55 protein-coding genes and 1 tRNA gene (2 of these 56 running past the window's edge) are annotated in these 56,186 nt (G+C 65.7%); 16 read left to right on the top strand and 40 right to left on the bottom strand.

The window, feature by feature from the left end:
- The 4 genes from xseA to leuA all read left to right on the top strand — a co-directional run.
- Positions 1–678, top strand: partial view of an exodeoxyribonuclease VII large subunit gene (gene xseA / locus NF616_RS09055; protein WP_252272928.1) — the 3' portion only. Its footprint begins 702 nt before the window's first position; 678 of the gene's 1,380 nt are visible here — the last part of the coding sequence; its start codon lies off the left edge, out of view; its stop codon occupies positions 676–678.
- A gap of 19 nt (positions 679–697) precedes the next feature.
- Positions 698–1,519 carry a peptidoglycan DD-metalloendopeptidase family protein gene (locus NF616_RS09050; protein WP_252272896.1) on the top strand — a complete coding sequence of 274 codons (822 nt, stop codon included), beginning with the start codon at positions 698–700 and terminating at the stop codon, positions 1,517–1,519.
- Positions 1,520–1,606: 87 nt separating this feature from the next.
- Positions 1,607–2,926 carry a mechanosensitive ion channel family protein gene (locus NF616_RS09045; protein ID WP_252272895.1) on the top strand — a complete coding sequence of 440 codons (1,320 nt, stop codon included), beginning with the start codon at positions 1,607–1,609 and terminating at the stop codon, positions 2,924–2,926.
- A gap of 202 nt (positions 2,927–3,128) precedes the next feature.
- Positions 3,129–4,799, top strand: coding sequence for a 2-isopropylmalate synthase (gene leuA / locus NF616_RS09040; protein ID WP_252272894.1), 1,671 nt, complete (start codon positions 3,129–3,131; stop codon positions 4,797–4,799).
- Positions 4,800–5,036: 237 nt separating this feature from the next.
- Here leuA and NF616_RS09035 read toward each other — a convergent pair whose 3' ends face one another.
- The 22 genes from NF616_RS09035 to trmJ all read right to left on the bottom strand — a co-directional run bounded on the left by NF616_RS09035 (position 5,037) and on the right by trmJ (position 24,204).
- Positions 5,037–5,471 carry a hypothetical protein gene (locus NF616_RS09035; protein WP_252272893.1) on the bottom strand — a complete coding sequence of 145 codons (435 nt, stop codon included), beginning with the start codon at positions 5,469–5,471 and terminating at the stop codon, positions 5,037–5,039.
- A gap of 12 nt (positions 5,472–5,483) precedes the next feature.
- Positions 5,484–6,281 (bottom strand): amidohydrolase, encoded by a 798-nt coding sequence (locus NF616_RS09030; RefSeq protein WP_252272892.1) that lies wholly within the window; start codon positions 6,279–6,281, stop codon positions 5,484–5,486.
- Positions 6,269–7,417 (bottom strand): pyridoxal phosphate-dependent aminotransferase, encoded by a 1,149-nt coding sequence (locus NF616_RS09025; protein ID WP_252272891.1) that lies wholly within the window; start codon positions 7,415–7,417, stop codon positions 6,269–6,271. The genes NF616_RS09030 and NF616_RS09025 overlap by 13 nt, the downstream gene beginning before the upstream one ends.
- A gap of 128 nt (positions 7,418–7,545) precedes the next feature.
- A complete protein-coding gene (gene der / locus NF616_RS09020; protein WP_252272890.1) occupies positions 7,546–9,045 on the bottom strand; it encodes a ribosome biogenesis GTPase Der in 1,500 nt (499 codons plus the stop codon).
- 69 nt (positions 9,046–9,114) lie between these two features.
- Positions 9,115–10,266 (bottom strand): outer membrane protein assembly factor BamB, encoded by a 1,152-nt coding sequence (gene bamB, locus NF616_RS09015; RefSeq protein WP_252272889.1) that lies wholly within the window; start codon positions 10,264–10,266, stop codon positions 9,115–9,117.
- Positions 10,259–10,900, bottom strand: coding sequence for a YfgM family protein (locus tag NF616_RS09010; RefSeq protein WP_252272888.1), 642 nt, complete (start codon positions 10,898–10,900; stop codon positions 10,259–10,261). Before NF616_RS09010 ends, bamB begins: the two co-directional genes overlap by 8 nt.
- Before the next feature lie 27 nt (positions 10,901–10,927).
- On the bottom strand, positions 10,928–12,214 hold the full coding sequence (gene hisS, locus NF616_RS09005; RefSeq protein ID WP_252272887.1) for a histidine--tRNA ligase: 1,287 nt from the start codon (positions 12,212–12,214) through the stop codon (positions 10,928–10,930).
- Positions 12,215–12,359: 145 nt separating this feature from the next.
- Complete coding sequence (ispG, locus tag NF616_RS09000; RefSeq protein WP_252272886.1) at positions 12,360–13,472, bottom strand: flavodoxin-dependent (E)-4-hydroxy-3-methylbut-2-enyl-diphosphate synthase; 1,113 nt, start codon at positions 13,470–13,472, stop codon at positions 12,360–12,362.
- A gap of 8 nt (positions 13,473–13,480) precedes the next feature.
- Positions 13,481–14,512 carry a RodZ domain-containing protein gene (locus NF616_RS08995; protein ID WP_252272885.1) on the bottom strand — a complete coding sequence of 344 codons (1,032 nt, stop codon included), beginning with the start codon at positions 14,510–14,512 and terminating at the stop codon, positions 13,481–13,483.
- Positions 14,512–15,273, bottom strand: a complete 762-nt coding sequence (gene pilW, locus NF616_RS08990) for a type IV pilus biogenesis/stability protein PilW (RefSeq protein WP_252272884.1) — start codon at positions 15,271–15,273, stop codon at positions 14,512–14,514. Before pilW ends, NF616_RS08995 begins: the two co-directional genes overlap by 1 nt.
- A 14-nt stretch (positions 15,274–15,287) precedes the next feature.
- Complete coding sequence (gene rlmN / locus NF616_RS08985) at positions 15,288–16,433, bottom strand: dual-specificity RNA methyltransferase RlmN (RefSeq protein ID WP_252272883.1); 1,146 nt, start codon at positions 16,431–16,433, stop codon at positions 15,288–15,290.
- A gap of 22 nt (positions 16,434–16,455) precedes the next feature.
- Complete coding sequence (gene ndk / locus NF616_RS08980) at positions 16,456–16,887, bottom strand: nucleoside-diphosphate kinase (protein ID WP_252272882.1); 432 nt, start codon at positions 16,885–16,887, stop codon at positions 16,456–16,458.
- A gap of 125 nt (positions 16,888–17,012) precedes the next feature.
- Positions 17,013–17,213, bottom strand: coding sequence for a Fe-S cluster assembly protein IscX (gene iscX, locus NF616_RS08975; protein ID WP_252272880.1), 201 nt, complete (start codon positions 17,211–17,213; stop codon positions 17,013–17,015).
- A 14-nt stretch (positions 17,214–17,227) separates the two neighbouring features.
- Positions 17,228–17,569, bottom strand: a complete 342-nt coding sequence (fdx, locus tag NF616_RS08970; RefSeq protein WP_192302617.1) for an ISC system 2Fe-2S type ferredoxin — start codon at positions 17,567–17,569, stop codon at positions 17,228–17,230.
- Positions 17,569–19,437: a Fe-S protein assembly chaperone HscA gene (gene hscA / locus NF616_RS08965; RefSeq protein WP_252272879.1), complete on the bottom strand. Its 1,869-nt coding sequence runs from the start codon at positions 19,435–19,437 to the stop codon at positions 17,569–17,571. Before hscA ends, fdx begins: the two co-directional genes overlap by 1 nt.
- Before the next feature lie 40 nt (positions 19,438–19,477).
- The gene (gene hscB / locus NF616_RS08960) at positions 19,478–19,999 is read right to left on the bottom strand and encodes a co-chaperone HscB (RefSeq protein ID WP_252272878.1); all 522 of its coding nucleotides are present in this window, start codon (positions 19,997–19,999) and stop codon (positions 19,478–19,480) included.
- A 7-nt stretch (positions 20,000–20,006) separates the two neighbouring features.
- Positions 20,007–20,330, bottom strand: a complete 324-nt coding sequence (iscA, locus tag NF616_RS08955; protein WP_252272877.1) for an iron-sulfur cluster assembly protein IscA — start codon at positions 20,328–20,330, stop codon at positions 20,007–20,009.
- 16 nt (positions 20,331–20,346) lie between these two features.
- Positions 20,347–20,733, bottom strand: coding sequence for a Fe-S cluster assembly scaffold IscU (iscU, locus tag NF616_RS08950; RefSeq protein ID WP_252272876.1), 387 nt, complete (start codon positions 20,731–20,733; stop codon positions 20,347–20,349).
- Between the two features lie 48 nt (positions 20,734–20,781).
- Positions 20,782–21,996 (bottom strand): IscS subfamily cysteine desulfurase, encoded by a 1,215-nt coding sequence (locus NF616_RS08945; protein ID WP_252272875.1) that lies wholly within the window; start codon positions 21,994–21,996, stop codon positions 20,782–20,784.
- Positions 21,997–22,028: 32 nt separating this feature from the next.
- Positions 22,029–22,520 (bottom strand): Fe-S cluster assembly transcriptional regulator IscR, encoded by a 492-nt coding sequence (gene iscR / locus NF616_RS08940; protein ID WP_252272874.1) that lies wholly within the window; start codon positions 22,518–22,520, stop codon positions 22,029–22,031.
- Between the two features lie 132 nt (positions 22,521–22,652).
- Positions 22,653–23,432: a serine O-acetyltransferase gene (gene cysE / locus NF616_RS08935; RefSeq protein WP_252272873.1), complete on the bottom strand. Its 780-nt coding sequence runs from the start codon at positions 23,430–23,432 to the stop codon at positions 22,653–22,655.
- Positions 23,425–24,204 (bottom strand): tRNA (cytosine(32)/uridine(32)-2'-O)-methyltransferase TrmJ, encoded by a 780-nt coding sequence (trmJ, locus tag NF616_RS08930; RefSeq protein WP_252272872.1) that lies wholly within the window; start codon positions 24,202–24,204, stop codon positions 23,425–23,427. The genes cysE and trmJ overlap by 8 nt, the downstream gene beginning before the upstream one ends.
- A 161-nt stretch (positions 24,205–24,365) precedes the next feature.
- On the opposite strand from trmJ, the gene suhB reads away from it, so the two are divergent.
- On the top strand, positions 24,366–25,181 hold the full coding sequence (suhB, locus tag NF616_RS08925; RefSeq protein ID WP_252272870.1) for a type III secretion system regulator SuhB: 816 nt from the start codon (positions 24,366–24,368) through the stop codon (positions 25,179–25,181).
- Between the two features lie 56 nt (positions 25,182–25,237).
- Here suhB and NF616_RS08920 read toward each other — a convergent pair whose 3' ends face one another.
- From NF616_RS08920 to NF616_RS08890, 7 genes are all read right to left on the bottom strand, one after another.
- Entirely contained in the window at positions 25,238–25,786 is a 549-nt protein-coding gene (locus NF616_RS08920; protein WP_252272869.1) for a glycine zipper 2TM domain-containing protein, read from the bottom strand.
- Positions 25,787–25,963: 177 nt separating this feature from the next.
- Positions 25,964–26,878 (bottom strand): protein translocase subunit SecF, encoded by a 915-nt coding sequence (gene secF / locus NF616_RS08915; protein ID WP_252272868.1) that lies wholly within the window; start codon positions 26,876–26,878, stop codon positions 25,964–25,966.
- Positions 26,879–26,887: 9 nt separating this feature from the next.
- Complete coding sequence (gene secD / locus NF616_RS08910) at positions 26,888–28,759, bottom strand: protein translocase subunit SecD (protein WP_252272867.1); 1,872 nt, start codon at positions 28,757–28,759, stop codon at positions 26,888–26,890.
- A gap of 60 nt (positions 28,760–28,819) precedes the next feature.
- Complete coding sequence (yajC, locus tag NF616_RS08905) at positions 28,820–29,161, bottom strand: preprotein translocase subunit YajC (RefSeq protein ID WP_252272866.1); 342 nt, start codon at positions 29,159–29,161, stop codon at positions 28,820–28,822.
- A 115-nt stretch (positions 29,162–29,276) separates the two neighbouring features.
- Positions 29,277–30,395: a tRNA guanosine(34) transglycosylase Tgt gene (gene tgt, locus NF616_RS08900; protein WP_252272927.1), complete on the bottom strand. Its 1,119-nt coding sequence runs from the start codon at positions 30,393–30,395 to the stop codon at positions 29,277–29,279.
- Positions 30,396–30,400: 5 nt separating this feature from the next.
- Positions 30,401–31,456 carry a tRNA preQ1(34) S-adenosylmethionine ribosyltransferase-isomerase QueA gene (gene queA / locus NF616_RS08895; RefSeq protein WP_252272865.1) on the bottom strand — a complete coding sequence of 352 codons (1,056 nt, stop codon included), beginning with the start codon at positions 31,454–31,456 and terminating at the stop codon, positions 30,401–30,403.
- A 74-nt stretch (positions 31,457–31,530) separates the two neighbouring features.
- The gene (locus tag NF616_RS08890) at positions 31,531–33,291 is read right to left on the bottom strand and encodes a cation:proton antiporter (protein WP_252272864.1); all 1,761 of its coding nucleotides are present in this window, start codon (positions 33,289–33,291) and stop codon (positions 31,531–31,533) included.
- A gap of 192 nt (positions 33,292–33,483) precedes the next feature.
- On the opposite strand from NF616_RS08890, the gene NF616_RS08885 reads away from it, so the two are divergent.
- From NF616_RS08885 to NF616_RS08875, 3 genes are all read left to right on the top strand, one after another.
- Positions 33,484–33,568 (top strand) — tRNA-Leu (locus NF616_RS08885).
- Between the two features lie 255 nt (positions 33,569–33,823).
- Positions 33,824–34,036, top strand: coding sequence for a cold-shock protein (locus tag NF616_RS08880; RefSeq protein ID WP_021700367.1), 213 nt, complete (start codon positions 33,824–33,826; stop codon positions 34,034–34,036).
- Between the two features lie 104 nt (positions 34,037–34,140).
- Positions 34,141–34,644: an RDD family protein gene (locus tag NF616_RS08875; RefSeq protein ID WP_252272863.1), complete on the top strand. Its 504-nt coding sequence runs from the start codon at positions 34,141–34,143 to the stop codon at positions 34,642–34,644.
- Here the strand turns inward: NF616_RS08875 and NF616_RS08870 are convergent, their stop codons facing one another.
- Together NF616_RS08870 and NF616_RS08865 are read right to left on the bottom strand one after the other, a co-directional pair.
- Positions 34,645–35,556 (bottom strand): GIDE domain-containing protein, encoded by a 912-nt coding sequence (locus NF616_RS08870; protein ID WP_434091874.1) that lies wholly within the window; start codon positions 35,554–35,556, stop codon positions 34,645–34,647. It abuts the gene before it with no gap.
- A gap of 1 nt (position 35,557) precedes the next feature.
- A complete protein-coding gene (locus tag NF616_RS08865) occupies positions 35,558–36,130 on the bottom strand; it encodes a LemA family protein (RefSeq protein WP_252272861.1) in 573 nt (190 codons plus the stop codon).
- A 152-nt stretch (positions 36,131–36,282) separates the two neighbouring features.
- Here NF616_RS08865 and NF616_RS08860 point away from each other — a divergent pair, with 152 nt between their 5' ends.
- The 7 genes from NF616_RS08860 (at position 36,283) to NF616_RS08830 (ending at position 47,687) form a co-directional block, all read left to right on the top strand.
- Entirely contained in the window at positions 36,283–37,626 is a 1,344-nt protein-coding gene (locus NF616_RS08860; RefSeq protein WP_252272860.1) for an imelysin family protein, read from the top strand.
- Positions 37,627–37,838: 212 nt separating this feature from the next.
- Entirely contained in the window at positions 37,839–39,251 is a 1,413-nt protein-coding gene (locus NF616_RS08855; RefSeq protein ID WP_252272859.1) for a di-heme oxidoreductase family protein, read from the top strand.
- Positions 39,252–39,262: 11 nt separating this feature from the next.
- On the top strand, positions 39,263–40,324 hold the full coding sequence (locus NF616_RS08850) for an imelysin family protein (RefSeq protein WP_252272858.1): 1,062 nt from the start codon (positions 39,263–39,265) through the stop codon (positions 40,322–40,324).
- Complete coding sequence (locus NF616_RS08845; protein ID WP_252272857.1) at positions 40,325–41,419, top strand: DUF1513 domain-containing protein; 1,095 nt, start codon at positions 40,325–40,327, stop codon at positions 41,417–41,419.
- Positions 41,420–41,647: 228 nt separating this feature from the next.
- Positions 41,648–43,273 carry a methyl-accepting chemotaxis protein gene (locus NF616_RS08840; protein ID WP_252272856.1) on the top strand — a complete coding sequence of 542 codons (1,626 nt, stop codon included), beginning with the start codon at positions 41,648–41,650 and terminating at the stop codon, positions 43,271–43,273.
- Between the two features lie 189 nt (positions 43,274–43,462).
- Complete coding sequence (locus NF616_RS08835) at positions 43,463–44,611, top strand: efflux RND transporter periplasmic adaptor subunit (protein WP_252272855.1); 1,149 nt, start codon at positions 43,463–43,465, stop codon at positions 44,609–44,611.
- A 22-nt stretch (positions 44,612–44,633) separates the two neighbouring features.
- Positions 44,634–47,687, top strand: a complete 3,054-nt coding sequence (locus NF616_RS08830) for a multidrug efflux RND transporter permease subunit (protein WP_252272854.1) — start codon at positions 44,634–44,636, stop codon at positions 47,685–47,687.
- 61 nt (positions 47,688–47,748) lie between these two features.
- On the opposite strand, the gene NF616_RS08825 is transcribed toward NF616_RS08830, so the two are convergent.
- From NF616_RS08825 to NF616_RS08795, 7 genes are all read right to left on the bottom strand, one after another.
- Positions 47,749–47,979: a hypothetical protein gene (locus NF616_RS08825; protein WP_252272853.1), complete on the bottom strand. Its 231-nt coding sequence runs from the start codon at positions 47,977–47,979 to the stop codon at positions 47,749–47,751.
- A gap of 245 nt (positions 47,980–48,224) precedes the next feature.
- Positions 48,225–49,499 (bottom strand): sensor histidine kinase, encoded by a 1,275-nt coding sequence (locus NF616_RS08820; protein WP_252272852.1) that lies wholly within the window; start codon positions 49,497–49,499, stop codon positions 48,225–48,227.
- Positions 49,489–50,172 carry a response regulator transcription factor gene (locus tag NF616_RS08815; protein WP_252272851.1) on the bottom strand — a complete coding sequence of 228 codons (684 nt, stop codon included), beginning with the start codon at positions 50,170–50,172 and terminating at the stop codon, positions 49,489–49,491. The genes NF616_RS08820 and NF616_RS08815 overlap by 11 nt, the downstream gene beginning before the upstream one ends.
- A gap of 139 nt (positions 50,173–50,311) precedes the next feature.
- Complete coding sequence (groL, locus tag NF616_RS08810) at positions 50,312–51,952, bottom strand: chaperonin GroEL (RefSeq protein ID WP_252272850.1); 1,641 nt, start codon at positions 51,950–51,952, stop codon at positions 50,312–50,314.
- Positions 51,953–51,998: 46 nt separating this feature from the next.
- Positions 51,999–52,292 (bottom strand): co-chaperone GroES, encoded by a 294-nt coding sequence (locus NF616_RS08805; protein ID WP_252272849.1) that lies wholly within the window; start codon positions 52,290–52,292, stop codon positions 51,999–52,001.
- A 278-nt stretch (positions 52,293–52,570) separates the two neighbouring features.
- Positions 52,571–53,020 carry an FxsA family protein gene (locus NF616_RS08800; RefSeq protein WP_252272848.1) on the bottom strand — a complete coding sequence of 150 codons (450 nt, stop codon included), beginning with the start codon at positions 53,018–53,020 and terminating at the stop codon, positions 52,571–52,573.
- 63 nt (positions 53,021–53,083) lie between these two features.
- On the bottom strand, positions 53,084–53,815 hold the full coding sequence (locus tag NF616_RS08795) for a HugZ family pyridoxamine 5'-phosphate oxidase (RefSeq protein ID WP_252272847.1): 732 nt from the start codon (positions 53,813–53,815) through the stop codon (positions 53,084–53,086).
- Between the two features lie 103 nt (positions 53,816–53,918).
- Between NF616_RS08795 and NF616_RS08790 the strand changes: the two genes are divergently transcribed.
- Entirely contained in the window at positions 53,919–54,677 is a 759-nt protein-coding gene (locus NF616_RS08790; protein ID WP_252272846.1) for an SDR family oxidoreductase, read from the top strand.
- A 203-nt stretch (positions 54,678–54,880) separates the two neighbouring features.
- On the opposite strand, the gene NF616_RS08785 is transcribed toward NF616_RS08790, so the two are convergent.
- Both NF616_RS08785 and NF616_RS08780 read right to left on the bottom strand, forming a co-directional pair.
- Positions 54,881–55,768: a ChaN family lipoprotein gene (locus NF616_RS08785; protein ID WP_252272845.1), complete on the bottom strand. Its 888-nt coding sequence runs from the start codon at positions 55,766–55,768 to the stop codon at positions 54,881–54,883.
- 116 nt (positions 55,769–55,884) lie between these two features.
- Positions 55,885–56,186, bottom strand: the end of a protein-coding gene (locus tag NF616_RS08780) for a heme ABC transporter ATP-binding protein (RefSeq protein WP_252272844.1). It continues 466 nt past the right edge of the window; only the last 302 of its 768 coding nucleotides appear in the window; its start codon lies beyond the right edge, outside the window — the gene reads right to left on this strand; the stop codon is at positions 55,885–55,887.

Below are 56,186 nucleotides of genomic sequence, written 5' to 3'. Positions count from 1 at the left end.
ACGCCCATCGTCAGCGCCGTGGGGCACGAGACCGACGTGTCGATCAGCGACTTCGTGGCCGACGTACGCGCGCCGACGCCCTCCGCCGCCGCCGAGCTGCTGGCACCGGACGGCGCCGACCTGCAGCGCCGCCTGGACGCCCTGACCCGGCGCCTGGCCCTGACCCTGCAGACCCGTCTGGCCCGCGAGCAGCTGCGCCTGGAAGGCCTGACCCGGCGCCTGCGCCACCCCGGCGAGCGTCTGCGCCAACAGGCCCAGCGACTGGACGATCTGGACATGCGCCTGCGCCGGGCCTTCACCCAGCAGTCCACCAGCCGCCACGAGCGCCTGGCGCGCCTGGAAGGCCGGCTCAACGCCCAGCATCCCGGCCGCGCCCTGGCGCTGCTGCGCCAGCACCTGGACAGCCTGGCCGAGCGTCTGCCCCGCGCCACCCAAGCCCGTCTGCGCGAGCAGCGGCAGCGCCTGCAGGGCCTGGCGCAGACCCTGCACATCGTCAGCCCGCTGGCCACTCTTGGCCGCGGCTACAGCATTCTCCTCGACGAGCGCGGCCAGGCCATCCGCGCCGCCAGTCAGACCCACCCGGGGCAGAGGCTCAAGGCCCGCCTGGCCGAGGGCGAACTGGACGTGCGGGTCGAAGACAACCATCTGGAGCCGGTGACCCTGTCGCTGCTCGACTGAACCGCCACAGGGATAGCCCATGCGCCTGACCAGCCTCTTCATTCTGCTCTGCCTCGCCCTGCCCGCTCACGCCGAGGGCTTTATCACCCGCCTGCTGAACAAGCCGGTGCCCGGCGGCGTAGCCGTGCTCGACCTGGGCGACGGACCCGCCGCGCCGCAGGCGCGCTACCAGGGCAAACCGGTGCTGGTGGTGAAGGAAGACGGCAAGCGCTGGATCGCCATCATCGGCATCCCGCTGACGGTCAAGCCCGGCACCCAGCAGCTCGAGGTCGATGGGCAGGCGCTGAGCTTCCAGGTCGGCGGCAAGCACTACCGCGAGCAACGCATCACCCTGAAGAACAAGCAGCAGGTCAACCCGAACGCGAAGAACCTGGCGCGCATCGAGCGCGAGCTGGCCGAGCAGACCGCCGCCTACCGCCAGTTCAGCCCGCGCCAGCCGAGCAACCTGTTGCTGGACAAGCCGGTGAGCGGCCCGCTGTCTTCGCCGTTCGGCCTGCGCCGCTTCTTTAACGGTGAGGAGCGTAACCCGCACTCCGGGCTGGACTTCGCCGTACCCAGCGGCACGCCGATCAAGGCGCCGGCGGCCGGCGAGGTGATCCTGATCGGCGACTACTTCTTCAACGGCAAGACGGTGTTCGTCGACCACGGCCAGGGCCTGATCAGCATGTTCTGCCACCTGTCCAAGGTCGAGGTGCAGCTGGGCCAGGAGCTGCCGCGCGGCGGCGTGCTCGGCCGGGTCGGCGCCACCGGGCGCGCCACCGGACCGCATCTGCACTGGAACGTCAGCCTCAACGACGCCCGCGTCGATCCGGCGATCTTCATCGGCGCATTCTCGCGCTGAGCGACAGATTCCGAAGCACTTCGCGGCCCGCCGCCAGCGTTTCGGCTGTTAAGGTAGGGAGCTAAGCATCAACCTCGAGGCCCCCGCATGAGGGAGCAGTACACCGCCGCCCTGGACTGGCTGCGCCAGCATCCCGAACTGTACAGCCTGATCTGCCTGTGCCTGCTGGCAATGGCCGCCTGGACCGCCAACTGGATCGTCAAGCGCATCCTCCTGCGCGGGCTGTTCCGCGCCCTGGCCAGCACCGCGCTGGGCCAGGACCAGACCTTCAGGGACATCCAGGTCGTCAGCCGCCTGGCCAACGTGGTGCCGGCCCTGGTGCTGTCCGCCGGCATCGGCCTGGTACCGCACCTCCCCGAAGCGGTGGTCACGGTGGTGCGCAACGTCTGCGCGGCCTTCGTCGTGTTCACCGTGGCGCTGGCGATCGGCAGCGTGCTGACCCTGGTCAACACCCTTTACCAGCGCCGGCCCGACGCCCACCTCAAGCCGATCAAGGGCTACCTGCAGGTGGTCAAGATCGTGATCTACCTGGTCGCCACCATCCTCATCGTCGCCGCGCTGATCGACCGTTCGCCGCTGATCCTGCTGTCCGGCCTCGGCGCGATGGCCGCGGTGCTGATGCTGATCTTCCAGGACACCCTGCTGTCGCTGGTGGCCAGCGTGCAGATCAGCTCCAACGACATCATCCGGGTCGGCGACTGGGTGGAGATGCCGGCGCTCAACGCCGACGGGGACGTCATCGACATCGCCCTGCACACGGTCAAGGTGCAGAACTGGGACAAGACCATCACCGTCATTCCCACCAAGCGCTTCATCAGCGACTCGTTCAAGAACTGGCGCGGCATGCAGGAATCCGGCGGGCGGCGCATCAAGCGCAGCCTGTTCCTCGACCAGACCAGCGTGGCCTTCCTCGATCAGCAGCAGATCCACCGACTGCACCGCCTGCAGCTGCTGGATCGCTACCTCACCAACAAGAGCAGCGAGCTGCTCAGCTGGAATACGCAGCTGGCCGAACACGCCGACGAGCCGGCCAACACCCGCCGCCTGACCAACCTCGGCACCTTCCGCGCCTACGTCGAGCACTACCTGCGCCAGCATCCCGACGTGCGCCAGGACATGACCCTGCTGGTGCGCCAGTTGGCGCCCACCGCCGAGGGCCTGCCGCTGGAGCTGTACTGCTTCACGGCGACCACCGCCTGGGCGCGCTACGAGGCGATCCAGTCCGACATTTTCGACCACCTCCTGGCGCTGCTGCCCGAATTCGGCCTCCGAGTATTCCAGAGCCCTTGCGGCGCAGACTTCCGCCGGCTGATGCCGGCCGAAGCAGCGAGCCGCGGCGATCACGCAATTCATACGCAACATGCGCCGCTCGAGAGCAACAATCCATCGCAAAAGCAGAGCAAATGACGGGTAAACGGCGTTCTTTTACGAAGGCTTGCCACTTTTAACCTTCGACCTTAAGGTGAGCGCCATGAATACCGCGCACACCCTCATTCTGCGACGCCAATTCGCCTGCCAGCGCCTGGTCAGCCCGCGACTGCGTAGCTGAACACCCTCTCGCTCGCCTTCCCCGCCTCGCTGGCCCGTCGTCGCCCAAGGACTCCGTACCATGACCATGCTCAAAGACCCCTCGAAGAAGTACCGCCCGTTCGCCCAGATCCAGCTCCCCGACCGCACCTGGCCGGACCGGATCATCGACAAGGCGCCGATCTGGCTGTCCACCGACCTGCGCGATGGCAACCAGTCGCTGATCGAGCCGATGGATGCCGAGAAGAAGATGCGCTTCTTCAAGTGCCTGGTGGCCGTGGGCCTGAAGGAAATCGAAGTGGGCTTCCCGTCCGCCTCGCAGACCGACTTCGATTTCGTCCGCGAGCTGATCGAAGGCGGGCACATCCCCGATGGCGTGACCATCCAGGTGCTGACCCAGGCCCGCGACGACCTCATCGAGCGCACCTTCGAGTCGCTCAAGGGCGCCAAGCGCGCCATCGTCCACTACTACAACGCCTGCGCGCCGAGCTTCCGCAAGATCGTCTTCAACCAGGACAAGGCCGGCGTCAAAGCCATCGCCGTGGCCGCCGGCACCACCATCAAGCGCCTGGCCGACGCCGCGCCTGCGACCCAGTGGGGCTTCGAGTACTCGCCGGAAGTGTTCAGCAGCACCGAAATCGACTTCGCCGTCGAGGTGTGCAACGCGGTGATCGGCGTGTTCCAGCCGACCCCGACGCAGAAGCTGATTCTCAACCTGCCGGCCACCATCGAGTGCGCCACGCCGAACAACTATGCCGACCAGATCGAATGGTTCGGCCGCCATATCGATAGCCGCGACAGCGTGCTGATCAGCGTGCACACCCACAACGACCGCGGCACCGGCGTGGCCGCCTCGGAGCTGGCCGTGATGGCCGGTGCCGACCGCGTGGAAGGCTGCCTGTTCGGCAACGGCGAGCGTACCGGCAACGTCTGCCTGGTGACCCTGGCACTGAACCTCTACACCCAGGGTGTCGACCCCGAACTGGACTTCTCCGACATCGATGCCGTGCGCAAGGTGGTGGAAGAGTGCAACCAGCTGCCGGTGCACCCGCGCCATCCGTACGTCGGCGACCTGGTCCACACCGCCTTCTCCGGTTCGCACCAGGACGCCATCCGCAAGGGCTTTGCCCAGCAGGACCCGGAAGGCATCTGGGAAGTGCCGTACCTGCCGATCGACCCGGCCGACATCGGCCGCGACTACGAGGCCGTCATTCGCGTGAACAGCCAGTCCGGCAAGGGTGGCATCACCTTCCTGCTCGAGCAGGAATACGGCATCAGCCTGCCGCGCCGCATGCAGATCGAGTTTAGCCAGGTGGTGCAGCGCGAGACCGACCGCCTCGGCCTGGAAATGACCGCCCAGCAGATCTACGGCCTGCTGCAGAGCGAGTACCTGCAAGCCGACAGCCCCTACGTGCTCAAGGGCCATCGCCTGCAGGAAGAGAACGGCATCTGCACCGTCGACGTCGACGTCACCCACAACGGCGAGGCGCGCCGCAAGCATGGCATCGGCAAGGGCCCGCTGGAGGCGCTGGTCGCCGCCCTGCCGCAGAACATCGAGATCATGGACTACCACGAGCACGCCATCAGCGCCGGCACCAATGCCCAGGCCGCGGCCTATATCGAGGTGCGCCTGAATGGCGGCCGTCCGCTGCACGGCATCGGCATCGACGAGAACCTGACCACCGCGACCTTCCGCGCCCTGTTCAGCGCCCTCAATCGCGCACTGGCACAGACCGACGTGCAGGCTGCCTGAGCACTACGCGTTTGAACGAGGGGGCTATGGCCCCCTTTTTCATGTCCGCGAGCTAGACATGGATTCGGCCGGCAGGGAGACAGGGCTGCGGCGCGGCGCATCAGGTCGTCCGGCCGGCGAGCCGATTCACCAGGCCCATGGGCGCATGCTCAGGAGTGACGATGCGCATGGCCACGCTCCGCCAAAGCCTCACATGAACGAAAAAGCCCGCCGATTGGCGGGCTTTTTTCTGGCCGCTCAGACCAGCAGCAGGGCGATGGGAATCAGCGCCGCGATCACCCCGAGCAGGAACAGCAGCGAGATGCCGAAGGCCCGCCAGTTGGAATAGAACGGTCCGCCATGCCCGGCCACCGTGTCGCCGAACAGCGGCTTGGCGTAATAGTGCATGGCGAACACCTGGCCGACGGTGAGGCCCATGCTGGCGCTCTCCGGCAGCCAGTAACCGACCACCATGACCGCAACGAGCAGGCCGACGCCCATCCACCAGGTCTTTTGTACCTGCTCGTGAAGACCGAGTGCCCGCAGGTTGCGGGTGGTGATGAAGGCGCCGGCCAGCGGCGTGCCGAAGAAGGTCGCGATGCCCACCGCGCTCATGCGATAGAGCGGACCGGTGGCGGCCTGCTGGGGAACGACCAGATCGGCCTCAGGCGCGCGGTAGGGATTGGCATCCATGCAAAAACTCCTTCAGTGGGACGAGAGGTGAAAGGTGTCGGCGTCCAGGAACGCCGGGAAGCGCTGTCGGTAGCTCGCCAGCTCACTGGCCGACAGGCGCACGCGGAACACGCCGGGGGCATCGCCCGGCGCCAGCAGGGGCTCGCCCTGGAAGTCCAGCACCTGCGAGTCGCCACTATAGGGATGGCCATTGCCGTCGCTGCCGATGCGGTTCACCGCGGCGACGTAGCACAGGTTCTCGATGGCCCGCGCCGGCAGCAGGCGGTTCCAGTGGTGGCGCCGCGCCCCCGGCCAGTTGGCGGTGTACAGCAGCAGGTCGGTGTCGCGCGGGTCGCGGCTCCACACCGGGAAGCGCAGGTCGTAGCAGATCAGCGGACGTACCTGCCAACCCTTGATCTCCAGAAGCACCTGTTCTTCGCCGGCGCTGTAGTGCTTGTGCTCGCCGGCCATGCGGAACAGGTGGCGCTTGTCGTAGTGGGCCAGCGAACCGTCCGGGCGCGCCCACAGCAGGCGGTTGCGGTAGCTGCCATCGGCGGCCTGGATGATCAGGCTGCCGGTGACCACGGCGCCGATGCGTTGGGCGTGCTCGCGCAACCAGGCGGTGGTCGGACCGCCTTCCGCCTCGGCCAGCTCGGCCGAATGCATGGAGAAGCCAGTGCTGAACATTTCCGGCAGCACCACCAGGTCGGCACCGCGGGCCTGTTCCAGCAGCGGCTCGAAGCGCGCGCGGTTGGCCGCGGCGTCGTGCCAGTCCAGTTCGCTCTGGATCAGCGCCAGTTCGAGGTCGGGCAGTTGGCTCAGATCGCGCATAGCTTTTCCGCTGCCAGGCGCAGCGTCTCCTCGCGTTTGGCGAAGCAGAAGCGCACCAGGCGCATCTGGCTCGGGGCCTGCTGGTAGAACACCGACACCGGGATGGCCGCCACGCCGTGCTCGCGGGTCAGCCATTCGGCCATGGTCACGTCATCCAGGTCCGGGCGGATCGCCGAGTAGTCGGCCAGTTGGAAGTAGGTGCCGGGCGCGCGGGTGAAGCGGAAACGCGAGCCGGCCAGCAGGTCGCAGAACAGGTCGCGCTTGGCCTGGTAGAAGGCCGGCAGCTCCTCGACGTGCTCGGGGCTTACCGCCATGAAGTCGGCCAGGGCGTGCTGCAGCGGGGTCACGCCGCAGAAGTTCACGTACTGATGGATCTTGCGCAGCTCGGCTGTGAGCCGTGGCGGCGCCACCACGTAGCCGGTCTTCCAGCCGGTGACGTGATAGGTCTTGCCGAACGAGCTGACCACGAAGGCGCGGGCATACAGCTCTTCGTGGGCCAACACGCTGGCGTGACGGGCGCCGTCGAAGATCAGGTGCTCATAGACCTCGTCGCTGATGATGTGGATATCGCGGCCGCGAATCAGCGTCGCCAGTTGGTCCAGATCGGCGCGAGTGAGCAGTGCGCCACTGGGGTTGTGCGGCGAGTTGAGGAAGATCAGGCGGGTACGTTCGGTGATCGCGTCGGCCAGGCGCTGCCAGTCCACGGCGAAGTCCGGAAGGGCCAGCGGCACATGCACGCAACGGCCGCCGGCCAGGTCCACCGAGGGCTCGTAGCTGTCGTAGCAGGGGTCGAGGACGATGGCCTCGTCGCCCGGATGGATCAGCGCCTGCACCGCGCAGAAGATCGCCTCGGTGGCACCGGGGGTGATGGTGATCTCGCTGTCGGCATCGCGTTGCACGCCATAGCTGCGGGCGATCTTGGCCGCCACCTGCTGGCGCAGGCTCGGCAGGCCGGTCATCGGGCAGTACTGGTTGCGTCCCTCCAGCACATGGCAGGCGACCGCCTCGCGCAGGGCCTGCGGGCCGTCGAAGTCGGGGAAGCCCTGGGACAGGTTGATGGCGCCGACTTCCGCGGCGAGCTGGGACATGCGGGTGAAGATGGTGGTGCCGACATTGGGCAGCTTGCTGGCGAGCATCGGGACTTCCTGCTGGCGTGGTGCGAGCCGCGAGGATAGCCGATGGGCCGCTCGGGGTGCAGCAGCGGCGCCCATGAAAAAGGCGCAGGAGCCGAAGCTGCTGCGCCTTAGTCTGGAACGCTTGGGAATCAGCGCTTCTTGTCCTTGCGCTTCTTCTCGGCCTTCTTGTGGTGGCTCATCAGGCGCTTCTTGCGGTTCACCTGGCGCTCGGTGAGCTTGTTCTTCTTGCCCTCGTAGGGGTTCTCGCCGCCCTTGTACTCGATGCGGATCGGTGTGCCGACCAGCTTGAGCACGCGGCGGTAGGTGTTTTCCAGGTAGCGGGTGTAGGTCTTCGGCACCGAGTCGACCTGGTTGCCGTGAATGACGATCAGCGGCGGGTTGGCGCCCCCTAGGTGGGCATAGCGCAGCTTGATGCGGCGGCCATTGACGGTCGGCGGCTGGTGCTCCTGCACGCAGTCCTCGAGGATCTGCGTCAGGCGGTTGGTCGGCCAGCGGGTGACGGCGGCCTTGAAGGCGGTCTGCACCGACTTGTACAGGTGGCCGACGCCGGTGCCGTGCTTGGCGGAGATGAAGTGGATGTCGGCCCAGTCGACGAACATCAACCGGCGCTCCAGCTCGGTCTTCACGTAATCCTTCTCGCCCTGCTCCATGCCGTCCCACTTGTTGAGGGCGATGACCAGCGCGCGGCCGGTCTCCAGCACGAAGCCGAGCAGGTTAAGGTCGTGCTCGACCACGCCCTCGCGGGCGTCCATCACGAAGATCACCACGTTGGCGTCCTGGATGGCCTGCAGGGTCTTGACCACCGAGAACTTCTCGACGGCCTCGAAGATCTTGCCGCGGCGGCGCACGCCGGCGGTATCGATCAGGGTGTACTTTTCTTCGTCGCGTTCGAAGGGGATGTAGATGCTGTCGCGGGTGGTACCGGCCTGGTCATAGACGATCACCCGCTCCTCGCCGAGCATGCGATTGACCAGGGTCGACTTGCCGACGTTGGGGCGGCCGATGATGGCGATCTTGATGCCATCCTTCTCGCTCGGGCCGGGGATGCGCTTGGCCTCCTGGCCCTCGGCAACCACTTCCTCGGTCGGCGCCTCCACGCCCTCCTCGCCCTCGACCGGCTCCGGCTCGCCGTTGTCACGCGGGAAGATGCCCAGCGCGGCTTCCAGCATCTGGTTGATGCCACGGCCATGGGCAGCGGCGATCGGCAGGGCGTCACCCAGGCCCAGCGGGCTGAACTCGGCGCGGGCGATGTCCGGATCGACGGTGTCGACCTTGTTGGCGATCAGGAAGCGGCGCTTGTTCCGCTTGCGCAGGTGCTCGGCAATCATCTGGTCGGCGGCGGTCATGCCCGCGCGCGAGTCGACCATGAACAGCACGGCATCGGCCTCCTCGATGGCCTGCAGCGACTGCTCGGCCATCTTCGCATCGATGCCCTCCTCGTCGCCGGAGATGCCGCCGGTATCGATGACGATGTAGGTGCGCCCCTGCCACTTCGCCTCGCCGTACTGGCGATCGCGGGTCAGCCCGGCGTACTCCGCGACGATGGCGTCGCGGGTCTTGGTCAGACGGTTGAACAGCGTCGACTTGCCGACGTTGGGGCGGCCCACCAGGGCGATTACAGGAACCATCGACATATACCTCAGAAAACACAAAGGCCGCTGCCGTAGAACGGCAGCGGCCGGACATTGCTCAACAGCTTAGCGGATGGTCAGGCCGACCAGCTTGCCGCTGTTGCCGTAGACGTACATCCAGTCGCCGATCACCAGCGGACGCGCGCGCACGCCGTCACCGTCGACCTTTTCGCGACCGGCGAAGTGGCCGTCGACCTGGCTCAGCAGGTGCACATAGCCCTCGAAGTCGCCGACCGCCACGTAGCTGGAGAACACTTCCGGTGCGGACAGCTGGCGACGCAGCAGGGCGTCGTTGCTCCACAGCGCGGAATTGGAACGCTCGTCGATGCTCTCCAGCGCGCCGTTGGCCAGGCTGACGTAGACGTTGCCGAAGCCCTGGGCCAGGCCCACGTAGCTCGAGGCATCGCGGTTCCACAGCGGGCGGCCGCTTTCCACGTCGAACGCGGCGACCTTGCCCTGGTAGGTCACGGCATACAGGGTGCCGCCGGAAAGCAGCAGGTTGCCGTCGATGTCGACGACGCGCTCCAGCTCGGAGCGGCCCTGCGGCACGGCCACGCGCTGCTCCCATACCGGGATGCCGCGGCCGGCATCGAGCGCCAGGATCTTGCCGCTGGACAGGCCGGCCATCACCAGGCGATTGGTCATCACCGGGCTGCTGGTGCCGCGCAGGGTCAGCACGGCCGGGCTGTTCTCGTAGATCCAGCGCTGCTCACCGGAGGCGGCATCGAAGGCGATCAGGCGGTCGTCCTGGGTCTGCACCACGACGACGTCGCCGTTGGTGGCCGGGGCGGACAGCACTTCGCTGGTGACGCGGGCGCGCCAGCGCTCTTCACCGCTGCTGGCATCCAGAGCGACGACTTCACCTTTGAGGGTACCGACCAGTACCAGGCCGTAGCCAGCACCGACGCCACCGGAGACCGGCAGGTCCAGTTCGACTTCCCAGAACTTGTCGCCGGTCAGGCGATCCAGCGCGACCACGTCGCCATTGGCGGCGGCGGCGTACAGGCGATCACCGTCGGCGGCGGGAGTCAGCAGGTTGTAGAGCTCGCCCTGGCCGTCGCCGATGGAGCGGCTCCACTGCTCGTCCAGGCGCACTTCTTCCTGGATGTCCGGCAGCTCGTTCGGCGGCAGTTCCTTCTTGCTGTTGCTGCTGCAACCCACGGCCAATACGGCCAGGGCCAGCACTGCGGCATTCTTCCAGCGCATCACGTCACGCATCCCCTTTCGCCAGGTCGTCGAGTTTTATCTGCAGACCGCCCACGGCGGCTTCTTCGGACAGCGCGGCCTTGGCCTTCTCGTAGGCGGCATGCGCCTCGTCGCCACGACCGAGCTGGGCCAGCAGGTCGCCTTTGAGTTCTTCGCGGCTGGCCTGCCAGGCCTTGTCGGCCTCGCCATCCAGCAGCTTGAGGCCTTCCTCGGTCTTGCCCTGGGCGGCCAGTACACGGGCCAGGCGCTGACGCGCCAGCTCGCCGACGGTGACGTCGGCCGGGTCCTTCAGCAAGGGTTGCAGCTCGGCCGCGGCGTCATCCAGTTTGCCGCTGTCGACCGCCACCTTGGCGACGAACAGACTGGCGTACTGGGCGTAGTGGGTGCCGGCGTATTCTTTCTTCAGCTTGTCGGCGAGCTCGGTGACCTTGCCGACATCCGGCTCGCCCGTGGGAGTGAGCGTGGTTTCCAGCAGTTGCTGATACAGCGCGCCGCCACCCTGGGCCTGATTCTCCTGGTACTGCTGCCAGGCCTGCCAGCCGACCACCAGGGCCAGCGCCAGCACGCCGCCGGTCAGCAGGGGCTTGCCGTTGCGCTGCCACCAGTCCTTCAGCTGCGCAATCTGTTCGTCTTCGGTCATGCTCACCCCAATAACTCCTTATTCGCTTTGTTCTCAGGCCTGCAGGCAGGCGGCCAGGTGCGCGGGCAGCGCATCCCAGGCGATGTTCTGTTGCTGTGCGTCGTCGCGCAGGGGTTTGCAACCTACCACGCGGGCGGTCACTTCGTCCTCACCCAGAATCAGGGCGAAGCGGGCGCCGCTCTTGTCGGCCTTCTTGAACTGGCTCTTGAAGCTCCCGCCGCCGGCATTGACCAGCAGGCGTACGCCGGGAATGGCGTCGCGAAGACGCTCGGCCAGGCCCAGGCCGGCGAGCTCCGCGGCCTCGCCGAAGGCGCAGAGATAGAGGTCGGCCGGACGGTTCAGCTCGGCCGGTACCACACCGAGGGTCTCCAGCAGCAGCACCAGGCGCTCCACGCCCATGGCGAAGCCCACACCCGGGGTCGGTTTGCCGCCGAACTGACTGACCAGGCCATCGTAACGACCGCCGCCGCAGACCGTGCCCTGGGCACCGAGCTTGTCGGTGACCCACTCGAACGCGGTCCGGCAGTAGTAGTCGAGGCCGCGCACCAGCTTCTGGTTGATCTCGTAGCGCAGGCCGACCGCGTCCAGTCGGGCCTTGAGGCCCTCGAAGTGGGCGACCGACTCCTCGTCGAGGTAGTCATGCAGGGTCGGCGCGCCGACCAGCAGGGCCTGGGTGCTCTCCACCTTGCTGTCGAGGATGCGCAGCGGGTTGGTGGTCATGCGCCGCTGACTGTCTTCGTCGAGCTGGTCGAAGCGGTCCTGGAGGAAGGCCACCAGCGCCTCGCGGTAGCGCGCGCGGGCTTCGCTGGAACCCAGGGTGTTGAGCTGCAGGGTCACGGCATCGGCCATGCCGAGCTTCTGCCACAGGCGCCAGGTGAGGATGATCAGCTCGGCGTCGATGTCCGGCCCGGGCAGGTTGAAGACTTCCACGCCGATCTGGTGGAACTGGCGGTAGCGGCCCTTCTGCGGCTTCTCGTAGCGGAACATCGGGCCGGTGTACCACAGCTTCTGCACCTGGCCACCGCCGGACAGGCCGTGTTCGAGCACGGCGCGCACGCAGCCCGCGGTACCTTCGGGACGCAGGGTGAGGGATTCGCCGTTGCGGTCGAGGAAGGTGTACATCTCCTTGTCGACCACGTCGGTGCCCTCGCCGATGCCGCGAGCGAACAGCTCGGTGAACTCGAGGATGGGCAGGCGGATCTCGCTGTAGCCGTAGCCATCCAGCAGCTCTGCGAAGCTGCGCTCCAGGTAGCGCCAGGCCGGAGTCTGTTCCGGCAGGATGTCGTTCATGCCACGGATGGCTTGCAGGGTCTTGCTCACGAATATTCCTTAAACCCGCTCTCGACGCGGCTGCGCTTGCTCATGCAGCGTCTAAAACGGGCTCAAAATGCTGACGTAAACTGCGCTTTTGTCTTCTTCTTTCTTGCCTGACCCGCGCTCGCGACGTGTCGAGAGCAGGTGTGAATCAGCCGCGGGCGATCACCGCCGCGTCGGCCTCTACCTTCTCGGCCGCCTTGCGGCGAATGAGCTTCTCCAGCTCGTCCACCAGGTTGTCATTGGTCAGTTTCGAGGCCGGGGCGCCGTCGATGTAGACCAGATTGTTCGGCGTGCCGCCGGTGAGGCCGATATGCGCCTCCTTGGCCTCGCCCGGCCCGTTGACCACGCAGCCGATCACCGCGACATCGAGCGGCACCAGCAGGTCCTCGACCCGCTGCTCCAGCTCGTTCATGGTCTTGACCACGTCGAAGTTCTGTCGCGAGCAGCTTGGGCAGGCGATGAAGTTGATGCCACGCGAGCGCAGGCGCAGGGACTTGAGGATGTCGAAGCCGACCTTGATCTCTTCCACCGGGTCGGCGGCCAGGGAGATGCGGATGGTGTCGCCGATGCCGTCGGCCAGCAGCATGCCCAGGCCGACCGCCGACTTCACGGTACCGGAGCGCAGGCCACCAGCCTCGGTGATGCCCAGGTGCAGCGGCTGCTCGATCTGCTTGGCCAGCAGGCGGTAGGCCTCGACGGCCATGAACACGTCGGAGGCCTTCACGCTGACCTTGAAGTCAGGAAAGTTCAGGCGGTCGAGGTGTTCGACGTGGCGCAGCGCGGATTCCACCAGCGCCTCGGGCGTCGGCTCGCCGTATTTTTTCTGCAGGTCCTTCTCCAGCGAGCCGGCGTTGACGCCGATGCGGATCGGGATGCCCTTGTCGCGCGCCGCCTCGACCACCGCCCTGACGCGGTCCTCACGGCCGATGTTGCCCGGGTTGATGCGCAGGCAGTCGACGCCCAGCTCGGCCACGCGCAGGGCGATCTGGTAATCGAAGTGAATGTCCGCCACCAGCGGCAGGTTGACCTGGCGCTTGATCTGACCGAAAGCCTCGGCAGCCTCCATGGACGGTACGGAGACGCGCACGATATCGGCGCCGGCGGCCTCGAGGCGCTGTATCTGGCCGACCGTGGCGGCGACGTCGCAGGTCTCGGTGTTGGTCATGCTCTGCACGGCGATCGGCGCATCGCCGCCGACCGGTACCGAGCCGACCCAGATCTTGCGGGACGGGCGACGCTTGATGGGAGATTCGCAATGCATGTTCTGGCTCACTGCCCCAGCTTGAGGCGTGCGGTTTCACCGCGGATGAAAGGGGCGACGTCGACCGGCCGGCCATTGACCAGCACCACGGCGCCACGGGCGAAGCCCAGGTGCAGGTCCAGCGGCGCCTTGCCGGCCAGCTCGACGCTATCACCGCGGCGCTTGAGCGCGCTGAGCAGCACCTTGCCGTCGGCGTCAGTGAGCTGGGTCCAGCAATCCGCGGTGAACTGCAGATTGACCAGCGCTTCGCCGGCGGCCGGCGCGACCGGGGCCTGGGTTTGCGCCTGCGTCTCGGCAGCTTCGGTGTTCGGCTCCGCAATGGCGGCCTGCGGCTCGGCGGCCGCCGGCGCAGCGGTCTCGGCTGTTTCGGTCGCAGGCGATGGCGCCTGTGCAGCTTCTTCGGATGTCACCGGCGGCGCTTGCTCGGCGGCGCCGTCGGCAGTGGCGGATGGCGCCGCGGCCTGGGCAGGGACATCGGCCGGCGGTTCGATGGCCGGGACTTCGCCCTGCGCGTCGGCTACCGCCTGGTCTTCGGGCTCGGCCAGCGGATGAATCTCGGTGGTGCCATCGGCACTTTCGACCTCGACATGCTCGAGACTGGTCTTGTCGACTCCGAGGTCCAGGCGCTCTTTCTCCCCCTGCCACCAGAAGAAGCCGACGCCACCGATGGCGACCAGCGCGACGATGCTGAACAGCTTCACCAGACTCTGCGAAACGCGCGCCGGCTCCTCGATACGCGCGAGGCTGGCCACGCTGCTGCCGCTGGCGTCGGTGCCGGTGTACTGGTCGAACTCGTTGACCAGACGATTGGGGTCCATGCCCATGAGCTTGGCGTACGCCCGCACATAGCCGCGGGCGAAGGTGTGTCCCGGCAGCTGGTCGAAGGCACCGCCCTCGAGATTGCGCAGCGCCTGGGCGGTGAGGTTGAGCTGGATCGCCACCTCGCCGAGCTCCAGACCCTTGCTTTCGCGCATCTTGCGCAGCGTTTCTCCGGGATTGACCCGGGACGCGGCGACCACTTCGGGATGCGAGGCTTTCATCACTGCTCCGACACGTATTGCTGATATTCCGGAGTGCCCGGATAGAGTCGCTTCAACTGCAGCCCGAGGCTGGCGGCCTGGTCGCGATCCTGGAAGACCTTGGCCAGGCGAATGCCGAGCAGCAGGCTCTGCGGGTTCTGCTGCGCCTGCTGACTGAAGCCCGCATAGTAACTGCGAGCGGCCACGTAGTCTTTGTCTTCATACGAGAGCACGCCCATCTGCAGCAGGGAAACCGAGCGCTGGCTGTTCAGGCGCAGGGCCTTCTGGAAATGCTGCTTGGCCTCTTCGCGCTTGCCCAGCTGGAGGGCGGTGAGACCGAGGTTCTCGAAAACCCGGGAGCGCTCGTTGTAGAGGGTGTCCTGAGAGGCTTTCAGATATTGGGTGTAAGCCTCAGGATAGCGCTTCTGTTCGAACAGGAAGCCGCCGTAATTGTTGAGGATCCGGGCATCGCCGTCGCTTAAGGAAATCGCCTTGCGATAGTGCTCGTCGGCCAGCTTGGGCTCCATCTCGTACTGGTAGACCACCGCCAGGGCGGCTACTGCCTCGGAGCTCGAAGGATCAAGTTCCAACGCCTTGCGCAGCGGCTCCTTGGCCCGCTCGGTAGAGCCCTGCTGCAGGTGTCCAACACCCAGCTGGATGTAGGCATCGCGCGCCGCATCCCGGCCTTCCTCGGTACTCATGGGATCCACCGGCCCACCGGTTCTAACACATCCTGCCAGCAGGCAGATCAGAGACAGATAGAGCGCAGTGCGCAAGGTCATGGAGTTCCTCCCTTTCAGTTTCGGTTGGCGGCGTCACGAGGCTCGGCGACCTCGCTGCCCAGCTGGCGCACGGCGATGTAACGCTCGCTGCGCCGGGTGCGGTCTTGCACCTGGCCGACCAATTGCCCGCAGGCTGCGTCGATGTCGTCCCCACGGGTGGTGCGAACGGTGACGTTGAAGCCAGCCTTGTGCAACAGGTCCTGGAAGCGGCGAATGGCGTTGTTGCTCGGCCGTTCGTAACCGGAAAAGGGGAAGGGATTAAACGGAATCAGATTGATCTTGCAAGGAAAATCCTTGAGAAGTGCGACCATCTGCTCGGCATGCTCGGGCTGATCGTTCACATCCTTGAGCAGGGTGTACTCGACCGTCAGGTAACGCTTTTCGCCCAAACCATCGATGTAGCGGCGACAGGCCGCCAGCAGCACGGACAGCGGGTACTTCTTGTTCAGCGGTACCAGCTGATTGCGCAACTCGTCGTTCGGTGCGTGCAGCGACAGGGCCAGGGACACGTCGGTGACGGTCGCCAGCTTGTCGATCATCGGCACCACGCCGGAGGTGGACAGCGTCACCTTGCGCTTGGAAATGCCGTAGCCCAGATCCTCCATCATGATCTGCATGGCGGGCACGACATTGTCGAAATTCAGCAGCGGTTCGCCCATGCCCATCATCACCACGTTGGTGATGGCACGGTCGATCTTGGCCGGTACGGTGCCGAAGGACTTATTGGCGATCCATACCTGACCGATGATTTCCGCGGCAGTCAGGTCGCTGTTGAAGCCCTGCTTGCCGGTGGAGCAAAAACTGCAATCCAGCGCGCAGCCGGCCTGAGAAGACACACAGAGAGTGCCTCGGCCGCCTTGCGGGATGTACACGGTCTCGACGCAGCTGCCGGATGCCACGCGCACCACCCACTTGCGGGTGCCGTCGGCGGAAATGTCCTGGCTGACGATCTCGGGACCGCGGATCTCGGCGCAGGCCTTGAGCTTCTCGCGCAAGGCCTTGCCGACGTTCGACATGGCGTCGAAATCCTCGGCGCCGAAGTGGTGAATCCACTGCATCACCTGGCCGGCACGGAAGCGCTTTTCCCCGATCGACTCGAAGAACTGCTCCAGTTCCGGCTTGGTCATGCCCAGCAGGTTGGCTTTCACTGCGTCACTCATGGATTCACCTACAGCGATGCGATCAGCGGATGCGGTCGCACAGCTCGGTAGCGGAGAAGAAGTAAGCGATCTCGCGAGCCGCGGAGGCCTCGGAGTCGGAACCGTGAACGGCGTTCTCGTCGATGGACACGGCGAAATCGGCGCGGATGGTGCCGGCAGCGGCTTCCTTCGGGTTGGTGGCGCCCATCAGCTCACGGTTCTTGGCAACGGCGTTCTCGCCTTCCAGAACCTGGACGATGACCGGACCGGAAGTCATGAAGGCAACCAGATCCTTGAAGAAGCCGCGCTCCTTGTGCTCGGCATAGAAGCCGGCGGCCTCGCGCTCGGACAGCTGGACCATCTTGGAAGCGACGACGCGCAGGCCGGCCTTCTCGAAACGGGTGGTGATTTCACCGACGACGTTCTTGGCGACGGCATCCGGCTTGATGATGGAGAAAGTACGTTGAACGGCCATTTGAAGCTCCAGAGTTAAAGCGAAAAATTAAACCCGCGAATTATACGCGGGTTAGGGAGAAATGCGTAGGGCGACGCCCCGTAGCGGTGCGCGTCGGCGCCTGCTGCCGCGACCTCGCGGGATTTTCAGTCGCGCTCTTCGATCCAGGCGGCCTGGATGGCTTCCAGCACCTTCTCGCCGCCGCGCTGCGGGTCGTCGGCGAATTCCGGGAGGGCGACTACCCAGCGGTGCAGCTCGACGAAGTTGACGTAGCGCGGGTCGACGTCCGGCTTGCTGTCGGCCAGTTCAATGGCGATATCCAGCACATCGGTCCATTTCAGGCTCATGTCGGTTCCTTGACTCAGTGCGGCGCTTCGGCGGCGTGGTTGAGCGAGTATTTCGGGATCTCGACGGTCAGGTCCTCCGTCCCGACGATTGCCTGACAGGCCAGGCGCGACTGCGCTTCCAGCCCCCAGGCGCGGTCGAGAAAGTCCTCTTCCAGCTCGTCGGCCTCTTCCAGCGAATCGAAACCCTCGCGCACGATGCAGTGGCAGGTGGTGCAGGCGCAGACGCCGCCGCAGGCACTCTCCATCTCGATGTGGTGCTCATGTGCCAGCTCGAGGATCGACGTACCGGGCTCTGCCTCGACGACCATGCCCTCGGGGCAGAACTTCTCGTGCGGCAGAAAAATGACCTGTGGCATCAGTTGTCCTCGATTTCGTTCAGATTGCGCCCGGCCAGGGCGGCTTTAACCGTCGAATTCATGCGCCGCGCGGCGAAGGCGTCGGTGATCTGCGACAGCCGCTTGGTCTGTCGCTCGATGGCCGCCGTGTCGGTACTCGCCGACAACCCACGCAGCTCGTCCATGCTGGCGAGGATGGCCAGCCGCTCGTCCTCGCTGAGCAGGCGCTCGCCGTCGACATCCAGAGCCGACTGCACCGCCTCGAGCAGACGCTCGGCCTCGACCTGTTGCTCACGCAGCGCGCGGGCGGCCTTGTCGCCACCGGCATTGCTGAAGGAATCCTGCAGCATGCGGGCGATCTCGCCATCGGTCAGGCCATATGAGGGCTTGACCTGGATGCTGGCCTCCACGCCGGAGGCCAACTCGCGTGCCCCGACGCTGAGCAGGCCGTCGGCATCGACCTGGAAGGTCACGCGAATCTTCGCCGCACCGGCCACCATCGGCGGAATGCCGCGCAGCTCGAAGCGCGCCAGCGAACGGCAGTCCTTGACCAGTTCGCGCTCGCCCTGCAGCACGTGGATGGCCATGGCGGTCTGTCCATCCTTGTAGGTAGTGAACTCCTGGGCACGCGCCACCGGAATGGTGGTGTTGCGCGGGATGACCTTCTCCATCAGCCCGCCCATGGTCTCCAGTCCCAGGGACAGCGGAATCACGTCCAGCAGCAACAACTCCTCGCCGTTGCCGCGCTGATTGCCGGCCAGGGTGTCGGCCTGGATGGCGGCGCCGATGGCCACCACCTGATCGGGATCGATGTCGGTCAACGGCGCGCGACCGAACAGCTCGCCCACGGCCTCGCGCACCCGCGGCACACGCGTCGAGCCGCCGACCATCACGACCGCCTCGACCTCCTCGACCTCGATGCCGGCATCACGCACGGCGCGGCGGCATGCCTTGAGGCTGCGGGCGATCATCGACTCGATCAGCGCGTCGAACCGGGCCCGGCTCAGCTCGCCGGACCAGCCATCATGGGCAAGCACGACGCTGTCGGCGTCGGTCAGCGCCTCCTTCGCCGCGCAGGCGGCCTGCAGCAAACGGCGCTGTGCGGCGGGATCGAGATCGTGCGACAGGCCCGCCTGCTCGATGATCCAGCCGGCGATGGCATGATCGAAATCGTCGCCACCCAAGGCGCTGTCGCCTCCGGTGGCCAGCACCTCGAACACCCCGCGACTGAGGCGCAGGATGGAGATGTCAAACGTACCGCCGCCCAGGTCGTAGATCGCCACGACGCCTTCGGCGCCCTGGTCCAGGCCATAGGCCACGGCGGCCGCAGTCGGCTCGTTGAGCAGGCGCAGCACGTTGAGACCGGCCAGGCGCGCGGCGTCCTTGGTGGCCTGACGCTGGGCATCGTCGAAATAGGCCGGCACGGTGATCACCGCGCCGACCAGATCGCCGCCCAAGCTCGCCTCGGCACGCTCGCGCAGCACCTTGAGGATCTCGGCCGAGATTTCCACCGGGCTCTTGGCACCCTGCACCGTCTCGATAAAGGGCATGTGCGACTCGCCTTCGGCGAAGCGATACGGCAGCTGCTCGCCCAGCGATTTGACGTCGGCCAGCCCGCGCCCCATCAGGCGCTTGACCGACAGCACGGTGTTCAGCGGGTCCTGCGCGGCAGCGCCCTTGGCGCTGGCCCCGACCTCGACGCGGTCGGCGTGATAACGCACCGCCGACGGCAGGATCACGGCGCCGTCGGCATCGGCCAGCGGCGTGGAGAGACCGCTGCGCACGGCAGCGACCAGCGAATTCGTGGTGCCCAGGTCGATGCCCACCGCCAGGCGACGCTGATGGGGCTGCGGGCTGTGTCCGGGTTCGGCGATCTGCAATAGGGCCATGGCGTTCTGTCGTCAGGCGCGCAGCGCGTGCTGCGCCGGGTTAGTCGTCGAGGCGCTCTTCGAGGTCGCGCACTTCGTGGGCCAGCTTGTCGAGGAACTGCATGCGACGCACCAGGCGCTCGGCCTCGTCACGCCGGGCGGAATCGTCCCAGCAGGCGGCGAAATCGTCTTCCAGCTCGCCCTGGGCGCGCTTGAGACGCTGCTTGAATACCGCCACGCCGGCCAGATCGGCGCTGTCCTGCAGGTCTTCCAGCTCCTCGCGCCAGCGCATCTGTTGCAGCAGGAACTCGGGGTCCTGCACCGTCACTTCGAGCGGCAGCTCCCGACCACGCAGCGCCAGCAGATAGAGCGCACGACGCGGCGCGCTCTTAAGCGTCTGGTAGGCCTCGTTGAGACCGGCGGATTGTTCCAGCGCCAGGCGCTGCTCACGCTCGCTGGCATCGGCGAAGCGATCCGGATGCACGGCCTTGGCCAGCTCGCGATAGCGCGCCGACAGCTGATTCAGATCGAGGCGAAAAGCCGGCTGCAGCTCGAACAGCGCGAAGTGGCACGGGCTACCCAAGAGAACCTCAGACGTTGAAGCTTTCGCCGCAGCCGCATTCGCCACGCACGTTGGGGTTGTTGAACTTGAAGCCCTCGTTGAGGCCTTCGCGGACGAAGTCCAGTTCGGTGCCGTCGAGATAGACCAGGCTCTTCGGGTCGATGATGACCTTCATGCCGTGGCTCTCGAACACCTGGTCCTCACCGGCCACTTCGTCGACGAACTCCAGCACGTAGGCCAGGCCGGAACAGCCGGTGGTGCGCACGCCCAGGCGGATGCCCTCGCCCTTGCCGCGCCCCTCGAGGGAACGCTGCACATGGCGGGCGGCGGCTTCGGTCATGGTGATGGCCATAACGACTCCTCGAAAATCAGAGCAGACCTTTCTTCTGCTTGTAATCGCGCACGGCGGCCTTGATGGCGTCCTCGGCGAGCACGGAGCAGTGGATCTTCACCGGCGGCAGCGCCAGTTCTTCGGCCAGCTGGGTGTTCTTGATCGACTCGGCTTCGTCCAGGGTCTTGCCCTTCATCCACTCGGTGGCGAGGGAGCTGGAGGCGATGGCCGAGCCACAACCGTAGGTCTTGAACTTGGCGTCTTCGATAACGCCCTGCTCGTTGACCTTGATCTGCAGGCGCATCACGTCACCGCAGGCCGGCGCACCGACCATGCCGGTACCGACGTCCGGATCTTCGGCATTCATCTTGCCGACGTTGCGCGGGTTCTCGTAGTGGTCAATGACCTTTTCACTGTATGCCATGCTGCAAATCCTCTCTCATCAGGTGCCGCTCTACAGGCGACTCGAAAATCAGTGTGCCTGCCATTCGACCTTGGAGATGTCGACACCTTCTTTGAACATGTCCCACAGCGGCGACAGCTCACGCAGCTTGTTCACCGCATCGGCCACCTTGCTGGCGGCGTAGTCGATCTCTTCTTCGGTGGTGAAGCGGCCGAAGGTGAAGCGGATCGAGCTGTGCGCCAGCTCGTCGTTGCGGCCCAGGGCGCGCAGTACGTAGGAAGGCTCGAGCGAGGCGGAGGTGCAGGCGGAGCCGGAAGAGACCGCCAGATCCTTGAGCGCCATGATCAGCGACTCGCCTTCGACGTAGTTGAAGCTGAGGTTCAGGTTATGCGGCACGCGCTGGGTCAGGCTGCCGTTGACGTACAGTTCTTCCATGCCCTCGAGCTGCTTGTAGAAGCGATCACGCAGCGCCAGCACACGCTGGTTCTCCTGCGCCATCTCTTCCTTGGCGATGCGGAACGCCTCGCCCATGCCGACGCACTGGTGCGTGGCCAGGGTCCCGGAACGCATGCCGCGCTCGTGACCACCACCATGGGTCTGGGCTTCCAGCCGCACGCGCGGCTTACGGCGCACGTAGAGGGCGCCGACGCCTTTCGGGCCGTAGGTCTTATGGGCGGAGAAGGACATCAGGTCGACCTTCATCTTCTCCAGATCGATGGCCACCTTGCCGGTGGACTGCGCCGCGTCGACATGGAACAGCACGCCGCGGGAGCGGGTCAGCTCGCCGATGGCAGCGATGTCGTTGATGGTGCCGATCTCGTTGTTGACGTGCATGATCGACACCAGAATGGTGTCCTCGCGCAGTGCCGCCTCGACCATGGCCGGGGTGACCAGGCCATCTTCGCCCGGCTCGATGTAGGTGACTTCGAAGCCCTCGCGCTCCAGCTGGCGGGTGGTATCCAGCACCGCCTTGTGCTCGATCTTCGAAGTGATGATGTGCTTGCCCTTGGTGCCGTAGAAGTGCGCGACACCCTTGATGGCCAGGTTGTCGGACTCGGTGGCGCCGGAGGTCCAGACGATCTCGCGCGGGTCGGCATTGACCAGCTCGGCCACCTGACGACGGGCATTCTCCACCGCTTCCTCGGCCTTCCAGCCGAACACGTGGGAGCGCGAAGCCGGGTTGCCAAAGTTGCCATCCACCAGCAGGCACTCGCTCATCTTCTGCGCCACGCGCGGGTCAACCGGTGTGGTGGCGGAATAGTCGAGGTAAATCGGCAATCTCATCAGGTATCTCCTATTACAGGCAGGCGCCCTGCTCACTCGATGGCGGACGCTTCGATCTTGTCCAGCTGCGGCGTCCTGCCATTACAGCGACGCTGATCCTGGCGCTGGGCGACTTCCTGCACTTCGCGCCGGGTCACCAGATCAGCCAGGCTGATGCCGCTGAGGAATTCGTGAATCTGCTGACTGAGGTCGCACCACAGGTGATGGGTCAGGCAGGTGTCACCGGAATGGCAGTCGCCCATGCCCTGGCAGCGCGTGGCATCGACCGATTCGTTGACCGCGTCGATCACCTGCGCCACCTGGATCACCCGCATGTCGCGCGACAGCTGATAACCGCCGCCCGGCCCGCGCACACTGCTGACCAGATTGCCGCGGCGCAGCTTGGCGAACAGCTGCTCGAGATACGACAGGGAAATGCCCTGACGCTCGGAAATGTCCGCCAGCGATACCGGGCCGTTCTGGGCATGCAGCGCCAGATCGAGCATCGCAGTGACGGCATAGCGGCCTTTGGTGGTCAGACGCATGGCTTTCGCCCACGGTTGTTCGGAATGGCGCCAGTATCTCCTTTTCCGACTATTTAGGTCAACTATAAGACCGATTAAAACAGTCGGATATAAGCGCAGCGCGGGGCGCGAATGATAGCAGACTATCCGTCTTCAGGCAGCCGGCTTGTCGTTCTGCCCCTTGCACACACCGGCGAAGTCTTCTTCGCGCAGCTGCGGCAGGTCCTTGGCGCAGTAGTCACTACCCAACTCCTTCAACGCCGAGCACATGCCCTCGAGTCGGCCATCCACGGCCTGGAGATGGTCCAGCAGCTGACCGATGGCGCGCGCGACCGGATCGGGCATGTCCGGGCCCACGCCATAGGCGTCGAACCCCAGCTTCTCCGCCATGGCCTGGCGCTTGGCCTCCGTCTCGTCATCATTCTTGACGATGATCCGCCCCGGAATGCCGACCACGGTCGCGCCGGGCGGCACCTCCTTGGTCACGACCGCGTTGGAGCCGACCTTGGCGCCGGCGCCCACGGTGAAGGGGCCGAGCACCTTGGCACCGGCACCGACTACGACGCCGTCACCCAGCGTCGGATGGCGCTTGCCTTTGTTCCAGCTGGTGCCACCCAGAGTCACGCCCTGGTAGAGGGTAACGTCGTCGCCGATCTCGGCCGTTTCGCCGATGACGATGCCCATGCCATGGTCGATGAAAAAGCGCCGGCCGATCTTCGCGCCCGGATGGATCTCGATTCCGGTCATCCAGCGCCCGAAGTTGGATACCAGGCGCGCCAGCCACTTCCAGCCGCGCCCCCACAAGGCGTGCGCCAGCCGATGCAGCCACACCGCATGCAGGCCGGGATAGCAGGTGACCACCTCGAAGGCGTTGCGCGCCGCCGGATCGCGATGGAACACGCCCTGAATATCTTCGCGCATACGCTCAAACATCGTCCTTTCTCCGCTTGGGGGATTCGCCGCGCACCGCTTTCTGGGTTTCCGTGAGGATGCCGCGGAGGATGTTCATTTCCAGCTTGCTCACGCTGGCGCGCCCATACAGGCGACGCAGGCGGGACATGAGATGACGGGGATTGGCCGGATCGAGGAAGCCGATATCGACCAGCGTGTTCTCCAGATGACCGTAGAACAGCTCGAGCTCATCCGTGGTCACCGGTTGGGTGTTGAGCATGGCCGTGGTCTCCAGCTTGCTCATCTTGGTCGGCTGCCCTTCGGCCGCCAGCCAGGCCATGCGCACTTCGTACGCCAGCACTTGCACGGCCGCCGCCAGGTTCAGCGAACTGAAATCCGGGTTGGACGGGATATGCACGTGGAACTGGCAGCGTTGCAGCTCGTCGTTGGTCAGGCCGGCGTACTCACGACCGAACACCAGCGCCACCTCGCCACCCTGCGCCACATGCTGCAGTGAAGTAGTCGCGCACTCGCGCGGATCGAGCAAAGGCCATGGGATGCGCCGGTCGCGCGCACTGGTACCGAGCGCCACGCTGCAGCCGACCAGCGCTTCCTCCAGGGTGTCGACGACCAATGCGTCGTCGAGGATGTCGGTAGCGCCCGAGGCGCGCGCAACCGCCTCGCTGCTCGGAAAGTCTTCCGGATCGACCAGCACGAGACGCGTCAGGCCCATATTCTTCATGGCGCGCGCCGCACCGCCGATATTGCCCGGATGACTGGTATTAACCAGGACCACGCGAATGTTCTGTAGCAACGCCAGCTCCGCTCAGAATGCGAAAAGGCCATGAATGTTACAGAAGGCCTCACTCCAATTCCATGCGTGGCGTTCGCCCGTATCGCCGAGTGACGGCTGCACAGCGCGACCTACTCTGCTAGAATGGCCGGCTTTCCTCTTTAACGACCCAGGTACCTTCCATGCAGCCCATGCTGAATATCGCGCTGCGCGCTGCGCGCAGCGCCGGCGAACTGATCATCCGCTCCGTCGAACGCCTGGACGTCATCGCCGTCAACGAGAAGGATGCCAACGACTACGTCAGCGAAGTCGACCGCGCCGCCGAGCAGACCATCATCCAGGCACTGCAGAAGGCCTATCCGACCCATGGCTTCCTCGGCGAGGAAAGCGGCAGCATCGCCGGCAGCGGCGAAGGCGCCGACTACCAGTGGATCATCGACCCGCTGGATGGCACCACCAACTTCCTGCGCGGCGTGCCGCACTTCGCCGTGAGCATCGCCTGCAAGTACCGTGGCCGCCTGGAGCACGCCGTGGTGCTGGACCCGGTGCGCCAGGAGGAGTTCACCGCCAGCCGCGGCCGTGGCGCCGCCGTCAACGGCCGCCGCATCCGCGTCAGCAACCGCAAGAGCCTGGACGGAGCCCTGCTGGGTACCGGCTTCCCGTTCCGCGCCGAGCAGGTCGACAACCTGGACAATTACCTGGGCATGTTCCGCAGCCTGGTCGGCCAGACCGCCGGCATCCGCCGCGCCGGTGCCGCCAGCCTGGATCTGGCCTACGTCGCCGCCGGTCGCTACGACGCGTTCTGGGAATTCGGCCTGTCCGAGTGGGACATGGCGGCCGGCGCCCTGCTGATCCAGGAAGCGGGTGGCCTGGTCAGCGACTTCAGCGGCGGCCACGAGTTTCTCGAGAAGGGCCAGGTCGTGGCCGGCAACACCAAGTGCTTCAAGGCCGTGCTGACCGCCATCCAGCCGCACCTGGCGCCGTCGATGAAGCGCTGACAGTTCGAGCGCCCATAAAAAAGCCGCCCTCGGGCGGCTTTTTCATTTCGACGCTCTTACTGCGCGACCTGACCCTGATCGGCCAGCACCAGCTGGCCCTGGTCATTGACCGGAATCCGCGATCCCGGATCGCGATCCATGCGCACCTGGCCGACGCGGCCGTCCAGCTGATACTTGACGTCATAGCCCACCAGCTTCTCGCTGGTGTCGGTCACGGTGTTGCAGCGGGTTTCAGTGGTAGTGTAGGTGTCACGCGACTGCATGCCCTCCTGCACCTTATTGCCGGCGTAGCCGCCGCCGACGGCGCCCGCCACGGTGGCGATCTTCTTGCCATTGCCACCGCCGACCTGGTTACCCAGTAGACCGCCGACGACTGCACCGATGGCGGTACCGGCGATCTGGTGCTGATCCTTGACCGGGCGCTGACGGGTGACGGTCACGTCCTTGCAGACCTCACGCGGCGTCTTAACGGTTTCGTTCACCGGCTTCACGGCCAGTACTTCGGCGTACTGGGGGCCGCCCACCAGGCTATAGGTGGCGACGGCGCCGCCGGCGGTAACGCCGACCGCACCCAGCACTGCACCTACGATCATCGACTTGTTCATGGGGTCCTCCAGAGACTTCGTGGCCGGGCGTTCGCGCCCTCTTCCCTGCCTTGGATGAGTCGGCGCCGGCCAAGTTCCCGCCCCGCTGGACAGCGCAGCGGCAACTGCGACGAGACTCACATCCCCGAAAAGCAAAAGCCCGGCTCAGGGCCGGGCTTCTGCGGTAGACACAAGAGGTCAGGGACGCTCGTCCACTTCCTCTGTGACCGCCGGCGGAATCAGGTCCTCGGTGGTCAGGTTCAGCCAGATCAGCACCACGTTGGCGATATAGATCGACGAGTAGGTACCGGCCAGCACACCGACGAACAGGGCGATGGAGAAACCCCACAGGTTGTCGCCGGCAAACACCAGCAACGCGATGATCGCCAGCAATGTGGAGATGGAAGTCGCCATGGTGCGCAGCAGGGTCTGAGTGGTCGAGATGTTGATGTTCTCGATCAGCGTCGCCTTGCGCAGCACGCGGAAGTTCTCGCGCACCCGGTCGAACACCACGATGGTGTCGTTCAGCGAGTAGCCGATGATCGCCAGCACCGCCGCCAGCACCGTCAGGTCGAAGGTAATCTGGAAAAACGACAGGATGCCCATGGTGACCACCACGTCGTGCACCAGCGAGAGGATGGCACCGAGGGCGAACTTCCACTGGAAGCGGAAGGCCACGTAGATCAGGATGCCACCCAGAGCCAGCAGCATGCCCAGACCACCCTGGTCACGCAGCTCTTCGCCCACTGCCGGGCCGACGAACTCGACCTTCTTCACGGTCGGAGGATTGTCGGCATTCGCGGCCTGCAGCGCTGCGGCCACCTTGTTGCCCAGCTGCGGATCGTCACCCTGCAGGCGCACCACCACGTCGGTGGTGGCGCCGAAGTTCTGCACCACGGCATCGGGATAGCCGGCCTGGGCCAGCTGCTCGCGCACCTCGCCGAGATCGGCCGCCTGGTCGTAGCTCAATTCGATCTGGCTGCCGCCGGTGAAATCGAGACCGAAGTTGAGCCCCTTGAAGAACCAGCTTCCAAGGGCGATGACGGTCAGGAGCATGGTCAGGGCGAACGCGAAATTGCGCACACCCATGAAATTGATAGTACCGAGTTTCATGGCTGCTCCTTAAATCCACAGCTTCTTGAGGTCGCGCCCGCCGAAGATCAGGTTGACCATCGCACGGGTCACCATGATGGCGGTGAACATCGAGGTGAGGATGCCCAGCGACATGGTCACGGCGAAGCCCTTGACCGGCCCGCTGCCCATCGCGAACAGGATGCCGCCGACTAGAAGCGTGGTCAGGTTGGCGTCGAGGATCGCCGAGTAGGCACGATCGAAGCCCTCGTGGATGGCGCGCTGGATGGACATGCCGTTGGCGATCTCCTCGCGGATACGCGAGAAGATCAGCACGTTGGCGTCCACCGCCATGCCCATGGTCAGCACGATACCGGCGATGCCCGGCAGGGTCAGGGTCGCACTCAGCGCCGACATCAGCGCCAGCAGCAGGACCATGTTGAAGCCCAGGGCCACGGTCGCCAGCACACCGAAGAAGCGGTAGATGGCGATGATGAAGATCGACACGAAGATCATGCCCCAGATGGAGGCATCGATACCCTTGGCAATGTTGTCGGCACCCAGGCTGGGACCAATGGTGCGCTCTTCGGCGAAGTACATCGGCGCGGCCAGGCCACCGGCGCGCAGCAGCAGGGCCAGCTCGGAGGACTCACCCTGGCCATCCAGGCCGGTGATGCGGAACTGGCTGCCCAGCGCCGACTGAATGGTGGCCAGGCTGATGATCTTCTTCTCTTCCTTGAAGGACGGTACCGCGATTTCTTTCTCGACGCCGTCGACCATCTGCTTGACGTAGCGGGTCAGCGGCTTCTGCTCGATGAAGATCACCGCCATGCTGCGACCGACGTTGTTGCGGGTCGCGCGGTTCATCAGCTCGCCGCCGTGGCCGTCCAGGCGGATGTTCACCTGCGGACGGCCGTTCTCGTCGTAACTGGCCTGGGCATCGGTGACCTGGTCACCGGTGATGATCAGGCTGCGCTCCAGCGCGACGGCGGGGCGGCCCTCCTCGCGGAACTCGAAGGATTCGGTGGAGGCGCGCGCCGCGTCCGGCTCGGCTTGCAGGCGGAACTCCAGGTTGGCGGTCTTGCCGAGGATGCGCTTGGCTTCGGCGGTGTCCTGCACGCCCGGCAGCTCGACCACGATGCGGTTGGCGCCCTGGCGCTGGACCAGCGGCTCGGCGACGCCCAGCTCGTTGACCCGGTTGCGCACGGTGGTGAGGTTCTGCTTGATCGAGTACTCGCGGATCTCCGCACGCTTGGCCTCGGTCAGGGCCAGACGCAGCACCTGCTGCTCGGCGCGCTCCGCCGAGGTCATGGCGAAGTCGGTGAAGTTCTTGCGCACCAGATCCTGGGCCTTCTCCAGGGTCTCGGTGTCGGCGAAGCCCAGCTGGATCGCGCCGTCCTGCTGCGGCAGGCTGCGATAGCGCACGCGCTCCTTGCGCAGCAGGCTCTTGATTTCGCTCTCGTAGACCTTGAGGCGGGCATCCATGGCCTTGTCCATGTCCACTTCCAGCAGGAAGTGCACGCCACCGGACAGGTCCAGACCCAGCTTCATCGGGCCGGCGCCCAGATTGCGCAGCCACTCGGGGGTGGTCGGCGCCAGGTTCAGGGCCACGACGTATTCGTCGCCGAGCAGCTTGCGTACCAGCTCCTTGGCCGGCAGCTGATCCTCCTGCTTGACCAGGCGCAGCAGGCTGCCTTCGCCCGGCTTCTCGCCCAGCTTGGCGGCCTTGACCTGAATGCCGCCATCCTCCAGCGCCCGGTTGACGCGGTCGAGGTCGGCCTGGCCGACCTGCAGGGCGGAACTGGAGCCGCTGATCTGGATGGCCGGATCGTCCGGATACAGGTTGGGTGCGGAGTAAATGAATCCGACCGCCAGCACAGCCAGGATCAGCAGGTATTTCCACAGGGGATATTTGTTGAGCATGACGCCGCCCGTTATGACACGGGGCGCCTTAGGCGCCCCGTTGAGATGAACGAAGAATCGTTAGATCGACTTCAGAGTGCCCTTGGGCAGAGTCGCCGCGATGGCCTGCTTCTGGAACTTCAGCTCGACGTTGTCGGCGATCTCGACCACCACGAAGTCATCAGTGACCTTGTTGACCTTGCCGACGATGCCACCGCTGGTGACCACCTCGTCGCCCTTCTGCAGGCCGCCGAGAAGATTCTTGTGCTCCTTGGCGCGCTTGGCCTGGGGACGCCAGATCATCAGATAGAAGATCACCAGGAAGCCGATCAGGAACACCCACTCGAAGCCGGAGCCGGCGGGGCCGGCAGCGGCGGCCGGAGCGGCGGCGTCGGCATAGGCGGCGGGAATCAGAAAGCTCATGGAAAACTCCTATTTCGGTCTTTTTTGACTGTGTCGTGTGGAGCGAAGCCGGTTCTCGGCAGCATCGCGCATACATGGGGAGGCGCACCGCGAATTTCAAGCCGCGCGCCCGCCCTCAGGGCTCCAGCGGCGGTGTCGGCAGGCCGCGCCGGGCATAGAAGGCATCGACGAAGGCGGCCAATGTACCCTGTTGAATTGCCTCGCGCAAACCAGCCATCAGGCGCTGGTAATGGCGCAAATTGTGGATCGTATTCAGCATGCTTCCGAGCATTTCGCCGCACTTGTCCAAGTGATGCAGGTAGGCGCGGGAGAAGTGCTTGCAGGTGTAGCAGTCGCAGCTCGGGTCCAGCGGCGAGTCATCGTGCTTGTGCACGGCGTTGCGGATCTTGATCACGCCGCTGTCGATGAACAGGTGCCCATTGCGCGCATTGCGAGTCGGCATCACGCAGTCGAACATGTCCACACCGCGGCGCACGCCCTCGACCAGGTCTTCCGGCTTGCCCACACCCATCAGGTAACGCGGCTTGTCGGCCGGCAGGTGCGGCGGCAGGAAGTCCAGTACGCGGATCATCTCCTCCTTCGGCTCACCCACCGACAGGCCGCCGATGGCCAGGCCGTCGAAGCCGATCTCCATCAGTCCCTCCAGCGAGCGCAGGCGCAGCTCCTCGTGCATGCCACCCTGAACGATACCGAACAGCGCCGACGGATTGCCCTCGTGGGCATTCTTCGAGCGCTTGGCCCAGCGCAGCGACAGCTCCATGGAGCGTTTGGCGGTGTCGAAGTCGGCCGGATACGGGGTGCACTCGTCGAAGATCATCACGATGTCCGAGCCCAGGTCGCGCTGCACCTGCATCGACTCCTCGGGCCCCATGAACACCTTGGCGCCGTCGACCGGCGAGGCGAAGTACACGCCCTCCTCCTTGATCTTCCGCATGGCACCCAGGCTGAACACCTGGAAACCGCCCGAATCGGTGAGGATCGGCCCCTGCCACTGCATGAAGTCGTGCAGGTCGCCGTGGCGCTTGATCACCTCGGTCCCCGGACGCAGCCACAGGTGGAAGGTATTGCCGAGGATGATCTGCGCACCGATGGTCTCGATGTCGCGCGGCAGCATGCCCTTGACCGTGCCGTAGGTGCCCACCGGCATGAAGGCCGGCGTCTCCACGACGCCACGCGGGAAGGTCAGGCGACCGCGACGGGCACGCCCGTCACTGGCCAGCAGCTCGAAGGACATATGGCTCATGGGGTCTCCTCGGGGCCGCGCGGGGCGGGATTGCGGGTGATGAACATGGCATCGCCATAGCTAAAGAAGCGGTAGCGCTCGCGCACCGCCTCGGCATAGGCAGCCATGGCCTCGGGATAGCCGGCGAAGGCCGACACCAGCATCAGCAGGGTCGACTCCGGCAGGTGGAAGTTGGTGACCAGGGCATCGACCACATGGAAGTGCTTGCCCGGGTAGATGAAGATGTCGGTGTCGCCGCTGAAGACCTGCAGCTCGCCATCGCGCGCCGCACTCTCCAGCGAGCGCACGCTGGTGGTGCCGACGGCGACCACCCGACCGCCGCGCGCACGGCAGGCGGCCACGGCGTCGACCACATCCTGGCCGACCTGCAGCCACTCGCGGTGCATGTGGTGATCCTCGATGCGCTCCACGCGCACCGGCTGGAAGGTGCCTGCGCCGACATGCAGGGTAACGAAGGCGCTGTCCACGCCCTTCTCGCGAATCGCCTGAAGCAGGGCCTCGTCGAAATGCAGTCCGGCGGTGGGCGCGGCGACGGCGCCGGCCTTGCCCTTGTCGGAATAGACGGTCTGGTAGCGCTCGCGGTCGGCGGCCTCGTCGGCGCGGTCGATATACGGCGGCAGCGGCATGTGGCCGACCCGGTCCAGCAATGGCAGCACGGCCTCGGCGAAGCGCAGCTCGAACAATGCGTCGTGGCGGGCGACCATCTCGGCATCGCCACCACCTTCTATATGGATGCGAGAGCCGGGCTTGGGCGATTTACTGGAGCGTACGTGCGCCAATACCCGATGCTCGTCCAGCACGCGCTCGACCAGAATCTCCAGCTTGCCACCAGAGGCCTTCTGGCCAAACAGGCGCGCCGGGATCACCCGGGTGTCGTTGAACACCATCAGGTCGCCAGGGCGCAGATAGTCGAGCAGGTCGGCGAACTGCCGATGGGCCAACGCACCGCTCGCACCGTCCAGCACCAGCAGACGACTGGCGCTGCGCTCGGCCAGCGGATGGCGGGCGATCAGTTCATCGGGCAGGTCGAAATGGAAGTCGGCAACACGCATGGGGTCAGTCTCGCAGGGGGCGCAGAGCTTACCGGAAAGCGCACGCGCGGGCCACGCGCGGGCCGATCACCGGCTCAGTGCGATTCATGCTTGTCCTGCTCCAGGGTCTCCAACAACGCGATCTGCATGCGCGAATGCAGACGGATCAGCCAGCGCCAGAACAGGGCGATGGCCGCCACCGCCACCAGTCCGATGATCAGCAGCGCCTCGCCGGTCGGCAGGATGCTGGCGGACAACGGTGCGAGCATAAGCATGATCACTACCAGCGACAGCAGCGGGATCAGCTCGGAGATGACCTTGCGCACCCGCACCGTGTGGCGGCCGGCACTCTCCGGCCGCACACCGAGCTCAGCCAGCAGCATGGCCAGCGCCTTGAGCTTGCGATAGGCGGCGACCAGGAAAGGCAGCGACAGCAACAGCGCACCACCCCAGACCAACGCCTTCTGCGCGTTCTGCGCCTCGACCCAGGGCTCCAGATAACCCGCCAGCGTCGCCGCGAAGTAACTGGCGCTTAGGAAGATCGCCACTACCAGCGCGATGTTCACGCCTACCTGCAGCAGAATGCGCCGGATCATGCCCAGCAGCACCACGTTCTGCCCCTGGGGCTGAATGCTACGCAACCACTCGCCGTAGAGGCCGAAGACCCGCGCGATGCGCTCGGGCATCAGGCCGGCCAGCCGATTGGAGAAGGGATCGGCGGCGCGAATCAGGTAGGGCGTGGTCAGGGTGGTGATGGCCGAAACTGCCACCGCCACCGGGTAGAGGAAGTCGCTGGTTACCTGCAGAGTCATGCCCAGCGCGGCGATGATGAAAGAGAACTCGCCGATCTGCGACAGGCCCATGCCGACTCGCAGCGAGGTGCGCCCGTCGTTGCCGGCGATGAAGGCGCCGAGACTGCAGGACAGCACCTTGCCGACGATGACCGCGACGGTGATCACCAGGATCGGCACCGCGTACTCGACCAGCACGGCCGGGTCGATCAGCAGGCCGATGGCAACGAAGAAGATCGCGCTGAACATGTCACGCACCGGCTCGATGAGCCGCTCGATCTGCGGCAACTGGCGCGACTCAGCCATGATCGCGCCGATCAGGAAGGCGCCCAGCACCATGCTGTACTCCAGCTTGACCACCAGCAGGCAGAAGCCGAAGCACAGGCCGAGCACCGTGACCAGCAGCATCTCGTTGCTCTCGAACTGCGCCACGTAAGCCAGGATGCGCGGCACCAGGAGAATGCCGATGACCAGCGCCACCACCATGAACAGCGACAGCTTGCCGACGGTGGCGAACACCTCACCGGTCTCCACCGAGCCGCTGACGGCGATGCCCGACAGCAGGGCGATGATGCCGATACCGAGGATATCCTCGACGATCAGCACACCGAAGATAAGCTGCGCGAAGCGCTCGTTCTTCAGCTTTAGATCGCCCAGCGCCTTGATGATGATGGTGGTCGAGGAGATCGCCAGGATGCCGCCTAGGAACAGCGAGTCCATCTTGCTCCAGCCGAAGAAGCTGCCGATCTCGTAGCCGATCCACAGCATTAGCGCGATCTCCAGCGCCGCCGCGATGAACGCCGTAGCCCCCACGCTGAAGAGCTTGCGCAGGCTGAACTCGAGACCGAGGAAGAACATCAGGAAAATCACACCCAGCTCGGCCAGGGTCTTGATCGTCTCCTCGTCGTGGATCAGCTCGAAGGGAGGCGTGTGCGGGCCGATGATGAAGCCTGCAAGGATGTAGCCGAGTACGACCGGCTGACGCATGCGGTGGAACAGCACCGTCACCACGCCGGCGACCAGCATGATCACGGCAAGGTCCTGGATAAAGCTGATGGCGTGCATCGCGGCGCTCTCCTCTGCTAGGCAAACCTCCCGGGCGCTGCCAAAAGGAGCGCCGCGAATTCGAGACCGCAGCCTAACATTTTGATTTAGCTGGCTAATCGGATCGCGGAGAAGAATTTGTAAGTGCCCGTGGCAAACCTCTTGCGCAATTGACCGGCCAGGACCGCCTTCCCTATACTGCGCGCCCATCGTGCCTCGGTGGCGGAATCGGTAGACGCGGCGGATTCAAAATCCGTTTTCGAAAGAAGTGAGAGTTCGAGTCTCTCCCGGGGCACCACGATTTACTTCCCTCTAAAATCCCTCGCAAAGCCTCTGGAATCAGCCCTTCCAAGGGGGTTGGCAAACTCATTTGAGTTAGCGTAGAGTTGGCCAACTGTGTTTGCATGGGTCGCCTTGAATCGTGACCTGGTGCAGTAGATCTTAGATCCGCTACATCCCGCTCGACTTCTCTTACTCTCTGCAACCAGTTCCAGCCCTCTCGTGTCCAAAACCGGGAGGCTGTCATCAACTCTAGTTTCAAGGAAATAAGACAATGTCGAATCGTCAAACCGGCACCGTCAAATGGTTCAACGACGAGAAGGGCTTCGGCTTCATCACCCCCGAGAGCGGTCCGGATCTGTTCGTGCACTTCCGCGCTATCGAAGGTAGTGGCTTCCGCAGCCTGAAAGAAGGCCAGAAGGTCACTTTCGAAGCCGTGCAAGGCCAGAAAGGCATGCAAGCTGACAAGGTCCAGGTTCTGGGCTAATCGCTGCTGCTACGAAAAGCCCCTGATGGCGACATCAGGGGCTTTTTTGTGCCCGCTGCTTTCACCCCGTACAATCGCGCGCACTTTCACGCCGCGAGCCCTCCATGCCCAAGCACATGCTGCGCCCCCAGGGCGATTTCCCCACCGCCGGACTGATCCGCCGCTTCGCCGCGATCTTCTACGACTTCCTGCTCTGCGTCGCCCTGGTCATGGTCATCGGTCTGATCTACCAGCAGGGTCTGCTGCGCCTGATCCACGGCAGCGAGCGGCTGCTCGAACTGTCCCAGGCCGGCGCCTTGGACAACGATCCGCTGCTGGCAAGCCTCGTGCTGCTCGGCCTGTTCGCCTTCTTCGCCAAGTTCTGGACCCACAATGGCCAGACCCTCGGCATGCAGGCCTGGGGCCTGCGCATCCAGAACGCCGATGGCTCGGCGATCAGCCTGTGGCAGGCGCTGCTGCGCTTCGTCGTGGCCATTGGCTCATGGCTGTTCCTCGGGCTCGGCTTCTTCTGGAGTCTCTGGGACAAGGAGAAGCGCAGCTGGCACGACATCTATTCCGAAAGCCGGGTGGTGCAGCTGCCCAAGGGCATTCACAAGCAGGGCAAGTGATCAGCCCAGCTCGGGAAGCACCACGTTGAGCAGCAGCCAGGTGGTGGCCAGGGCGCCCAAGAGGCAGAGCACGCCACCGGCCAGCGCCTGCCAGTAAAAGCTTTTCGCCAGTTCATCCTCGCCGGCGCAGGCGAGGATGAAGGGATAACTCTCGCGGGGACGACGCAGCTGGTTGTGCACTGGCGCATCGCCGCGCTGCAGCTGGCGTCGCTGCGCCTCGGCTCGCGCCGATTCGCGCATCCTCTCCCACTCCTGCGGCCCCAGTTCGCCGTCGCCATTACTGTCGAAGCGCTGCAGCAGCCCGGCGAAGTCGCCCTTCCACTCGCGCACCACCGCGCCCTGTGCCAGGGTCAGGTCGAACGCCTCGGCCCCACCGAGGGTATGGAAGTCACCGATGGCGTACAGCGGCTGTCCGACATGCAGGCGCTCCTCGGTGTAGCGGTACTCGCCGCTGGAGAAGAGTGCGGACAGCAGCCCCGTGTCGGCGCTGGCGCCGAGCGGATGACGCTCGCTGCCATGCCAGACATCGCGCGTGGCGGGACGGACTTCGGCGCCGCGCGGATCGACCAGACACTCGCCAGTGGCGTCCTTCAGGCGGATCGGCTCGGCGCTGGTGCCGCTCTCCACCATACGCCAGCGCTTGTGCTTGCCGTCATCGTCGTACTCTTCGATCTTGAAACGCCACCACAGGCACGGCTGGCCGGTCAGCGGCCCGGCCAGCTGCGCGCCTTCGGGCAACGCATCGACCACGCCGTACAGCTCGACGTAGCCCTGAGCCGCCGAGCGGATCTTCGAGGTCGGCGTGTTGAGCAGGAAGCGCGCCTCGGACAGGCGCTGGATGCACCACCAGCCGCCACCGACGCAGGCGCCGACGCTGAAGGCCATGCTCATGGCCAGACCGCCGACATCCATCTCAGCTGAACAGCGACTTGAGGTCGACGTCGGCCTTCTCTTGCTCGCTGAACTGCAGCAGCTCGGCCTCCTTGAAGGCGAACATCCGCGCCAGGATCACGTCGGGGAACTGCTCGATGCGCACGTTGTTCAGGTTGACCGCCTCGTTGTACAGCTCGCGGCGGTCGGCGATGGCGTTCTCCAGCCCGGAGATGCGCTGCTGCAGGTGCTGGAAGCTGTCGTTGGCCTTCAGGTCCGGATAGTTCTCGGCCAGGGCGAAAAGCTGACCGAGACCGGCACGCAGGCTGCTCTCGGCCTTGCCCAGGGCACCCACGTCCTGCTGCTCGCGGGCACTGGCCACGGCGCTGCGGGCGGCGATCACCCGTTCCAGGGTGGTGCGCTCGTGCTGCATGTACTGCTTGCAGGTCTCCACCAGCTTGGGCAGCTCGTCGTGGCGCTGCTTGAGCAGCACGTCGATGTTCGACCAGGCCTTGGTCACGCCGTGCTTGAGGCGCACCAGTCCGTTGTAGAGCACCACCGCCCAGGCGGCGAGAAGAAACAGCACGACGATGACGGCGACGACGGTGAGGCTCATGGACAACGCTCCTTGTGAATTGCTGGCATTCTAGCGACAGCATGCCGCACGTCCACAAGCCGACGAACGGAAAACGGCTTTGCATTTAATGAAAATCTTTCGCATCATTGACCGGTTTTCACGCCCAACACTAAGAAGCAAAGGACTCCGCCATGACTCGTATGCCCCTGGCTACCGCCAGCCTGTTGGCCCTCGCCATTTCCCTCGCCGGCTGCGGCGACGACAAGAAAGAAGCCGCCGCGCCGCAGGCCACCGCACCTGCCGCCGTCACCAGCGAAGCCACTCCGGCATCCGCCGCCAAGGTCGACGAAGCCGCCGCCAAAGCCGTGGTCAGCCACTACGCCGACCTCGCCTTCGCCGTGTTCAGCGATGCCGCCAGCACCGGCAAGCAGCTGCAGAGCGCCATCGACGCCCTGCTGGCCAGCCCCAACGAAGACACCCTGAAAGCCGCCAAGCAGGCCTGGCTGGCCGCTCGCGTTCCCTACATGCAGACCGAAGCGTTCCGCTTCGGCAACGCCGTGGTCGACGACTGGGAAGGCCAGCTGAACGCCTGGCCGCTGGACGAGGGTCTGATCGACTACGTCGCCAAGGACTACCAGCATGCCCTGGGCAACCCGGGCGCCAGCGCCAACATCGTCGCCAACACCACCATCCAGGTCGGTGAAGACAAGGTCGACGTCACCGAGATCACCAGCGAGAAACTGGCCGAGCTGAACGAACTGGGCGGTTCCGAAGCCAACGTCGCCACCGGCTACCACGCCATCGAATTCCTGCTCTGGGGCCAGGATCTGAACGGCACCAACCCGGGCGCCGGTGCCCGCCCGGCCACCGACTTCGTGGTCGGCGAAGGCGCCACCGGTGGCAACAACGAGCGCCGTCGCGCTTACATCAAGGCCGCCGCCGACCTGCTGGTCGCGGACCTGGACGAAATGGTCGGCCAGTGGAAAGCCGGCGTCGCCGACAACTACCGCGCCAAGCTGGAGGCCGAGCCGGCCGAGAGCGGCCTGCGCAAGATGCTGTTCGGCATGGGTAGCCTTTCCCTTGGCGAACTGGCCGGCGAGCGCATGAAGGTCGCCCTGGAAGCCAATTCCACCGAAGACGAGCACGACTGCTTCAGCGACAACACCCACAACTCGCACTTCTATAACGGCAAGGGCATCCGCAACATCTACCTGGGCGAGTACAAGAAGGTCGACGGCACCACCCTGACCGGCCCGAGCCTGTCCTCGCTGGTCGCCAAGGCCGACGCCCAGGCCGACAGCACCCTGAAGGCCGACCTGGAAGCCACCGAAGCCAAGCTGCAGGTGCTGGTCGACAGCGCCGAGAAGGACAACGTGCACTTCGACCAGCTGATCGCCGCCGACAACGCCGAAGGCCAGCAGAAGGTGCGTGACGCCATTGCCGCCCTGGTCAAGCAGACCGCCGCCATCGAGAAGGCCTCGGCCGTTCTGGGCGTCAGCGATCTGAACCCGGACACCGCCGATCACCAGTTCTGATATCCACAGAGCTGTCCCGAACGGATGCGCCCACAAGGCGCATCCGTTTTTTTATGGCCTGCCGTTCCGGCTGCTGCGCCTCGGCGGCCTCCAGGCGACGCCGAAGTTCATACCCGCGACAATCTGGCCCGGACACAAACGCTAATTCCTCTTATTTGAGATCCATTAGCCTGCTAAGATTGCCCGCCTGATTAGCAGTTCAGGTCCCCCCGATGCCCTCCCCCCTTCGCCTCTGTCTTCTCCCGCTCGCGCTCGCACTGACGGCTTGCGAACGCGAGCCGGCCCCGGCTGAACCGGGCGAGGCACTCTCGGGCGGCGCCACCAGCGTGCGCCAGAGCGACCAGAACGCCTTCTCTCTGCCCTCCGCCAACTTGGCCCCCTCGCGGCGCCTGGACTTCGCGGTCGGCAACAGTTTCTTCCGTAACCCCTGGGTCATCGCGCCGACCACTACCACGGCGCGCGACGGTCTGGGTCCGCTGTTCAACACCAACGCCTGCCAGAACTGCCACGTCAAGGACGGTCGCGGCCACCCACCGGCGCCCGACGCCCTCAGCGCCGCTTCTATGCTGGTGCGTCTGTCGGTGCCGGGCGACGATTCGCCGGCCCATGCCGAGCTGCGCCAGCGCCTGGGCGTGGTGCCGGAGCCGGTGTACGGCGGTCAGCTGCAGGACATGAGCAACCCCGGCTTCGCCCCCGAAGGCAAGGTGCGGGTCGAATATGAACAGCATGAGGTCACCCTGGCCGACGGCAGCGTGATCGAGCTGCGCAAGCCGCGCCTGGTGATCAGCAAGCTGGGCTACGGCAAGATGCAGCCGGACACCCTGTTCTCCGCCCGTATCGCCCCGCCGATGATCGGCCTGGGCCTGCTGGAGGCGATTCCCGAGGCGGCGATTCTCGCCGGCGAAGACCCGGACGACCGTGATGGCGATGGCATCCGCGGTGTTGCCAACCGGGTCTGGGACGACGCCCGTGGCGAGACGATTGTAGGCCGCTTCGGCTGGAAGGCCGGCCAGCCCAGCCTCAACCAGCAGAACGCACATGCCTTCTCCGGCGATCTGGGCCTGACCACCAGCCTGCTGCCCCGTGACGACTGCACCGCCACGCAGCGCGACTGCCTCGCCGCGCCCCACGGCGGCGAGCCGGAAGTCAGCGACAACATTCTCGCCACCGTGCTGTTCTACACCCGCAACCTGGCGGTGCCGCAACGGCGCGACGTCGACGCGCTGGAAGTACGCCGCGGCAAGCAGCTGTTCATGGACGCCGGCTGCAACCAGTGCCACACGCCAATGTTCGTCACCGCCGCCGATGCCGCCGAGCCCGAACTGGCCAACCAGACCATTCGCCCCTATACCGATATGCTGCTGCACGACATGGGCGAAGGCCTGGCCGATGGCCGCCCCGAATTCAGGGCCAGCGGCAGCCAATGGCGCACTCCGCCACTGTGGGGCATCGGCCTCACCGAGGCGGTGACCGGCCACACCCAGTTCCTTCACGACGGCCGCGCCCGCAACCTGCTGGAAGCCATCCTCTGGCACGGCGGCGAGGCGGAAAGCGCCAAACAGGCCGTCGTCGATCTCGATGCCAGCGAGCGCGGTGCGCTGCTGGCTTTCCTCAACTCCCTGTAAAGGAGCCCGGTATGATCCGCTCGCCCCTCGCCCTCGTCCTGCTCGCCATGGGCCTCGCCGCATGTACCCCGCAGGACCCGCAGCAGCGCACCAGCGCCGCCCTGGCCGATGGCGTGCTGCTGCCGGCGTACAAGGCCTGGCACGAGTCCAGCCAGCAGTTGGCCGAAAGCTCCAAGGCCTTCTGCGCCGGCAGCCAGGACCTGGGCGCCGCGCAGCAGGCGTTCCTCACCGACGTCGCCAGCTGGGCCGCGCTGCAGCCGCTGCAGGTCGGCCCCCTGGCCGAAGGCAATCGCGCCTGGCAGGTGCAGTTCTGGCCGGACAAGAAGAACCTGGTACAGCGTCAGGTCGAAAACCTGCTGAAGAAGAAGCCGCAGCTGAGCCAGGCCGATGTGGAGAAGGCCAGCGTAGTGGTGCAGGGCCTGACCGCCTACGAGTACATCCTGTTCGACGCCGGCATCGACCTCTCCGACGCGACCCAGAAGAGCCGCTACTGCCCGCTGCTGACGGCCATCGGCGAACACCAGCAGCGCCTGTCCGCCGAGGTGCTCGGCCAGTGGCAGGCCGAAGACGGCATGACCGCGCAGCTCAAGGAATTCCCCAACACCCGCTACGCCGAAGCCCCCGAAGCGGTGGCCGAGCTGCTGCGTGCCCAGGTCAACGCCATCGACGGGCTGAAGAAGAAGCTCGGAGCCGCCCTGGGCCGCCAGAGCAAGGGCCAGCCGCAGCCCTACCAGGCCGAGTTCTGGCGCAGCAACGCCAGCCTGGCCAGCCTCGCCGCCAGCCTGGCCAGCGCCGAACGCCTGTGGCTCGGCGCCAACGAAGATGGCGTCCGCTCGCTGCTAAACGACGGGCAAAAGGAGCTGGCCGGGCGCATCGATCAGCAGTACGCAGTCACCCGCCAACAACTGGCAACCCTGCAACGACCGCTCGGTGAACTGCTCGCCGACGAGACCGGCCGCGCCGAATTGACCGCCTTCTACGACAACCTCAACCTGGTGCATCGCCTGCAAGGCGGCGAGCTGGCCAAGGTGCTCGGCATTCAGCTGGGCTTCAACGCACACGATGGTGACTGAATGAAGCGCAGAGCCTTTCTCGGTCTGAGCGGCTTGGCCCTTGCCGCAGGAGCCTTCGGCGGCTGGAAGCTGATCGACCACGGCCCGCAACCGCTGCTGCTGTCGGCCCGCGATGATGCCGATGGCCACCACTACGCCGTCGGCTACCGCCTGGACGGCAGCAAGGCGTTCGCCACCCGCGTCGCCGAGCGCTGCCACGACGTGGTGCCGCATCCCACCCTGCCGCTGGCCGTGTTCGTCGGCCGCCGGCCGAGCCGCGAGAGCTATCTGGTCGATACCCGTGACGGTCGCCTGCTGCAGACCCTGGCCTCGCCGGCCGACCGGCACTTCTACGGCCACGGCGTGTTCCATCAGGACGGCGAGTGGTTCTACAGCACGGAGAACGACACCCGTGACGCCGGCCGCGGCGTGCTCGGCGTCTATCGCCTGCAGGGCGAGCGCCTGCAGCGCGTGGCCGAAAACAGCACCCACGGCATCGGCCCGCACCAGTTGCTGTGGATGCCGGGTGGCGAGGAGCTGGTGGTGGCCAACGGCGGCATCCGCACCGAGGCCGACAGCCGGGTGATGATGAATCTCGACGCCATGGAACCCAGCCTGGTGCTGATGCGCCGCGACGGCACGCTGATCAGCAAGGAGCAGCTGCCGCAGCAGATGAACAGCGTGCGCCACCTCGCCGTGGCGGCCGACGGCACCGTCGTCTCGGGCCAGCAGTACGAGGGCGACCCGCAGGACGCCGTGCCGCTGCTGGCGATCAAGCGCCCCGGCCAGCCGTTCCAGCCCTTCCCCCTGGGCGAGGCGCAGCGCATGGCGATGCACCAGTACACCGCCAGCCTGGCGATCCACGACGAGCTGCGCCTGCTCGGCCTGACGGCGCCGCGCGGCAATCGCTTCTTCATCTGGGACCTGGACAGCGCCGCGCTGCTGCTGGACGCACCGTTGCCGGACTGCGCCGGCGTCGGCGCGGTAGCCGACGGCTTCGTGGTCACCTCCGGCCAGGGCCGCTGCCGCCTGTACGACTGCCGCGGCGAGAAGATCGCCGTGCGCCCGCTGGAGCTGCCAGCCGGGCTGTGGGACAACCACCTGCGCCTGGCCTGACCAGCGGCACGCCCCGGCCTGCGCCGCGCAGGCCGCGGCCATTCCCTCGGCTGCCGAATGGCAGCTAAAGGCCAGCATCGCGCGGCCGACCTATACTGACGACACGCACCCGCGCCGCCTCCCCGGTGGCCGGTGTCGCCGGCGTTTCATGTCCGGATGATAGGGATATCTGCACTGCCGGCGCCTGCCCGCGCCGCCTGCACACCACCCTAAGAGGTTCTCTCGCAAATGCCCCTGCAAAAATCCCTGCGCGCGCAGATTCTCGCGCTGCTCGGCGGCAGCCTGGCGCTGATCCTGGTCACCGCCCTCGCCTGCTTCAGCTTTCTCTCCAGCGGCATGCAGGCTTACCGCGGCCTGCTCGACGGCCCGCTGCACGCCGCCCGCCTGATCGACTCGGCCAACGTCGAATTCAAGATCCAGGTACAGGAGTGGAAGAACGTCCTGCTACGCGGCCAGGACAGCGAAAACCTTGCCAGGTACTGGAGTCAGTTCGAGGCCCAGGAACGCAAGGTGCAGGACATCCTCGGCGAGCTTTCGCAGGAGGCTGGGGATGACGCCAGCCTGAAAAGCCAGGTAGACCGCCTGCGCAGTGAACATCAAACCCTGGGGACGAACTACCGCAAGGGCCGCGATGCCTTCGTCGCCGCCGGTGGCGATGCCCAGGCCGGCGACGCCGCGGTCAAGGGCATCGACCGCGCCGCCAGCGAACAGATGACCGCCCTGGTGGATCACCTGCGCGAGCAGAGCATCGAGCAGGCCGAGCGGATCAACGCCAACGCCGATCGCACCATCATGCTGGGCACTCTCGTCATGCTCGGTGCCAGCGTGGTGATCGCCCTGTTCAGCCTGTGGCTGGTCAACCGCCACCTGATCATCCCGATCCGTCATCTGATCACTCACGTCGACCAGCTCAGCCGCGGCAACTTCGGCCAGCGCGTCGAAACCAGCCGCCACGACGAGCTGGGCTTGCTGGCCATCGCCTCCAACACCCTGCGCGACTTCCTGGCCAGCACCACCGAGAGCCTGCGCCTGAGCAGCGGCAACCTCGACACCGCCAGCGGCGAGTTGAATCAGATCGCCTCGCGCATGACCTTGGGCATCAACGAGCAGTTCGAGCGCACCGACCAGGTCGCCACCGCCATGCACGAGATGTCCGCCACCGCCCAGGAAGTGGCGCGCCACGCCGCCGAGGCCGCGCATGCCGCCGACGATGCCGACAGCTCGGCGCGCCAGGGCGGTCGGGTGATGGAGTCGACCATCCAGACCATTACCGGCATGCGTGGCGAGATCGCCAGCACCGCCGAGGTGATCCGCCGCCTCGAGGCCGACAGCGCGCGTATCGGCAAGGTGCTGGAGGTGATCCGCGGTATCGCCGAGCAGACCAACCTGCTGGCGCTCAACGCCGCCATCGAGGCGGCACGGGCCGGCGAGCAGGGCCGTGGCTTCGCCGTGGTCGCCGACGAGGTGCGCACCCTGGCCCAGCGCACCGCCGAGTCCACCGCCGAGATCCACCAGATCATCGACACCGTGCAGACCGGCGCGCTCAACGCCGTGCGCGCCATCGAGAGCGGGCAGAGCCGCAGCGAGGAAGGCGTGACCCAGGTGACCGAGGCCGGCGCCATGCTCGAGCGCATCACCGGCGCGGTGGAGGCCATCCGCGACATGAACCGGCAGATCGCCACCGCCGCCGAGGAGCAGACCTCGGTGGCCGAGGACATCTCGCGCAACCTCACCGAGATCACCGCCATCGCCAGCTCCAACCAGGAGAATGTCGAACGCACCCAGGCCGCCAGCCAGGCCCTGCACGGGCTCTCCGGCGAGCTGAGCCAGGTGACCCGACGACTGAGCGCCTGACCCTCTCCTGATCGGCACAGGGAGGTGCCGATTTTGCCGCCTTCTGTGCGGTTTTCGAGACAGAGCGTTGCGCCATAATGCCGGCGCAAAGTCCGGCAACCACCGGCTTTTGACTTGGGAATCGAGTGGCACTAAGGTGCTCGCTTCGCCTCTCCAGGCCCTCTCTCTGCCTTGCCAAGGATTCGGATTATGTTGCTTCGCCGCATGCTCATCATGCTGGGCGTCGTGCTCGCCGTGGTGCTCGCCCTCGCCGCCTATAAAGGCTTCTCCATCTACCAGCAGATCCAGATGTTCTCGGCGCCGCAGCCGGCCATCAGCGTGTCCGCCGCGGTCGCGGAGAAGAAGCCGTGGCAGAGCCGCCTGCCGGCCATCGGCACGCTCAAGGCCTACCAGGGCGTGGACCTGACCGCCGAGGTGCAGGGCACGGTCAAGGACGTGCTGTTCCAGTCCGGCGAGAAGGTCACCCTCGGCCAGCCGCTGCTGCAGCTGGACAGCGAAGTGGAGCGCGCCATCCTCACCACCGCCGAGGCCGTACGCGCCCTCGCCCGGGTCGAGTACCAGCGCGGCCAGAACCTGATCAAGCGCCAGGCGATCTCCAAGAGCGAGTTCGACCGCCTCAACGCCGAGGTGCTCAAGGCCGAGGCCAGCGTCACCCAGCTCAAGGCCGAGCTGGACAAGAAGCGCATCCTCGCGCCCTTCGCCGGCACCATCGGCATTCGCCAAGTGGACACCGGCGACTACCTGAGCCCCGGTACCTCCTTCGCCACCCTGCAGGACCTGTCCCGCCTGTACGTCGACTTCTTCCTGCCCGAGCAGGATTACCCGCAGCTGGCCATCGGCCAACGGGTGCGCATCAGCGTCGCGGCGTACCCGGGCGAGGTCTTCGAGGGCGAGATCAACGCGCTCAACCCCAAGGTCGAAGAAACCACGCGCAACGTGCAGGTCCGCGCCATGCTGCCCAACCCCGACAGCAAGCTGCTGCCGGGCATGTTCGCCAACCTCGAGGTGTTGCTGCCGGGCGAGCAATCGCAAGTGGTGGTGCCGGAAACCGCCATCACCTACACCCTCTACGGCAACTCGGTGTACGTGATCGGCGAGAAGAAGGACGACAAGGGCGAGGTCGTGAAGGACGACAAGGGCCAGGCCCAGCTGGTGGTGGAGCGCCGCTTCGTCGAGACCGGCGAGCGCCGCGCGGGCCAGGTGCTGATCCTCAAGGGCCTCGAGGCCGGCGAGCGCGTGGTCACCTCCGGCCAGCTCAAGCTCGACAACGGCGCCCACGTGGCCATCGTCGACGATCCGTCGCTGACCCAGGACAAACAAGCCAGCGCCGGGCAGTAAGCCCGACGCCAAGGAATCCGCTATGGCTTTCACAGATCCGTTCATCCGGCGCCCGGTCCTCGCGACCGTGGTCAGCCTGCTGATCATCCTGCTGGGCTTCCAGGCCTTCAGCAAACTGGTGATCCGTCAGTACCCGCAGATGGAAAACGCGCTGATCACGGTGACCACCGCCTATCCCGGCGCCAACGCCGAGACCATCCAGGGCTACATCACCCAGCCGCTGCAGCAGAGTCTGGCCAGCGCCGAAGGCATCGACTACATGACCTCGGCCAGCCAGCAGAACCTGTCGATCATCTCGATCTACGCGCGCATCGGTGCCGACACCGACCGGCTGTTCACCGAGCTGCTGGCCAAAGCCAACGAGGTGAAGAACCAGCTGCCGCAGGATGCCGAGGACCCGGTGCTGTCCAAGGAGGCGGCCGACGCGTCGGCGCTGATGTACGTCAGCTTCTACAGTGACGAGCTGTCCAACCCGCAAATCACCGACTACCTGTCGCGCGTCATCCAGCCCAAGCTGGCTACCCTGCCCGGCATGGCCGAGGCCGAGATCCTCGGCAACCAGGTGTTCGCCATGCGCCTGTGGCTGGATCCGGTGAAAATGGCCGCCTACGGCATCACCGCGGTGGACGTGACCAACGCCGTGCAGCGCTACAACTTCCTGGCCGCCGCCGGCGAGGTGAAGGGCGAGTACGTGGTCACCAGCATCAACGCCACCACCGACCTCAAGTCGGCCGAGGCCTTCGGCGCCATTCCGGTGAAGACCGACGGCGACAGCCGCGTGCTGGTGCGCGACATCGCCCGCGTGGAGATGGGTGCGGAAAACTACGACTCGATCAGCTCGTTCGACGGCATTCCCTCCGTCTACATCGCCATCAAGGGCACGCCCAGCGCCAACCCGCTGGACGTGATCAAGCATGTGCGCGAGGCGCTGCCGGAGATCGAGTCCCAGCTGCCGCCGAACCTCAAGGTGTCCATCGCCTACGACGCCACCGAGTTCATCCGCGCCTCCATCGAGGAGGTGGTGAAGACCCTGGGCGAGGCGGTGCTGATCGTCATCGTGGTGGTCTTCCTGTTCCTCGGCGCGTTCCGTTCGGTACTGATCCCGGTGATCACCATCCCGCTGTCGATGATCGGCGTGCTGTTCTTCATGCAGCTGATGGGCTACTCGATCAACCTACTGACGCTGCTGGCGATGGTCCTGGCCATCGGCCTGGTGGTGGACGACGCCATCGTCGTGGTGGAGAACATCCACCGCCATATAGAAGAGGGCAAGACGCCGTTCGACGCGGCGCTGGAGGGCGCCCGCGAGATCGCCGTGCCGGTGATCTCCATGACCATCACCCTGGCCGCGGTGTACGCCCCCATCGGCTTCCTCGAGGGCCTGACCGGCGCGCTGTTCAAGGAGTTCGCCCTGACCCTGGCCGGCGCGGTGATCATCTCCGGCATCGTCGCCCTGACCCTGTCGCCGATGATGTGCTCGCGCCTGCTGCGTCACGAGGAGAATCCTTCGGGCCTGGCGCATAAGCTCGACCAGATCTTCGACCGCCTCAAGCGTCGCTACCAGAAGGCCCTGCACGGCACGCTCAACACCCGCCCGGTGGTGATCGTGTTCGGTGTGATCGTGCTGTGCCTGATTCCGGTGCTGCTGATGTTCAGCAAGAACGAGCTGGCGCCGGAGGAGGATCAGGGCATCGTGTTCCTGTTCGCCAACGCGCCGCAGCCGACCAACCTGGACTACATGAACGCCTACACCGACCAGTTCGTGAAGATCTTCAAGGAGTTCCCCGAGTACTACTCGTCCTTCCAGATCAACGGCTTCGACGGCGTGCAGTCGGGCATCGGCGGCTTCCTGCTCAAGCCCTGGGGCGAGCGCGAGCGGACCCAGATGGAGCTGCTGCCGATCGTCCAGAGCCGCCTCAACGACATCCCCGGCCTGCAGATCTTCGGCTTCAACCTGCCGTCGCTGCCAGGCACCGGCGAGGGCCTGCCGTTCCAGTTCGTGGTCAACACGCCGAACGACTACGAGTCGCTGCTGCAGGTGACCGAGCGCATCAAGCAGCGCGCCATGGAGTCCGGCAAATTCGCCTTCCTCAACGTCGATCTGGCCTTCGACAAGCCCGAGGTAGTGGTCGACATCGACCGCGCCAAGGCCGCGCAGATGGGCGTGTCGATGCAGGACCTGGGCGCGACCCTGGCCATCTTGCTCGGCGAGGGTGAGGTCAACCGCTTCACCATCGACGGCCGCAGCTACAAGGTGATCGCCCAGGTCGAACGGCCCTACCGCGACAACCCGAGCTGGCTGAGCAGCTACTACGTGAAGAGCGAGAGCGGCGAGATGGTGCCGCTGGGCACGCTGATCAAGGTCAGCGACCGCGCACGGCCGACCAAGCTCAAGCAGTTCCAGCAGCTCAACGCGGCGATGATCGAGGGCGTGCCCATCGTCAGCATGGGCGAGGCAGTGGAGACCGTGGCGCAGATCGCCCGCGAAGAAGCCCCGCGCGGTTACACCTTCGACTATGCCGGCGCCTCGCGTCAGTACATTCAGGAAGGCAGCGCACTGTACGTCACCTTCGGCCTGGCGATGGCGATCATCTTTCTGGTGCTGGCCGCACAGTTCGAGAGCTTCCGCGACCCGCTGGTGATCCTGGTCACCGTGCCGCTGTCGATCTGCGGCGCGCTGATCCCGATCTTCCTCGGCTTCTCCAGCATGAACATCTACACCCAGGTGGGCCTGGTGACGCTGATCGGCCTGATCAGCAAGCACGGCATCCTGATCGTCGAGTTCGCCAACCAGCTGCGCCGCGACAAGGGCCTGTCGGTGCGCGAGGCGATCGAGGAAGCCGCGTCGATCCGCCTGCGCCCGGTGCTGATGACCACCGCGGCGATGGTGTTCGGCATGGTGCCGCTGATTCTCGCCACCGGCGCCGGCGCGGTGAGCCGCTTCGACATCGGCCTGGTGATCGCCACCGGCATGTCGATCGGCACCCTCTTCACCCTGTTCGTGCTGCCCTGCGTCTATACGCTGCTGGCGCGCCCGGACAAGGCGCCCGCGGCGGCCGGCGCACCGGCGCACTGACCGACGGCGAAAACGAAAAAGCCCCGCTCGTGCGGGGCTTTTTTCATGGCGAGCCTGGCGACTACTGCTCGGCCTTCATCGCATGGGACAGGCCGAAGATCAGCAGCAACAGGTTATCGCCGTCCGGCTCCACCGCGCCGATATCGACGTGGCGACTGGAGACTTCCGGGCATGCCGTGCAGGTGCTCGCATCTATCACCCGGGGCGCGGGCTCGTGCCAGGCGGCTGCCGCCAGGGCCGTCACGCTCATGGCGCCGACGAGGAACAGGCCTCTCGCAATGTCTAATTTCATCTGGTTACCCCTGTGATGCGCTGCCAAGCGCCTGACAAAAACTAGTCCAGACCGTTCCGTGGCAACGCCTAAACCGACGAGCGGTTATCCAAGCCCCGCGAGCCGTCCCTCGACTCGCGATCGCATCGCGGCAGGATCGCATGCGATTGTTGCAAACGTGCGTACGCCGCGCCGGGCCCGAGACCTTACGTTCACGCGTCGCCAAACGACAGGCGATTCGGACGTGTGGCGGGGCATCCGTCGCCTCAGGGCCGTTCATGCAGGCCCACTTGGAAACGGCAGCCACGCGGCTCGGCGTCGGACAACTCGACGCTCCAGCCCTGGCTCTCGCAGATCCGCTGCACCAGCGACAGGCCCAGGCCGAGCCCCTCCCCACGCGCCGATCCCCCACGCACGAAGGGCTGGAACATCGCCTCGCGCTCGGCGGCAGGTATGCCCACGCCGCTGTCGTCGACCCGAAAACCTTGCGGTAGCAGGCTGAGGTTAATGCCGCCCTGATCCGTGTAATGCCAGGCGTTGCGCAGCAGGTTGCCCATAACCGAACGCAGCAAAGGCGCGTTGTAAAGCTGCTCACCGGCCTCCTGCGGCCGGTATTCGAAGCTCAGTCCCTTGGCCTCGATGATCGGCCGCCACTGTTCGACCAAGTCATCGGCCACCTCGCGCAGGGTCGCACGCGGCGCCCCGCCCTCGTCCTGCCGTGCCCGGGCCAGCTGCAGGAAGGTCTGCACCAGGCCGCGCATCTCCTCGCTCGCGTTGGCGATGCGCCGCACCTGCTTCTTGCCGCGTTCGTCCAGGCTCGGACTGTCCAGCAGCAGCTCGCAGGAACTGGCCAGCACCATCAGCGGCGTACGCAGCTCGTGGCTGACGTCGCTGGTGAACAGCCGCTCGCGCATCAGCGCGCGGCGCAACAGGCCCAGGGTGGTGTCGAAGGACTCGGCAAGCTGGCCCACCTCGTCGCCGGCATAGTCACGCGCCAGCTGCGGCGCCTCGTCGAGCAACTGGTCCGGATGACGCACCTGGCGCGACAGGCGCACCACCGGCTCGATCACCTTGCGCGCCAGCAGCCAGCCGAGTACGCCGGACAGCGCCAGGCTGATCAGGAAGCCGACCAGCACTACGGCGAACAGCAACTGCTCGCGCTCCTCGAAGCCGCTCTGGTCCTGCAGCAGTACGTAGCGGCGACCGTCCACCAGTTCCATGAAGCCGTGATACGACACCTCGTTACGGAACACCTCGTGAAAACCTGGCGACAGATCCTTCAGGTCCGCCGGCAGGGCGAAGTCCTCGCGCCCGCCGGTGAAGTAGAACAGCTGGCCCGGCTCTGGGCGGTGCCGCCAGTCGTCCATGCTCTCCATCTTCAGCAGGCGCCCGAGGTCGCCGCCCAGCTCGCTGGAGATCAACCGCTCCTCGACCTGGTGCACCGTCTCGACGATGCCGACGGCGAAGGTGCCGCCGACCAGCGCCGTCATCAGCACGAAGGCGATGACGATGCGCCGCGACAGGCTCTGCTTAAACTCCATCGCTGGGCTCCGCCAGCCGGTAGCCGACGCCGTGGACGGTCTGCAGCAGATGCTGCTCGAACGGCTTGTCGATCACCTGGCGCAGCTGGTGCACATGGCTGCGCAGGCTGTCGCTGTCCGGGCTGTCATCGCCCCACAGCGCCTCCTCCAGCACCTCACGGCGTACCACGTGCGGGCTCTTCTGCATCAGCAGGGCGAGCAGCTTGAGGCCCACCGGATTGAGCCTGAGCGGCTTGTCGCCGCGGAAGATCTCCAGGGTGTCGAGGTCGTAGCGCAGATCGCCGACCTGCAGCTGGCGCTTGCCGCCACCCAGGCTGCGGCGCAGCACCGCCTCGATGCGCGCGGCCAGCTCGGAGAGGGCGAAGGGCTTGACCAGATAATCGTCGGCGCCGGCCTGGAAGCCCTGCAGACGATCGCCCAGCTGGTCGCGGGCGGTGAGCATGATCACCGGAGTGTCGCGCCGCGCCTCTTCGCGCAGGCGCTTGCACAGGGTGTAGCCGTCGATGCCCGGCAGCATGATGTCCAGCACCAGCAGGTCGTAATGCTCGCTGCTGGCCAGGCGCAGGCCGGAGAGCCCGTCCTGGGCGCAGTCGACCGTGTAGCCCTTGATCTGCAGGTAGTCGGCCATGTTGGCCAGGATGTCGCGATTGTCCTCGACCAGGAGGATGCGCATGAAAAATCACCTCGTTCCGCACTGCCGGCAAAGATACCGCGGAACAGGCCCGCGGCCGCCGGCTTTGACGGATTTTTCATGCGCAAAAAAAAGCCCCGCACGAGGCGGGGCTTTCTGTACAGCTCGGGAGCCGGTCGGCTTACATCATGCCGCCCATGCCACCCATGCCGCCCATGTCCGGCATGGCCGGAGCCGGCTTGTCTTCGACGATGTCGGCGACCATGGCTTCGGTGGTAATCATCAGACCGCCGATGGAGGCCGCAGCCTGCAGGGCGGAACGGGTGACCTTGGCCGGGTCCAGGATGCCCATCTCGATCATGTCGCCGTAGACGTCGGTAGCGGCGTTGAAACCGAAGTTGCCGGTACCGTTCTTCACCTTGTCGACTACCACGCTCGGCTCGCCGCCGGCGTTGGCGACGATCTGACGCAGCGGAGCCTCGACGGCGCGACGCAGCAGGGCGATACCGACGTTCTGGTCTTCGTTGTCGCCCTTCAGGCCTTCGATGGCCTGCAGCGCGCGCACCAGGGCTACGCCGCCGCCAGGCACCACGCCTTCTTCGACGGCTGCGCGGGTGGCGTGCAGGGCGTCTTCGACACGGGCCTTCTTCTCTTTCATCTCGACTTCGGTGGCAGCGCCGACCTTGATCACGGCAACACCGCCGGCCAGCTTGGCCAGACGCTCTTGCAGCTTCTCTTTGTCGTAGTCGGAAGAGGTCTCTTCGACCTGCTTGCGGATCTGCGCCACGCGGGCTTCGATGTCGGCCTGAGCGCCGGCACCGTCGATGATGGTGGTGTTTTCCTTGTTCAGCACGACACGCTTGGCGTTACCCAGGTGCTCCAGGGTGGCGCCTTCCAGCGACAGGCCGACTTCCTCGGAAATCACGGTACCGCCGGTGAGGATGGCGATGTCCTGCAGCATGGCCTTGCGGCGGTCGCCGAAGCCCGGAGCTTTGACGGCGGCCACTTTGACGATGCCGCGCATGTTGTTGACCACCAGGGTGGCCAGGGCTTCGCCTTCCACGTCTTCGGCAACGATCAGCAGCGGGCGACCGGCCTTGGCGACGGATTCCAGCACCGGCAGCAGTTCGCGGATGTTGGAGATCTTCTTGTCCACCAGCAGCAGCAGCGGGCCTTCCAGCTCGGCGACCATGGTGTCCGGCTTGTTGATGAAGTACGGGGACAGGTAGCCGCGGTCGAACTGCATGCCTTCCACGACGGACAGCTCGTTCTCCAGGCCCGAACCTTCCTCGACGGTGATCACGCCTTCTTTACCGACCTTTTCCATGGCCTCGGCAATGATGTCGCCGATGGAGTTGTCGGAGTTGGCGGAGATGGTGCCGACCTGGGCGATGGCCTTGGTGTCGGCGCACGGCTTGGACAGTTCCTTCAGCTGGGCAACGATGGCCGCGGTGGCCTTGTCGATGCCGCGCTTGAGGTCCATCGGGTTCATGCCGGCGGCGACCGACTTCAGGCCTTCGTTGACGATGGCCTGGGCCAGAACGGTGGCGGTGGTGGTGCCGTCACCGGCAGCGTCGTTGGCCTTGGAGGCAACGTCTTTCACCAGCTGGGCGCCCATGTTCTCGAACTTGCACTTCAGCTCGATTTCCTTGGCAACGGACACGCCGTCCTTGGTGATCAGGGGAGCGCCGAAGCTGCGGTCCAGGACCACGTTGCGGCCTTTCGGGCCGAGGGTAGCCTTGACGGCGTCGGCCAGGACGTTGACGCCAACCAGCATCTTCTTGCGAGCGGAATCGCCGAATTTGACTTCTTTAGCAGCCATTTTGCTTGTTCCTCAATTCTGTACGTTTGGACGGAGATGCGTCGGATCAGGCTTCGATGACGGCGAGGATTTCGTGCTCGCCCATCACCAGCAGGTCTTCGCCGTCGACCTTGACGGTGTTGCTGCCGCTGTACGGGCCGAACACCACCTTGTCACCGACCTTCACGGCCAGCGCGCGGACTTCGCCGTTGTCCAGAACCTTGCCGGTACCGACGGCGACGACTTCACCCTGGTTCGGCTTCTCGGCGGCCGAGCCCGGCAGCACGATGCCACCGGCGGTCTTGGTCTCTTCTTCGCTGCGACGGATGACGACGCGGTCATGCAGAGGACGAAGCTTCATTGTCGATCTCTCCTGTTAGTTGTTTTCACTAGCCGGCGACTGCGCCGGCGGGTTAGGCAAAACCGGCTTGGGGCCGGGCGCGCCTCGCCTTGTGGCAAGACGCGGAAGTCTGTTCTGCCGCGACAGCGACAGAAACCTTGCGGTGATCGCTAGATAGGGTCGCTCGAGGGCATTTCAAGGGCGGGCCGCGAAATTTTTTGTTTCCAGCGGCGACTCGAGCCGTCCTTATCACCGCCGCGCCAACCTGGGATATCGACGCGCAGGTGATCGACGCCGGATCAGTCGCGGCGCTGGTACTCGCCTTCGATCACGTGCGGGTGAGTCTGGCCCGAGCGGGCCTGGGCGTCGTCGAAGAAGGCGCGCTGGCGCAGGGCCTGCTCCTGGGCACGGCGCTGCAGGCGGCCGATCATCAGGCGACGGGTGAAGGGGATCAGACAGAACAGGCCGAACACGTCGCTGATGAAGCCGGGCAGCAGCAACAGGCCGCCGCCGACGGCGATCAGCAGGCCCTCGAACATCTCCTGCTCGGGCATCTCGCCACGGGCCAGCCTCTCGCGGGCGCGCCAGGCGGTGGCCACGCCGGCCACACGCAGCAGGACGCTGCCGAGCACCGCGGTGCCGATCACCAGCAGCAGCGTCGGCAGCACGCCGATGGCGCTGCCGACCTGGATCAGCACGGCCAGCTCGATGACGGGGAACAGCAGGAACAGAAAAAGAAACGCGCGCATTGCTAGGGTCCTTGAGGAAGAACGGCTTCCGGTAGGTAGGAAGTATGGGGCCGGCCGCTTAATTCAAGCTGACGCTTGCCCGACGGTAGGCCACACCTCGGCGCGAGCCAGCTGTACCAGGGCTTGGCGCACGGCGCCGGGGTTGTTACAGGATATTGGAAAGGCCAGCCAGTACAGGGCCTTGCCGATACGCAGGTGGAAGCCTTCGGCGTCGATGCCGGCCATCCGCGCCGGCTCGTGGTCCGGTAGGCCAGCCAGCTGCACGTAGCGGGCAATCGCCGCGGCATGATCGTCGTTCATGTGCTCGACCATGCCGCGCTCGGCGTCGCCGGCATGCGGGTTGGCCAGGCCGACGTCGCTCAGCCAGTGGATGGAGCCGAAGCCGCCGATGAAACGCCAGCGCACGGGCTCGAGCACCCAGAAGTCGAAGTCGTGAGCGCTGTGGTAGTCGCGCGAATCGGGGAAATAGCGGTAGTAGCGCTCGGCCGCGGCCTCGATGGCGGCCGCCTCGCCCAACTGCCGTGCTTCGGCCAGCAGGGTCAGGCGCCCCGTAGCCTGGACGTCTTCGGCGCCGCGCTCGCCGACCAGCAGCGAGCACCTGGCGTCCTTCTGCAGGTTGTGGGTGTGCTGGGCGATGCGGCTGATGAGGATCAGCGGCCGGCCCTGGTCGTCCAGGCAGTAAGGCACCACCGATCCGAAAGGAAAGCCCGGCATGCTCTTGGAGTGCGTGGAAAGCACCCCGCGGTATTCCTTGAGCAGCAATTCTCGGGCATTCTTTTCCGCCGTCATGCTCAATTTATGACTCCTCGCTAAGAATTCGTCGAAAACCAAACGGACAGGCGCCCGAATTAACCGAGCGCCAGCGAGGCCATCTGCCAGACCTTCGAGGAGTAGTGTTATGGAACTCAAAGACAAAGTCATCATCATCACCGGCGGCTGCCAGGGCCTGGGCCGCGCCATGGGCGAATACCTGGCGGCCAAGGGCGCCAAGCTGGCGCTGGTCGACCTGAACCAAGAGAAACTGGACGACGCCGTGGCCGCCTGCAAGGCCGCCGGTGGCGACGCCCGCGCCTACCTGTGCAACGTGGCCAACGAAGAGCAGGTGACCCACATGGTCGCCCAGGTGGCCGAGGACTTCGGCGCCATCAACGGCCTGGTCAACAACGCCGGCATCCTGCGCGACGGCCTGACCATCAAGGTCAAGGACGGCGAGATGACCAAGATGAGCCTGGCCCAGTGGCAGTCGGTGATCGACGTCAACCTGACCGGCGTGTTCCTCTGCACCCGCGAAGTCGCGGCGAAGATGATCGAGCTGAAGAACCAGGGCGCCATCGTCAACATTTCCTCCATCTCCCGCGCCGGCAACATGGGCCAGGCCAACTACTCCGCGGCCAAGGCCGGCGTCGCCGCCGACACCGTCGTGTGGGCCAAGGAACTGGCGCGCTACGGCATCCGCGTGGCGGGCGTCGCGCCCGGCTTCATCGAGACCGAGATGACCGGCAGCATGAAGCCGGAAGCCCTGGAGAAGATGACCGCCGGCATCCCGCTGCGCCGCATGGGCAAGCCGACCGAGATCGCTCACTCCGTGGCCTACATCATGGAGAACGACTACTACACCGGGCGTATCCTGGAACTCGACGGCGGCCTGCGCCTGTAAGACCGTTTCGACTTGCTGCGCGGCGGCCGGGCTGCGTTGAAACTGGGTTCGGGCTGCTCATTTACAGCTCGTAAACTCCGCGCCCTCACCCAGTTTCGCCTTGCCCGGCTCTAGCTCGCAGAGTCGAGCCTTGGCATCGCAAACAAAAAGCCCCGCAATGCGGGGCTTTTTGTTGTGTGCCGGCCCTGCATGAGCGAGCAGCCCTATTTCTTGCGCAGCTTGGCGCAGTGATCCTCGGGCACATTGGCGGCGGTGTACCAGACATAGTCGGCGCTGCCGGCGGCCGGCTCCTTGCCCACTTCGGCGAGGATCAGCACGGCATTGCCCTCGCCCGCGCCAAGGTCGGTCAGGTGCAGCGGCACGCCAAGATCCTTGCGTACGTGGAAGGCCCCGGCCAGCAGCATCGCCGGTTGTGGCGCGGCGGCCAGGCGTTCGGCCATGCGCCGGTCGCGTTGCTGCTGCACGGCGAGCATCGCGAGAATCTGGCTGTCCGGCAGCAGGCCGCAGTGGGAGTCGCGGATGTCTTCCTGCAATTTCTCCTGCACCGCCGGCGCGGTGGAAGCCGAGCCTGGCAGGGCCGGGCGCGCCTGGTAGATCTGCATGATCTCGGCGCGGTCCAGGTTGGCCGACAGCAACGGATAGGGTTGGCGCAGTTCGTATCGCACCAGCGCGCCGTACAGGCCCCAGTCCCAGCCCGGCTGCCAGGCCAGCGCGGCAAAGGTATCGGCGGGCGGCTGGCCGGCGCGGGTCTGCGCCTGTACCTGCTCGACCTTGGCCTGCTGGCTGGGCGTGATCATCTCCATCAGCACGCTGCCCTGCGGGCGGCGCGCCGACAGTTCGCGCGACAGCCACAGCTGCAAGGCATGGTGATCGGGATTGTCATGCTGCTCGCCGACCAGCACGCGCGGCGCCCTGGCCAGGCGTTCGACCAGTTGCGCCGGGCTGATGCGCTCGCCGCTGGCCAGGTCGACGATCTGGCCCAGTTTGGCATGCTCGCGGCCCTCGGGCGCGATGGACGCGGGGGGCGGCAACACGCCGCGAGACTGGCAGGCGGCCAGCAGGGACAGACAGCAGAGCAGCAGGATTCGCATGCGATTTCCTTGTGGATGAGTTCCCTCTTACATTTACGGGAGAGGGCTAGGGAGAGGGCCTTCAATCCTGCCCTCTCCCCCGGCCCCTCTCCCACTCGTGGGAGAGGGGAGTTCGTTCAGCGCGCGACTATCAACGGATGGCCGCGCTCCGGGTGGCGCTGGATCAATACGTCGAGGCCGAAGACCGCGCGCAGCGGTTCGGCCTGCAGCACCTCGTCGGGGCTGCCGAAGGCATGCGGGCGGCCACCTTGCAGCAGCAGGATGCGATCGCAGTAACGGGCGGCCAGGTTGAGGTCATGCAGGATCACCAGCACCGCCGCGCCCTGGCTGGCGAAGTCGCGCACGGCTTGCAGGGTGGTGTGCTGGTGCAGCGGGTCGAGGGCCGAGGTCGGCTCGTCGAGCAGCAGTACCTGCCCTT

It is taken from the genome of Pseudomonas subflava, from assembly GCF_023823685.1.
Classification (GTDB): Bacteria; Pseudomonadota; Gammaproteobacteria; order Pseudomonadales; family Pseudomonadaceae; genus Aquipseudomonas; species Aquipseudomonas subflava.
Note: the sequence above shows the minus strand (reverse complement) of the source record. Positions and strands in the feature narration are given on the sequence as shown.

Excerpts from the sequence above, each read along its gene's own strand:
- NF616_RS09035 (WP_252272893.1), bottom strand. The coding sequence starts at position 5,471 with ATGGATGCCAATCCCTACCGCGCGCCTGAGGCCGATCTGGTCGTTCCC.
- groL (WP_252272850.1), bottom strand. The coding sequence starts at position 51,952 with ATGGCTGCTAAAGAAGTCAAATTCGGCGATTCCGCTCGCAAGAAGATG.
- ispG (WP_252272886.1), bottom strand. The coding sequence starts at position 13,472 with ATGCATTGCGAATCTCCCATCAAGCGTCGCCCGTCCCGCAAGATCTGG.
- NF616_RS08995 (WP_252272885.1), bottom strand. The coding sequence starts at position 14,512 with ATGAAAGCCTCGCATCCCGAAGTGGTCGCCGCGTCCCGGGTCAATCCC.
- NF616_RS09025 (WP_252272891.1), bottom strand. The coding sequence starts at position 7,417 with ATGCTCGCCAGCAAGCTGCCCAATGTCGGCACCACCATCTTCACCCGC.
- secF (WP_252272868.1), bottom strand. The coding sequence starts at position 26,878 with ATGAAACTCGGTACTATCAATTTCATGGGTGTGCGCAATTTCGCGTTC.
- NF616_RS08815 (WP_252272851.1), bottom strand. The coding sequence starts at position 50,172 with ATGCGCATCCTCCTGGTCGAGGACAATCGCGACATCCTGGCCAACATG.
- NF616_RS08825 (WP_252272853.1), bottom strand. The coding sequence starts at position 47,979 with ATGAAATTAGACATTGCGAGAGGCCTGTTCCTCGTCGGCGCCATGAGC.
- NF616_RS08945 (WP_252272875.1), bottom strand. The coding sequence starts at position 21,996 with ATGAGATTGCCGATTTACCTCGACTATTCCGCCACCACACCGGTTGAC.
- iscX (WP_252272880.1), bottom strand. The coding sequence starts at position 17,213 with ATGAGCCTGAAATGGACCGATGTGCTGGATATCGCCATTGAACTGGCC.
- NF616_RS09045 (WP_252272895.1), top strand. The coding sequence starts at position 1,607 with ATGAGGGAGCAGTACACCGCCGCCCTGGACTGGCTGCGCCAGCATCCC.
- NF616_RS08820 (WP_252272852.1), bottom strand. The coding sequence starts at position 49,499 with ATGGAGTTTAAGCAGAGCCTGTCGCGGCGCATCGTCATCGCCTTCGTG.
- yajC (WP_252272866.1), bottom strand. The coding sequence starts at position 29,161 with ATGAGCTTTCTGATTCCCGCCGCCTATGCCGACGCCGCCGCTCCGGCC.
- leuA (WP_252272894.1), top strand. The coding sequence starts at position 3,129 with ATGACCATGCTCAAAGACCCCTCGAAGAAGTACCGCCCGTTCGCCCAG.
- iscU (WP_252272876.1), bottom strand. The coding sequence starts at position 20,733 with ATGGCATACAGTGAAAAGGTCATTGACCACTACGAGAACCCGCGCAAC.
- bamB (WP_252272889.1), bottom strand. The coding sequence starts at position 10,266 with ATGCGTGACGTGATGCGCTGGAAGAATGCCGCAGTGCTGGCCCTGGCC.
- secD (WP_252272867.1), bottom strand. The coding sequence starts at position 28,759 with ATGCTCAACAAATATCCCCTGTGGAAATACCTGCTGATCCTGGCTGTG.
- queA (WP_252272865.1), bottom strand. The coding sequence starts at position 31,456 with ATGCGTGTTGCCGACTTCCATTTCGACCTGCCCGATGAACTGATCGCC.
- NF616_RS09030 (WP_252272892.1), bottom strand. The coding sequence starts at position 6,281 with ATGCGCGATCTGAGCCAACTGCCCGACCTCGAACTGGCGCTGATCCAG.
- NF616_RS08890 (WP_252272864.1), bottom strand. The coding sequence starts at position 33,291 with ATGCACGCCATCAGCTTTATCCAGGACCTTGCCGTGATCATGCTGGTC.
- ndk (WP_252272882.1), bottom strand. The coding sequence starts at position 16,887 with ATGGCCGTTCAACGTACTTTCTCCATCATCAAGCCGGATGCCGTCGCC.
- hscA (WP_252272879.1), bottom strand. The coding sequence starts at position 19,437 with ATGGCCCTATTGCAGATCGCCGAACCCGGACACAGCCCGCAGCCCCAT.
- NF616_RS08860 (WP_252272860.1), top strand. The coding sequence starts at position 36,283 with ATGACTCGTATGCCCCTGGCTACCGCCAGCCTGTTGGCCCTCGCCATT.
- tgt (WP_252272927.1), bottom strand. The coding sequence starts at position 30,395 with ATGTCCTTCGAGCTGCTGGCCAGTGACGGGCGTGCCCGTCGCGGTCGC.
- NF616_RS08845 (WP_252272857.1), top strand. The coding sequence starts at position 40,325 with ATGAAGCGCAGAGCCTTTCTCGGTCTGAGCGGCTTGGCCCTTGCCGCA.
- fdx (WP_192302617.1), bottom strand. The coding sequence starts at position 17,569 with ATGCCACAGGTCATTTTTCTGCCGCACGAGAAGTTCTGCCCCGAGGGC.
- NF616_RS08790 (WP_252272846.1), top strand. The coding sequence starts at position 53,919 with ATGGAACTCAAAGACAAAGTCATCATCATCACCGGCGGCTGCCAGGGC.
- cysE (WP_252272873.1), bottom strand. The coding sequence starts at position 23,432 with ATGTTTGAGCGTATGCGCGAAGATATTCAGGGCGTGTTCCATCGCGAT.
- NF616_RS08865 (WP_252272861.1), bottom strand. The coding sequence starts at position 36,130 with ATGAGCCTCACCGTCGTCGCCGTCATCGTCGTGCTGTTTCTTCTCGCC.
- NF616_RS08875 (WP_252272863.1), top strand. The coding sequence starts at position 34,141 with ATGCCCAAGCACATGCTGCGCCCCCAGGGCGATTTCCCCACCGCCGGA.
- NF616_RS08855 (WP_252272859.1), top strand. The coding sequence starts at position 37,839 with ATGCCCTCCCCCCTTCGCCTCTGTCTTCTCCCGCTCGCGCTCGCACTG.
- NF616_RS08880 (WP_021700367.1), top strand. The coding sequence starts at position 33,824 with ATGTCGAATCGTCAAACCGGCACCGTCAAATGGTTCAACGACGAGAAG.
- NF616_RS08840 (WP_252272856.1), top strand. The coding sequence starts at position 41,648 with ATGCCCCTGCAAAAATCCCTGCGCGCGCAGATTCTCGCGCTGCTCGGC.
- NF616_RS08920 (WP_252272869.1), bottom strand. The coding sequence starts at position 25,786 with ATGAACAAGTCGATGATCGTAGGTGCAGTGCTGGGTGCGGTCGGCGTT.
- iscR (WP_252272874.1), bottom strand. The coding sequence starts at position 22,520 with ATGCGTCTGACCACCAAAGGCCGCTATGCCGTCACTGCGATGCTCGAT.
- NF616_RS08785 (WP_252272845.1), bottom strand. The coding sequence starts at position 55,768 with ATGCGAATCCTGCTGCTCTGCTGTCTGTCCCTGCTGGCCGCCTGCCAG.
- NF616_RS08870 (WP_434091874.1), bottom strand. The coding sequence starts at position 35,556 with ATGGATGTCGGCGGTCTGGCCATGAGCATGGCCTTCAGCGTCGGCGCC.
- NF616_RS08800 (WP_252272848.1), bottom strand. The coding sequence starts at position 53,020 with ATGCGCGCGTTTCTTTTTCTGTTCCTGCTGTTCCCCGTCATCGAGCTG.
- pilW (WP_252272884.1), bottom strand. The coding sequence starts at position 15,273 with ATGACCTTGCGCACTGCGCTCTATCTGTCTCTGATCTGCCTGCTGGCA.
- rlmN (WP_252272883.1), bottom strand. The coding sequence starts at position 16,433 with ATGAGTGACGCAGTGAAAGCCAACCTGCTGGGCATGACCAAGCCGGAA.
- NF616_RS08850 (WP_252272858.1), top strand. The coding sequence starts at position 39,263 with ATGATCCGCTCGCCCCTCGCCCTCGTCCTGCTCGCCATGGGCCTCGCC.
- NF616_RS08835 (WP_252272855.1), top strand. The coding sequence starts at position 43,463 with ATGTTGCTTCGCCGCATGCTCATCATGCTGGGCGTCGTGCTCGCCGTG.
- iscA (WP_252272877.1), bottom strand. The coding sequence starts at position 20,330 with ATGGCCATCACCATGACCGAAGCCGCCGCCCGCCATGTGCAGCGTTCC.
- NF616_RS08830 (WP_252272854.1), top strand. The coding sequence starts at position 44,634 with ATGGCTTTCACAGATCCGTTCATCCGGCGCCCGGTCCTCGCGACCGTG.
- suhB (WP_252272870.1), top strand. The coding sequence starts at position 24,366 with ATGCAGCCCATGCTGAATATCGCGCTGCGCGCTGCGCGCAGCGCCGGC.
- NF616_RS08805 (WP_252272849.1), bottom strand. The coding sequence starts at position 52,292 with ATGAAGCTTCGTCCTCTGCATGACCGCGTCGTCATCCGTCGCAGCGAA.
- der (WP_252272890.1), bottom strand. The coding sequence starts at position 9,045 with ATGGTTCCTGTAATCGCCCTGGTGGGCCGCCCCAACGTCGGCAAGTCG.
- NF616_RS09050 (WP_252272896.1), top strand. The coding sequence starts at position 698 with ATGCGCCTGACCAGCCTCTTCATTCTGCTCTGCCTCGCCCTGCCCGCT.